Annotated in this window: 56 protein-coding genes and 1 pseudogene (2 of these 57 only partly in view); 29 read left to right on the top strand and 28 right to left on the bottom strand. The window is 69.1% G+C overall.

Going from position 1 to position 55,028, the window contains the following annotated elements; translation table 11 throughout:
• Positions 1–450, bottom strand: the start of a protein-coding gene (locus NLF94_RS16480) for a response regulator (RefSeq protein WP_254838723.1). The gene continues 606 nt to the left of window position 1, outside the view; the window shows 450 of its 1,056 coding nt (coding positions 1–450); the start codon lies at positions 448–450; its stop codon lies off the left edge, out of view.
• Positions 451–902: 452 nt separating this feature from the next.
• Here NLF94_RS16480 and NLF94_RS16475 point away from each other — a divergent pair, with 452 nt between their 5' ends.
• From NLF94_RS16475 to NLF94_RS16445, 8 genes are all read left to right on the top strand, one after another.
• Positions 903–1,265 (top strand): hypothetical protein, encoded by a 363-nt coding sequence (locus NLF94_RS16475; protein ID WP_254838722.1) that lies wholly within the window; start codon positions 903–905, stop codon positions 1,263–1,265.
• Positions 1,210–1,689: an outer membrane protein assembly factor BamB family protein gene (locus NLF94_RS21010; RefSeq protein ID WP_350355885.1), complete on the top strand. Its 480-nt coding sequence runs from the start codon at positions 1,210–1,212 to the stop codon at positions 1,687–1,689. The genes NLF94_RS16475 and NLF94_RS21010 overlap by 56 nt, the downstream gene beginning before the upstream one ends.
• A gap of 26 nt (positions 1,690–1,715) precedes the next feature.
• Complete coding sequence (locus NLF94_RS16470; protein ID WP_254838721.1) at positions 1,716–2,531, top strand: IS5 family transposase; 816 nt, start codon at positions 1,716–1,718, stop codon at positions 2,529–2,531.
• Between the two features lie 198 nt (positions 2,532–2,729).
• Positions 2,730–3,104, top strand: a complete 375-nt coding sequence (locus NLF94_RS16465; RefSeq protein WP_434085368.1) for an outer membrane protein assembly factor BamB family protein — start codon at positions 2,730–2,732, stop codon at positions 3,102–3,104.
• Positions 3,105–3,106: 2 nt separating this feature from the next.
• Positions 3,107–3,808 (top strand): hypothetical protein, encoded by a 702-nt coding sequence (locus NLF94_RS16460; protein ID WP_254838719.1) that lies wholly within the window; start codon positions 3,107–3,109, stop codon positions 3,806–3,808.
• Between the two features lie 4 nt (positions 3,809–3,812).
• Positions 3,813–4,274, top strand: coding sequence for a hypothetical protein (locus NLF94_RS16455; RefSeq protein WP_254838718.1), 462 nt, complete (start codon positions 3,813–3,815; stop codon positions 4,272–4,274).
• A 60-nt stretch (positions 4,275–4,334) separates the two neighbouring features.
• Positions 4,335–5,351, top strand: a complete 1,017-nt coding sequence (locus NLF94_RS16450) for an AIR synthase family protein (protein WP_254838717.1) — start codon at positions 4,335–4,337, stop codon at positions 5,349–5,351.
• A gap of 138 nt (positions 5,352–5,489) precedes the next feature.
• Positions 5,490–6,554: a DUF7544 domain-containing protein gene (locus NLF94_RS16445; protein WP_254838716.1), complete on the top strand. Its 1,065-nt coding sequence runs from the start codon at positions 5,490–5,492 to the stop codon at positions 6,552–6,554.
• Between the two features lie 79 nt (positions 6,555–6,633).
• On the opposite strand, the gene NLF94_RS16440 is transcribed toward NLF94_RS16445, so the two are convergent.
• The 4 genes from NLF94_RS16440 to NLF94_RS16425 form a co-directional block, all read right to left on the bottom strand.
• Positions 6,634–7,101 carry an MGMT family protein gene (locus NLF94_RS16440; protein WP_254838715.1) on the bottom strand — a complete coding sequence of 156 codons (468 nt, stop codon included), beginning with the start codon at positions 7,099–7,101 and terminating at the stop codon, positions 6,634–6,636.
• 67 nt (positions 7,102–7,168) lie between these two features.
• Complete coding sequence (locus tag NLF94_RS16435) at positions 7,169–8,956, bottom strand: GMC family oxidoreductase N-terminal domain-containing protein (RefSeq protein WP_254838714.1); 1,788 nt, start codon at positions 8,954–8,956, stop codon at positions 7,169–7,171.
• The gene (locus tag NLF94_RS16430) at positions 8,953–10,047 is read right to left on the bottom strand and encodes a hypothetical protein (protein ID WP_254838713.1); all 1,095 of its coding nucleotides are present in this window, start codon (positions 10,045–10,047) and stop codon (positions 8,953–8,955) included. The genes NLF94_RS16435 and NLF94_RS16430 overlap by 4 nt, the downstream gene beginning before the upstream one ends.
• A gap of 231 nt (positions 10,048–10,278) precedes the next feature.
• A complete protein-coding gene (locus NLF94_RS16425; RefSeq protein ID WP_254838712.1) occupies positions 10,279–10,461 on the bottom strand; it encodes a DUF7556 family protein in 183 nt (60 codons plus the stop codon).
• Positions 10,462–10,634: 173 nt separating this feature from the next.
• On the opposite strand from NLF94_RS16425, the gene trpC reads away from it, so the two are divergent.
• The 5 genes from trpC to NLF94_RS16400 all read left to right on the top strand — a co-directional run bounded on the left by trpC (position 10,635) and on the right by NLF94_RS16400 (position 15,369).
• Positions 10,635–11,402: an indole-3-glycerol phosphate synthase gene (gene trpC / locus NLF94_RS16420; RefSeq protein WP_254838711.1), complete on the top strand. Its 768-nt coding sequence runs from the start codon at positions 10,635–10,637 to the stop codon at positions 11,400–11,402.
• Positions 11,392–12,642, top strand: a complete 1,251-nt coding sequence (gene trpB / locus NLF94_RS16415) for a tryptophan synthase subunit beta (RefSeq protein WP_254838710.1) — start codon at positions 11,392–11,394, stop codon at positions 12,640–12,642. Before trpC ends, trpB begins: the two co-directional genes overlap by 11 nt.
• On the top strand, positions 12,639–13,523 hold the full coding sequence (trpA, locus tag NLF94_RS16410; RefSeq protein ID WP_254838709.1) for a tryptophan synthase subunit alpha: 885 nt from the start codon (positions 12,639–12,641) through the stop codon (positions 13,521–13,523). The genes trpB and trpA overlap by 4 nt, the downstream gene beginning before the upstream one ends.
• Positions 13,524–13,546: 23 nt before the next feature.
• Positions 13,547–14,341 carry a 2-amino-3,7-dideoxy-D-threo-hept-6-ulosonate synthase gene (locus NLF94_RS16405; protein WP_254838708.1) on the top strand — a complete coding sequence of 265 codons (795 nt, stop codon included), beginning with the start codon at positions 13,547–13,549 and terminating at the stop codon, positions 14,339–14,341.
• Between the two features lie 65 nt (positions 14,342–14,406).
• A complete protein-coding gene (locus NLF94_RS16400) occupies positions 14,407–15,369 on the top strand; it encodes an AAA family ATPase (RefSeq protein WP_254838707.1) in 963 nt (320 codons plus the stop codon).
• An 82-nt stretch (positions 15,370–15,451) separates the two neighbouring features.
• On the opposite strand, the gene NLF94_RS16395 is transcribed toward NLF94_RS16400, so the two are convergent.
• Genes NLF94_RS16395 through NLF94_RS16380 form a run of 4 tightly spaced genes read right to left on the bottom strand, consistent with a single transcriptional unit; the run spans position 15,452 to position 21,255 of the window.
• The gene (locus NLF94_RS16395) at positions 15,452–16,585 is read right to left on the bottom strand and encodes a DUF7519 family protein (RefSeq protein ID WP_254838706.1); all 1,134 of its coding nucleotides are present in this window, start codon (positions 16,583–16,585) and stop codon (positions 15,452–15,454) included.
• Positions 16,582–17,907, bottom strand: a complete 1,326-nt coding sequence (locus NLF94_RS16390; protein WP_254838705.1) for a DUF58 domain-containing protein — start codon at positions 17,905–17,907, stop codon at positions 16,582–16,584. Before NLF94_RS16390 ends, NLF94_RS16395 begins: the two co-directional genes overlap by 4 nt.
• Positions 17,904–18,533, bottom strand: coding sequence for a DUF7269 family protein (locus tag NLF94_RS16385; RefSeq protein ID WP_254838704.1), 630 nt, complete (start codon positions 18,531–18,533; stop codon positions 17,904–17,906). The genes NLF94_RS16390 and NLF94_RS16385 overlap by 4 nt, the downstream gene beginning before the upstream one ends.
• Positions 18,526–21,255, bottom strand: coding sequence for a transglutaminase TgpA family protein (locus NLF94_RS16380; protein WP_254838703.1), 2,730 nt, complete (start codon positions 21,253–21,255; stop codon positions 18,526–18,528). Before NLF94_RS16380 ends, NLF94_RS16385 begins: the two co-directional genes overlap by 8 nt.
• A gap of 118 nt (positions 21,256–21,373) precedes the next feature.
• Here NLF94_RS16380 and NLF94_RS16375 point away from each other — a divergent pair, with 118 nt between their 5' ends.
• Positions 21,374–22,540 (top strand): 3-dehydroquinate synthase II, encoded by a 1,167-nt coding sequence (locus NLF94_RS16375; RefSeq protein ID WP_254838702.1) that lies wholly within the window; start codon positions 21,374–21,376, stop codon positions 22,538–22,540.
• A 93-nt stretch (positions 22,541–22,633) separates the two neighbouring features.
• Here NLF94_RS16375 and NLF94_RS16370 read toward each other — a convergent pair whose 3' ends face one another.
• From NLF94_RS16370 to NLF94_RS16360, 3 genes are all read right to left on the bottom strand, one after another.
• Positions 22,634–23,182 carry a DUF8108 domain-containing protein gene (locus NLF94_RS16370; RefSeq protein ID WP_254838701.1) on the bottom strand — a complete coding sequence of 183 codons (549 nt, stop codon included), beginning with the start codon at positions 23,180–23,182 and terminating at the stop codon, positions 22,634–22,636.
• Positions 23,183–23,286: 104 nt separating this feature from the next.
• On the bottom strand, positions 23,287–23,661 hold the full coding sequence (locus tag NLF94_RS16365) for a DUF7522 family protein (RefSeq protein ID WP_254838700.1): 375 nt from the start codon (positions 23,659–23,661) through the stop codon (positions 23,287–23,289).
• An 84-nt stretch (positions 23,662–23,745) separates the two neighbouring features.
• The gene (locus NLF94_RS16360) at positions 23,746–24,162 is read right to left on the bottom strand and encodes a DUF7575 domain-containing protein (protein WP_254838699.1); all 417 of its coding nucleotides are present in this window, start codon (positions 24,160–24,162) and stop codon (positions 23,746–23,748) included.
• 121 nt (positions 24,163–24,283) lie between these two features.
• Here NLF94_RS16360 and NLF94_RS16355 point away from each other — a divergent pair, with 121 nt between their 5' ends.
• The gene (locus NLF94_RS16355; RefSeq protein ID WP_254838698.1) at positions 24,284–25,780 is read left to right on the top strand and encodes an aldehyde dehydrogenase family protein; all 1,497 of its coding nucleotides are present in this window, start codon (positions 24,284–24,286) and stop codon (positions 25,778–25,780) included.
• 34 nt (positions 25,781–25,814) lie between these two features.
• Here NLF94_RS16355 and NLF94_RS16350 read toward each other — a convergent pair whose 3' ends face one another.
• Both NLF94_RS16350 and NLF94_RS16345 read right to left on the bottom strand, forming a co-directional pair.
• Entirely contained in the window at positions 25,815–26,489 is a 675-nt protein-coding gene (locus tag NLF94_RS16350; protein ID WP_254838697.1) for a type I 3-dehydroquinate dehydratase, read from the bottom strand.
• Between the two features lie 54 nt (positions 26,490–26,543).
• Positions 26,544–27,575 (bottom strand): DNA-methyltransferase, encoded by a 1,032-nt coding sequence (locus tag NLF94_RS16345; protein ID WP_254838696.1) that lies wholly within the window; start codon positions 27,573–27,575, stop codon positions 26,544–26,546.
• Between the two features lie 101 nt (positions 27,576–27,676).
• Here NLF94_RS16345 and NLF94_RS16340 point away from each other — a divergent pair, with 101 nt between their 5' ends.
• Positions 27,677–29,482: a flippase-like domain-containing protein gene (locus NLF94_RS16340; RefSeq protein WP_254838695.1), complete on the top strand. Its 1,806-nt coding sequence runs from the start codon at positions 27,677–27,679 to the stop codon at positions 29,480–29,482.
• Positions 29,483–29,493: 11 nt separating this feature from the next.
• Here NLF94_RS16340 and NLF94_RS16335 read toward each other — a convergent pair whose 3' ends face one another.
• Positions 29,494–29,976 carry a hypothetical protein gene (locus tag NLF94_RS16335; protein WP_254838694.1) on the bottom strand — a complete coding sequence of 161 codons (483 nt, stop codon included), beginning with the start codon at positions 29,974–29,976 and terminating at the stop codon, positions 29,494–29,496.
• Between the two features lie 192 nt (positions 29,977–30,168).
• Between NLF94_RS16335 and NLF94_RS16330 the strand changes: the two genes are divergently transcribed.
• The gene (locus NLF94_RS16330; RefSeq protein ID WP_254838693.1) at positions 30,169–31,128 is read left to right on the top strand and encodes a transcription initiation factor IIB; all 960 of its coding nucleotides are present in this window, start codon (positions 30,169–30,171) and stop codon (positions 31,126–31,128) included.
• A gap of 24 nt (positions 31,129–31,152) precedes the next feature.
• Here the strand turns inward: NLF94_RS16330 and NLF94_RS16325 are convergent, their stop codons facing one another.
• Genes NLF94_RS16325 through NLF94_RS16315 form a run of 3 tightly spaced genes read right to left on the bottom strand, consistent with a single transcriptional unit; the run spans position 31,153 to position 31,845 of the window.
• Positions 31,153–31,428: a KEOPS complex subunit Pcc1 gene (locus tag NLF94_RS16325; protein WP_254838692.1), complete on the bottom strand. Its 276-nt coding sequence runs from the start codon at positions 31,426–31,428 to the stop codon at positions 31,153–31,155.
• Positions 31,429–31,444: 16 nt separating this feature from the next.
• On the bottom strand, positions 31,445–31,579 hold the full coding sequence (locus NLF94_RS16320) for a DNA-directed RNA polymerase subunit P (RefSeq protein WP_254838691.1): 135 nt from the start codon (positions 31,577–31,579) through the stop codon (positions 31,445–31,447).
• A complete protein-coding gene (locus NLF94_RS16315; RefSeq protein WP_254838690.1) occupies positions 31,576–31,845 on the bottom strand; it encodes a 50S ribosomal protein L37ae in 270 nt (89 codons plus the stop codon). The genes NLF94_RS16320 and NLF94_RS16315 overlap by 4 nt, the downstream gene beginning before the upstream one ends.
• A gap of 134 nt (positions 31,846–31,979) precedes the next feature.
• Between NLF94_RS16315 and NLF94_RS16310 the strand changes: the two genes are divergently transcribed.
• A complete protein-coding gene (locus NLF94_RS16310) occupies positions 31,980–32,297 on the top strand; it encodes a DUF7968 family protein (protein WP_254838689.1) in 318 nt (105 codons plus the stop codon).
• On the opposite strand, the gene NLF94_RS16305 is transcribed toward NLF94_RS16310, so the two are convergent.
• The 5 genes from NLF94_RS16305 to NLF94_RS16285 form a co-directional block, all read right to left on the bottom strand.
• Complete coding sequence (locus NLF94_RS16305; protein ID WP_254838688.1) at positions 32,294–33,016, bottom strand: DUF2103 domain-containing protein; 723 nt, start codon at positions 33,014–33,016, stop codon at positions 32,294–32,296. The two genes, NLF94_RS16310 and NLF94_RS16305, sit on opposite strands and share 4 nt — an antisense overlap.
• Before the next feature lie 37 nt (positions 33,017–33,053).
• Positions 33,054–33,773 carry a class I SAM-dependent methyltransferase gene (locus tag NLF94_RS16300; protein WP_254838687.1) on the bottom strand — a complete coding sequence of 240 codons (720 nt, stop codon included), beginning with the start codon at positions 33,771–33,773 and terminating at the stop codon, positions 33,054–33,056.
• 62 nt (positions 33,774–33,835) lie between these two features.
• A complete protein-coding gene (locus tag NLF94_RS16295; protein ID WP_254838686.1) occupies positions 33,836–34,915 on the bottom strand; it encodes a sensor histidine kinase in 1,080 nt (359 codons plus the stop codon).
• Positions 34,916–35,000: 85 nt separating this feature from the next.
• Positions 35,001–36,326 carry a tRNA pseudouridine(13) synthase TruD gene (gene truD, locus NLF94_RS16290; protein ID WP_254838685.1) on the bottom strand — a complete coding sequence of 442 codons (1,326 nt, stop codon included), beginning with the start codon at positions 36,324–36,326 and terminating at the stop codon, positions 35,001–35,003.
• Between the two features lie 63 nt (positions 36,327–36,389).
• Entirely contained in the window at positions 36,390–36,530 is a 141-nt protein-coding gene (locus tag NLF94_RS16285; protein ID WP_254838684.1) for a hypothetical protein, read from the bottom strand.
• A gap of 138 nt (positions 36,531–36,668) precedes the next feature.
• On the opposite strand from NLF94_RS16285, the gene NLF94_RS16280 reads away from it, so the two are divergent.
• The gene (locus tag NLF94_RS16280) at positions 36,669–37,742 is read left to right on the top strand and encodes an NADH:flavin oxidoreductase/NADH oxidase (protein WP_256558640.1); all 1,074 of its coding nucleotides are present in this window, start codon (positions 36,669–36,671) and stop codon (positions 37,740–37,742) included.
• On the opposite strand, the gene pth2 is transcribed toward NLF94_RS16280, so the two are convergent.
• Positions 37,739–38,077, bottom strand: a complete 339-nt coding sequence (gene pth2 / locus NLF94_RS16275; protein ID WP_254838683.1) for a peptidyl-tRNA hydrolase Pth2 — start codon at positions 38,075–38,077, stop codon at positions 37,739–37,741. The genes NLF94_RS16280 and pth2 overlap by 4 nt on opposite strands.
• A gap of 93 nt (positions 38,078–38,170) precedes the next feature.
• Between pth2 and dcd the strand changes: the two are divergent.
• The 5 genes and pseudogenes from dcd to NLF94_RS16245 all read left to right on the top strand — a co-directional run.
• Positions 38,171–38,524, top strand: a pseudogene (dcd, locus tag NLF94_RS16270) (dCTP deaminase); the annotation flags it as partial.
• Complete coding sequence (locus tag NLF94_RS16265) at positions 38,510–40,213, top strand: LAGLIDADG family homing endonuclease (protein ID WP_434085401.1); 1,704 nt, start codon at positions 38,510–38,512, stop codon at positions 40,211–40,213. The pseudogene dcd and the gene NLF94_RS16265, both read left to right, overlap by 15 nt.
• Positions 40,210–41,106: a thiamine-phosphate synthase family protein gene (locus tag NLF94_RS16255; protein ID WP_254838682.1), complete on the top strand. Its 897-nt coding sequence runs from the start codon at positions 40,210–40,212 to the stop codon at positions 41,104–41,106. The genes NLF94_RS16265 and NLF94_RS16255 overlap by 4 nt, the downstream gene beginning before the upstream one ends.
• Complete coding sequence (locus NLF94_RS16250; RefSeq protein WP_254838681.1) at positions 41,106–41,765, top strand: class I SAM-dependent methyltransferase; 660 nt, start codon at positions 41,106–41,108, stop codon at positions 41,763–41,765. Before NLF94_RS16255 ends, NLF94_RS16250 begins: the two co-directional genes overlap by 1 nt.
• 30 nt (positions 41,766–41,795) lie before the next feature.
• Entirely contained in the window at positions 41,796–42,191 is a 396-nt protein-coding gene (locus NLF94_RS16245; RefSeq protein WP_254838680.1) for a hypothetical protein, read from the top strand.
• A gap of 6 nt (positions 42,192–42,197) precedes the next feature.
• Here the strand turns inward: NLF94_RS16245 and NLF94_RS16240 are convergent, their stop codons facing one another.
• Positions 42,198–42,497, bottom strand: a complete 300-nt coding sequence (locus NLF94_RS16240; protein WP_254838679.1) for a DUF8011 family protein — start codon at positions 42,495–42,497, stop codon at positions 42,198–42,200.
• Positions 42,498–42,675: 178 nt separating this feature from the next.
• The gene (locus NLF94_RS16235) at positions 42,676–43,950 is read right to left on the bottom strand and encodes a DUF7405 family protein (protein WP_254838678.1); all 1,275 of its coding nucleotides are present in this window, start codon (positions 43,948–43,950) and stop codon (positions 42,676–42,678) included.
• Between the two features lie 161 nt (positions 43,951–44,111).
• Between NLF94_RS16235 and NLF94_RS16230 the strand changes: the two genes are divergently transcribed.
• Positions 44,112–44,336 (top strand): hypothetical protein, encoded by a 225-nt coding sequence (locus NLF94_RS16230; RefSeq protein ID WP_254838677.1) that lies wholly within the window; start codon positions 44,112–44,114, stop codon positions 44,334–44,336.
• A 4-nt stretch (positions 44,337–44,340) separates the two neighbouring features.
• On the opposite strand, the gene NLF94_RS16225 is transcribed toward NLF94_RS16230, so the two are convergent.
• Both NLF94_RS16225 and NLF94_RS16220 read right to left on the bottom strand, forming a co-directional pair.
• A complete protein-coding gene (locus tag NLF94_RS16225; RefSeq protein ID WP_254838676.1) occupies positions 44,341–45,111 on the bottom strand; it encodes a DUF7001 family protein in 771 nt (256 codons plus the stop codon).
• Between the two features lie 7 nt (positions 45,112–45,118).
• Entirely contained in the window at positions 45,119–46,051 is a 933-nt protein-coding gene (locus NLF94_RS16220) for a sulfide-dependent adenosine diphosphate thiazole synthase (protein ID WP_254838675.1), read from the bottom strand.
• A gap of 104 nt (positions 46,052–46,155) precedes the next feature.
• Here NLF94_RS16220 and NLF94_RS16215 point away from each other — a divergent pair, with 104 nt between their 5' ends.
• The 4 genes from NLF94_RS16215 to NLF94_RS16200 all read left to right on the top strand — a co-directional run.
• Positions 46,156–46,452, top strand: coding sequence for a DUF5789 family protein (locus NLF94_RS16215; protein WP_254838674.1), 297 nt, complete (start codon positions 46,156–46,158; stop codon positions 46,450–46,452).
• Between the two features lie 76 nt (positions 46,453–46,528).
• Positions 46,529–46,966, top strand: coding sequence for a DUF302 domain-containing protein (locus tag NLF94_RS16210; RefSeq protein WP_254838673.1), 438 nt, complete (start codon positions 46,529–46,531; stop codon positions 46,964–46,966).
• 308 nt (positions 46,967–47,274) lie between these two features.
• Positions 47,275–54,534 (top strand): Ig-like domain-containing protein, encoded by a 7,260-nt coding sequence (locus tag NLF94_RS16205; protein WP_254838672.1) that lies wholly within the window; start codon positions 47,275–47,277, stop codon positions 54,532–54,534.
• A gap of 96 nt (positions 54,535–54,630) precedes the next feature.
• On the top strand, positions 54,631–55,028 hold the beginning of the coding sequence (locus NLF94_RS16200; RefSeq protein WP_254838671.1) for a glycosyltransferase family 2 protein. 757 nt of this gene lie beyond the right edge of the window; 398 of the gene's 1,155 nt are visible here — the first part of the coding sequence; its start codon is at positions 54,631–54,633; its stop codon lies beyond the right edge, outside the window.

Here is a 55,028-nt window from a genome sequence, read left to right as displayed (position 1 = left end):
GCGGTTCGACAGCAGCGCCAGCTGTTCGCCGCTGAGGTCCTTCTGGAGGTAGTCGGTGACGTCTGCGTTTATCGCCTTGCTCGCTATCTCCTCGGAGCCCTTCGAGGTGAAGAGGATGAAGGGCATGTTGGGGTCGATGTCGCGGCACCGCTCGAGGAGGTCGAGCCCGTCGGTGCCGGGCATCTTGTAGTCGCTGACGACGCAGTCGACGTCGAGCTGTTCGAGGCGGTCTATCGCCTCGGTCGCGTTGCTGGCCGTGACGATCTCCAGGTCCTCGACGTCCTCCTCGAGGTTCGAGGCCAGCACCGACAGGAGCTGTCGCTCGTCGTCGACGAAGAGTATCGTGACGTCGTCGACGTCACCGGCGCCGGCCGCCGCGCCGCCGTCGACGACCTCCCCACCGACCCCCGGGATGTCCTCCAGGGACCCACCCTCGTCGTTCCGTGTCATGGGAGAGGATAGAATACCGACACATAAAGCAATATCCCCCGTTTGCGGCGTCGAACCGTCTGCAGTCGGCACGGACGAACTATAGTAATCTCCAGAAGTATCTACTCACACTCCTCTCTGAATCTCTGAGGGCGGACAGGAAACGCCGGTTTTCGGCTGGTTGCCCTGCAAAGACTTCCAGATTCTACTATAGCAGTGCTGGTTTCTACGTATGAGATTATAATTTATTGCAGTAATCATAATCAATTCTCAGAGAGAATAATAACTATATTTTAGATAGTAAAGAATAAATACTAAGTAAATTTATAGTAATGTTAGGTGTGAGCCGACAATACATATCAAGAAGAAAAGTGTTGGGCACGGCAGCCCTGAGTAGCACAACAGGTGCTGTTCTTTGCAGAACCAGCAACGTTGAGGCAACGACTAGCTCTCAACGGAAAGGTGATTGGCCAATGCGAAACGCCAACCCTGGAGGGACGAGCCGTGTTGCGTCAGAACAAGCTCCTTCACCGAGTAGTATAACAAAAAAGTGGTCCACAAAAATTCCAAGCGGTGATGCGATCTCGCCAATAATTGGTAACAACAGGATTATAACAGGCGTCAAAAGGCCCAATTTGGAGATCATTTCAGTTAATATAAAAACTGGAAAGAAACAGTGGGAGTATGATTCAGACAGTTACACATATTCATCACCTGTGTTTAAAAACGGCTCTGTTATTCTGCCATTTAAAGGGAAGTTAGAAAGAAAATCTTCAGAGTCTGGATCTACGGAGGGTAGCAGAGAGATCACGAACAGTTTGGGGGGCCTTTTTTGATTGTATATCAACCAATGATCAAATAATATTCTCTGATAGAACTGGCGTCGGAGCGATTAAACGTGGCGAACCAAATGCCGAATGGAAATTTAATGTAGGAAAGCGAAATACGCCTCAAAAAGTTGTTTCTGATTCAAATTCCGTTTTCGTTGCTACAAAAGGTGTTTCCGAAGACAACTGTCACCGGCGAGGAACGGTGCACTCGCTACAACTATCAAACGGTCGTGAAAATTGGACCTTTTCTTTACCAACCGATATTAAAGAGGTGGCAATCTCTGAAGGCGTAATTATAGTGGGTGCGGTTGGACGACTCTGTGGCGTAGATCCCGAGACTGGGTCAAAGATATGGGAAAAAAGTTGCCTTGTTTTGCCGCCGACTAAGGGTATCCTCAGGCGTTCTCACGGTGATATTCCGCCAGATTAACCCGGAAATGGACGCCGTCTGGCGATATGGCATCGCTCAGACGGCTTGCCTGGATGTGTCGAAACCTTGCCAAACAGCACGTTGACGACCCGGACGTACCCGCCGCGCCGGACGGCGCGGACGGGTACGCCGAGTGGGTGCAAATCGCGGTGATTCTGTTCCGCGTCGAACTGGAGAAGAGTCTCCGTGAGACCGAGGACTACCTCAACGAGATGCCACATGTCCTCGGCGTGTTCGAACTCAAGGAAGCACCGCACTACAGTTCGTTCTGCCGGTGGGAAGATCAGTACCGGATGCGGGAACTCCGCCGCCTGCTCCGCGCGTCGGCGGAGCAGGCGGGCTGGAGTGGTGAAGCCGCGATTGACGCGAGTGGCTTCCAGCGCGATCAAACCAGCTACCACTACCGCGACCGCGCGAACTACTCGTTGCAGTCGCTGAAGACGACCATCTTGATCGACGTGAACTCCCTGGCGATCAAGGACGTTCACTACACGACGAAGAAGGCGTGGGACGGTCACATCGGGATGCAGGTCTTCCGCCGGAACGCGGAAGACCTGCGGGTGTTGTCTGCCGACGCGAACTATTCGTGGAGCGACCTCCGGGAGGAGTGTCGCTCCAACTCGACGCGACCGTTGATCAAACACAGGGAGCAGACACCGTTACAGAAGGCTCACAACGCCCGGATGAACGATGACTACAACCAGCGCTGGATGAGTGAAACCGGCTTCTCGCAGTTGAAGGAGGACGACGGCGAGAAGCTCCGCTCCCGGAGCTGGCACGGCCAGTTCCGGGAGCTGACTCGGAAGTGCATCGTGCATAACCTGACGCAGGCGGCGAGTTAGGGGCTCGCCGCCTGCTCCCCTTCTCCGGACGTATCCGGGAGAGGCATCGCCGTCGTCGCTGGATCAACGGAACAAGATACCATAGTTGTGACCCTTCAGCGAGCGCCGCTCCTGACAACGACTGCATCTTCTGAGTCCACGAATCCGTCTCTGGCGCCGTGAAACCGCGAATAATCGATCCTACCCCGACGCTGTCTTGTGATTCAACGAGGCAAAAAAAGTACAAAAACGGACTCCCCCGGAATTGCAGTTACCGGTGACTCACTCATATTTGGGGGATACGCGAACGTAAGTATGATCAATACCACGACTGGCAGGACGATATGGAGTAGAAGATTCAACTCTGACTATATCAAACCAGCAATAGCTGGCGACACGGCATTTGTAGCCGGAAGTGGGAGGAAAAATGCAGAGTGGGATTCCAAAATAAAATACTTTGACATAAATTCTGGTAAAAGAATGGCTTCACTCCAACTTGACGAAGGTCGTATTCACGGCCCTGCGATCGCTAATAATACGTTATTTGTCACGTCTGACTCGGGTACCGTCTACGCGTTTACGGGTGGTGAGTAAGTATGGGATACGAAATTTACTTAGATAGAACGCAAAAAGGGGATGAATACGGTCACGACTCTCCGTGGGTTTTCGTATACGATACAGATAACGTGGAAGATGGCTATTTGAGTCACGCATATAATTGGGTCATCGACGGATTTGATATTGCCTACAACGATGGATATATTTCAGGTTACACAGTAGAAAAAAGGTCCATACGAAACTGGACGCCTGACTGCCGATCAGATATCTCTGTGGTGGCCCAGTGGGATGAAGAGCGAAACAACAATGACCTTATTCATCAGGGCTGCCACGCATTAATTCATACCTGTTCTACAGATTATGTTGCTCTTGGTACGAACAGTGGAGACAACATATGGAAAACGGATAACAGTGCGGTTGCAACCACAGACGAGGGCAATCGAGATCTCGACGGTGTAGCTGATACAGTTCTTCATGAATTTGGCCACTGTGCATCTAGGTCAAACCTGTGTAGTAATGTAGATAATATGACCGAACAATCCGAACACGACTTAGGCATTGTTACACAAGATGGCTGGACCGGTGATATGGAGACCCCATTATCCGTAGGCGGTGATGATGCCTCCCGAGGTACTTGCGACACAAAATCGGGATGGAAAGATGGAGAAACGTATCAACACAGCGATTGTGAAAAGAGTGCTTTTGAGCGGTCCGCCGAGCACACCGCAGGGTATCATTAAGAACATGACACCGGACAGACGAACCATCCTCACAGCGGCGACCGGACTGCTGGCTGGCTGTGTTGGCCTCGAATCGGACTCCACGCCGACGGAGCAGACCAGTACAGAGACTCCGGAACGGACCGACACACCGGCGGATACGCCGGCACCAGGGTACCGGCTCGAGGACCTCCGGTTAACCAACCTCGGTGACGAAGACCGGACCCTGTCCGTTCGGTTCGTTCCCGACTCGGGGAAGGACGCGACGCTGGAACTGTCGATTCTGGTTCCACACGGTGAGGGGGTCATCTGGGAGAACGTCCCCGCGCTCGACGAGGCGGGGCAGGTGACGGCGTCCGTGGAGACAGGCGGCGGTGAGACGCTCGAGGACGACCTGGACTGGCACGGCGACACTGTCGACGACAACCGTCGAATCGTCGTCCGCTTCGACGACGAGGACATAGAGGTAGAGGACCACGTCGCCTGACCACGTCGGACGCCGCCACCGCGCCGACACGTCCAAGCCCCCGCCGGTCGACGTTCGGCCATGCCCGACAGCGGGAAGGTTTCCCGGCAGTTCTTCGAAGACCGCATCGCGCCGAAACTGGGCGCCGACCGCGACGACGTCGCCCTCGGCCCGAAACACGGCGTCGACTTCGGCGTCCTCGAGGTGGGCGACCGGGCGGTCGTAATCGCGACCGACCCCGTCTCGGTGCTGCCGGCCCTCGGGTGGGAGCGGGCGGGCCGCTTCGCCATCGACATCGTCCTCGCGGACGTCGCCGTCTCGGGAATCCCGCCCACCCATCTCACCGTCTCCTTTGCGCTGCCGCCCGAGATGACCGACGAGGAGTTCGGGCGCCTGTGGGACGCGGTCGACGCCGAGTGCCGCGAACTGGGCGTCGCCGTCGTGACGGGCCACACCGCCCGCTACGCCGGGGCGTCGTTCCCCTGGGTCGGCGCCGCGACGGGGATAGCGGTCGGCAATCCCGACGAAATCGTGCGACCGGACGGCGCCCGCCCGGGCGACGACCTGCTGGTGACGAAGGGACCCGCCGTCGAGGCCGTCGGCCTGCTGTCGACGCTGTTCCCCGAGGAGGTGCCGCTCTCGGGGGAGGCCCTCGCGACGGCACAGCCCCGCCTCGAGGAGGCGACCGCCGTCCGGGACGCCCTGACGGCCGCCGCCGCGGGACAGGTGACGGCGATGCACGACGCCACCGAGGGCGGCCTGCTCGGCGCGCTGCACGAGATGGCCGAGGGCGCAGGCGTCCGCCTCTCGGTCGACGCCGACGCCGTCCCGGTCCGGCCCGGCGTGGAGGCGGCCTGCGAGGCCCTGGGGATGGACCCCTGGCGGGCGACCACCTCCGGGACCCTCGTGGTCGCGGTCGACCCCGCCGACACCGACGCCGTCGTCGCGGCGCTCGAGGCGCGCGACACGCCGGTCGGCGTCGCCGGCCGCGTCGAGGCGGGGTCGGGCGTCGCCGTCGACGGCGTCGACGACGCCGAGCCGTCCGGTGATTCCTCGTGGGCCGTCTACGAGCGACTGCTCGCGGCCAGCGAGGCGTGACCGCTCCGCCGTCGCCCGAGCGCCCGTACCGCCCCGACCGCGATACGGTCCGGCCGGGCGGCGACGCGCCTTTCTCGTCGTTCCCACCCGCCGGGAACGGCGTCGAGCTATAAGACCAGGGGCGTCGAAATCGCGGCCATGACGCTGTACGCCCTGGAGGCTCTCGACGACGCTCTGGACGCCACCCGCGCCTTCCTCCGGCCGCGGGACCGGACCGACTGGGTGAAACTCGCCATCGTCGTCTTCTTCCTCGGCGGCGTCGGCGGCAACACCCCGCTCCAGTACACCACCGGCGGGGACGGCGGGACCGGCGGGACCCCGTCCGGGGGGATGCCGATCGAGTTCGGGCCGCGCGTGTGGCTGCTCGTCGCTGCCGTCGTCGCCGCCGTCGTCCTCGTCGCGCTCGTCTTCGGCCTGATCGGATCGATTATGGAGTTCGTCTTCGTCGAGTGCCTCCGCGAGGAGACCGTCGCAGTCCGCCGGTTCTGGAGTCGCCGCTGGCGGCAGGGCGTCCGGCTGTTCGCCTTCCGGATCGCTATCGGACTGTTGGTGCTCGGCGGGGTCGCCGTCCTCCTCCTGCCCGTGCTCGCGCCGCTGTTCGACGTCGGCCCGTTCGGTGGCGTCGGTGGCGGGGTCTCCATCGCGCTGCTCGTCCTCCTCGTGCCGGTGTTCGTCCTGTTCGCGCTGATTGCCGGCCTCGTCGAGGCCTTTACCACCGCGTTCGTGGTCCCGATCATGATCCTCGAGGACCGCAATGTCCTCCCGGCCTGGCGCCGGCTCTGGTCGACGATTACGGCCCAGTGGCAGCAGTACCTCGCCTACGCCGTCGCGGCGTTCCTGCTCGGGCTGGTCGGGGGGCTCCTCGTCGGCATCGGCGTCCTGATCGGCGCCGTCGTCCTCCTCGCGCCGTTCGGCCTGCTCGCGGCCATCGGCGTCGCGCTCTACGTGCTCGTCAGCGAACTCGCCGGCATCGTCGTGGTCGCCGTCGTCGCCTTCGCCTACTTCCTGGCGGTCCTCGCCCTCGCCGCCCTCGTACAGGTCCCCGTCCTCACGTATCTCCGGTACTACGCGCTCTTGGTGCTGGGCGACGTCGACGCCGATCTCGATCTCATCGCCGAGCGACGGGCCGCCATCCGGGCGGCCGACGACGCCGACGGGGACGGCGGCGGCGACGGGGGCGACGACCCCCCGACCGCCGCCTGACGCCCGTACTCGAACCGCTGTGGTAACGCCTTCGCCGTTTCCGGCGCGGATCGAACGCCGGACCGATCGCGGGTGACCGTTAGAGACCTTCGAGTGATCGGAGCCGCTGTTCGACCGGCGGGGGCGCGGCGCTGGGGCCGTCCCGGACCCGGTGGTCCGGAACCACGAGCGGCGCGGGGTTCTCCGCCAGCGCCGTCCGGACGAGCTGGTGGGCGCCCTCGGCGTCGGCGTCCAGCTCCGGCGTCATGCCGGCCAGCTCCGACACCGACACCTGCTGGCCGTAGGGGACCTCCCGGACGGTCTCCAGGACGGCCCGCTGGTCGGTCGGCATCGTCATGGCGACGTCGACGTCCGAGAAGTCCGCCGCCTCGCCCTCGAGATAGGCGTCGATGCGGTCCAGAAGCGCCAGTTCGGTGCCGGCGTCCTCCTCGGGCGTCGCTGGAAAGGAAACGGAGAGGACGCGCGCGCTTGCGACGCCGACCTGGACGTATCGCTCGAGGTACGCCGACTCGCGGGCGTAGATGCCCGCGTCGGGCTCGCTGCTCATGGGGGACCTGGACGCGGTATCGGCTTGAAAGTTGAGGTGGGGCGACGGTCCCGAGACGTTGGAACCGTCATGCGTTCCCGATGGGGTCCGTCAGGGCGTCGAAGTAGCGGTCGGCGATGCGTTCGGCGGTCCGGAGCGCCAGCGACTGGCCCGTGTTCGTGGGGTTGGGGCCGCCGACGCCGTTGGCCAGCGCCGAGTGGTCGGCGACGAACAGCCGGTCGACGTCGTAGGCCTCACACGCCGTGTCGACGACCTTGCCCATCGCCATCGTCGAGTGGATGTGGATGGCCGTCGCCGGCGAGTCCGACCGGTGGACGTGGTCGGCGCCGGCCTCCTTCAGGATGTTCGTGGCGATCTCCGATAGCTCGTCGCGCCGCCGGACGTCGCCCTTGCTCGGGACGTAGTTGACCTGCGGGATGGGGCCGTGTTCGTCGGTGACGCCGGGGACGACGCTGACGCCGTTGCGCTTGTGGGGCCGGTCGTCGGTGACGACGAGGATGGGCAGCGCCTGCCGGTACCGCGAGAGGAACCGCTTGAGCTTCGGGCCGGCCAGCCGACCGACGGTGTCCCACGGCGCGTCGGCGGGGTCGTTGGTGAACGTGAATCCCGAGGCGGAGGCGCCGAACCCGAGGATGGCGGCGACGCCGGCGTACGAGCCCGTCGTCTGGAGCATCCCCACGCCGGGGTAGTCGAAGCGGGCGGCGATGGTCTGGCCCTCCTGGGGATCGGCGGTCGGCTTGCCGACGCGCTCCTCGAGGACCTCCTCCTCCCAGAAGCCCATCACGTTGTCGCCGAAGTGGAGGGTCATGCCCTTGCCGACCCACTCGTTGGCCGGCAGCCCGGAGTTGAGCCACAGTCGCGGCGTCTCGACGGCACCCGCCGCCAGCACGACGGTGTCGGCCGAAACCCGCTCGGTGTCGCCGGACCAGGTGTCGCGGAACTCGACGCCGGTCGCCTCGGGGTTGCCGCCCAGCGAGCGGTCGACCAGCACGTCCGTCACGAAGGCGTTCGGCCGGACGGTGACGTTGCCCGTCTTCAGCGCCTCGGGAACGATTCCGATGGCCGACGTCTTCTTGGCCTTCTCCTCGTAGGGCGCCCCGAGCGGGTGCGGGTTGCCGATTATCTCCGTCGTGGCCATGGTGTGGCCCTCGACGGGGTCGACCGCCTCGGGGTCGGACGGGTGCCGGAAGTTCCCGTCGTAGTTCTCGACGAGTTCGCCGTCGCCGCGGCGCTCGACCCGGAGTTTCTGGTCGGGCGCCTGGATGGCGTTCGGCTGGGGCCGGTAGCCGACCTCGGTGACGTTCTTCCCGTCGACGAGGTCGTAGCCGCGTTCCTCGGCGCCCTGGAAGAACAGCTCCTCCTTCGCGGTGACGGGCGCCGGCTGGACGTCCAGTAGCTCCTCCATCCGCCGGTAGTACGGCAGCAGGTCTTCGTAGCCGAACGAGTCCGGCCAGTGGGGCTGTTCGTCGATTGCGGCCGGGTAGGCCCGCGGGTGGTTGCCGGTGTAGACGAGCGTCGTCCCGCCGACGCCGGCTGCCTGGATGGTGATGCCCGACCGGGGGAACTTGCGGAACCAGAAGCCGCGCTCGTGGTCGGCCGGGCCGAAGATGAGCTTGTAGATCATTTCCAGTTCCCGGGTGCTGAACTGCTCGTCGAGCAGTTCGCCCGAGAGGTCCTCGGGGCTGCTGGAGGTCTCGCCGCCGGGCTCCTCGGTGGGCTTCTCCCACTGTTCGTTGCCGTAGAAGGGGCCGGCCTCCAAGAGGAGCACGTCCAGGCCGAGTTCGCCCAGCCGCCAGGCCGCGACCGGCCCGTCACCACCCGCGCCCACGATGACCACGTCGTAGGCGTCGGTCATCGCTCGACCTCCTGTCCGAGGAGTTCCTCGCGGGCCCGCGCGAGCAGGTCGTCGTCGATTCCCTCGCAGGCCTCCTCGACGGCGTCCTCGGGTCGGCTGGCCTCGGTCGGTATCAGTCCGCCGTCGGCCGGCGGCTCGCCGCTGGTGTCGAACGGCTCCTCGTAGTCGCTCGTGTCGTAGTCGTTCTCCCGGAACTCGCCGGGGTCGTAGTAGATTTTCGACGGCGAGCCGTCGCCGTCGTCGGGGAAGGGCTTCCAGACGCGACCCTCGCCGAGGCTGGCCTCCGGCGTCCCCCAGTAGCCCCGGAAGGAGACGGAGCCGTCGATGACACCGGGGAAGTCGGTCTGCTGCCAGCTCTGGAGCCGCTCGCCGTCGACGCTCTCGGAGAAGTCCCGCTCGCTGGGCGGTCGCCCGACGTCCTCGTAGCCCTGCCACTCGCTGTAGTAGATGCCCTCGGTGAACGCGACCAGCAGTTGCGGGATGAGGGCGCCGGACACCTCGAGGACGGGCCCGGGAAGCTGGGCCGTATCGATCCGCCGTTCGTCCAGCAGCGACAGCGCCCGCAGCCGGTCGGTCCGGGACAGCGACGCGAACGTGGCGCCGGCCTCGAAGCGGGTCGGGTCCGGTCGGGCCTCGTTTTCCCCGCGTGCCAGCAGTTCGACGGCCGCGACGTCGCAGACCTTGGCCACGAGCTCCGCCAGCCGCAGGTTGAGCGTCGGCTCCTGCTCGGTCCCCACCGCCTCCGAGAGATCGACCGTGGCCTCCCCGAGGTCGGCCTCGACGTCGATGGCGGCCGCGACCAGGAGGTCGGGCGCGTCGTACAGCGAGAAGATGGTGTTGGTGACCGTGAGCAGGTAGTCTTCGAGTCCGAGTTCCAGCCCACCTGGCTCGTGTTCGGGCCCGAGTTCGTCGGCCAGTTCCGGCGTCTCCGGGACCACGGCGTCGACGATGGCCCGGAAGGTCGCCCGCGTCGTCGGGTCGGTCCGCTCGGCCAGTTCGGCGGCCTCGGCCGCCGACGGCAGCGCCGCTGCGGCCCCGCCGGCTGCCAGTCCCCTGAGCACCGACCGTCGGCTCGTACTAAACTCTCCCATCGTTGCTCCCGGTACGGAGTACGGACGGGTACGTCTGTCGTCGGCAGGTCCCGGCGTTTTATATGCCGCAAGTCGTTTTATTTCGGCGAGTCGGCCGTGGCGCGCGAGCGGCGTCGAAGAATCTGAAGAAACTTATTCGAAGTTCACACACGACCGCCTGCGGGAGCGAGGCGGGAGTCCCCGGGGTCGCCACTGGCGGGACGCGGCGGCGTTCGGTTCGGCCCGGTTGCGCTACTGCCACTCCTCGAGCGACAGCGTCGCGGCGGCCGGCACTGAAACCCACCGGTCGTCGCTGGCGACGTCGGCGACCACGTAGGTCGGCACGCCGCCCTCGGAGTCGTAGAGACCGATGACGCCCCCGTGATCCCCGCCCACTTCCTCGGGGTCCGGGATGTCCGGCGTTCGTTCTGTCATGTGGCATAGTAACACATCACACGATAGATGTCTTCCGGTCGTTTCAGTCGACGAATCGAGGCCCGTGTCGCCCGCCCCACGGTCCCGACCGGCGAGACGGACCCCTCGGTACCGGGCGAGCGTTAGCCCGAGACGCAACTCTTATGTCCAGAACAGTTCGTTAGTGTACAGTAATGGACACCAGTGAGGAACTGGCGCCGGCCGTCCGGTCGATCCTGGCGGCAGCCGAAGCGCGGACCGCCCCCGACCGGCGGGTGTCGGTCGATGCCCGGTCGCTACCGGCCGCCTTCGCGGCCGCCGAGGCCGACGGGCGCGTGCCCGTCGTCGCGGAGGTGAAACCGACCAGTCCGACCACCGACGGCGAGCGGACGGACGACCCCGTCGCCCTCGCGGAGTCGATGGTCGCGGGCGGGGCGGCGGCGCTGTCGGTACTGACCGAACCCGAACACTTCGGCGGGTCCCCGGAGACGCTCCGGCGGGTCCGGGCGGCCGTCGACGTCCCCGTCCTCCGGAAGGACTTCGTCCTCCGGGAGGGCCAACTCGACGTCGTCGAGGCCGACGTCGTGTTGCTCATCGCCCGGTTCGTCGACGACCTCGAGGGACTGCTGACGGCGGCCCGCGAGCGAGGCTTTCAGGTGCTCGTCGAGGCCCACACCCCGGCGGAACTCGAGCGGGCGCTGGCGGCGGGCGCCGACCTCGTCGGCGTCAACAACCGCGACCTGGCGGAACTGGAGGTCGACCTCGGCACCTTCGAGCGGGTCGTCGAGGCGGTTCCGGCAGCCACGGCGGAGAGCGTCACCCTGATTGCCGAAAGCGGCATAGCTACGCGGGAGACCGTCTCGCGGATGCGCGACGCCGGGGCCGACGGCCTGCTCGTCGGGTCGGCCATCATGGACGGCCCGGTCCGGGAGAACACGGAGCGACTCACAGATGTCAACTGAAACTAAATTCGGCGACTACGGCGGACAGTACGTGCCCGAGGCGCTGATGCCGGCCATCGAGGAGCTGACGGACGCCTACGAGCGGTACGTCCTCGACAACGAGGACGGCTTCGTGGACGAGTTCCGGCAGCGGCTGGCCGACTTCGGCGGCCGGCCGACGCCCCTGCAGCGGGCCGACCAGCTTTCGGACCGGTACGACCGGGAGGTGTACCTCAAGCGCGAGGACCTGCTGCACGGCGGCGCCCACAAACTGAACAACGCCCTGGGGCAGGTGCTCTTGGCGAAGTACATGGGCAAGGAGCGCATCATCGCCGAGACGGGCGCCGGCCAGCACGGCACCGCGACGGCGATGGCCGCTGCCCACCTCGACATGCCCTGCGAGATATACATGGGTCGCCGCGACATCAACCGCCAGCGGCCCAACGTCTTCCGGATGCGGCTCAACGACGCTGCCGTCAACCCCGTCGATGTCGGCCGCGGGACGCTGAAGGAGGCCATAAGCGAGACGATGCGCGACTGGGCGGGCAGCGTCGAGACGACCCACTACGTCATCGGGTCGGTCGTCGGTCCCGCGCCGTTCCCGGCGATGGTCCGTGACTTCCAGTCGGTCATCAGCGAGGAGACCCGCCGGCAGTTCGACGAGCAGGTCGGCGGGCTCCCCGGTGCGGTCGTCGCCTGTGCCGGCGGCGGGTCGAACACGATGGGCGCCTTCGCGGAGTTCGTGGCCGACGAGGACGTCGACCTCTACGCCGTCGAGGCCGGCGGCTCCTCGCTCTCCGTCGACGAGGAGACCGGCGTCGCGCCCAACTCCGCGTCGCTGTCCATCGGGGAGGAGGGGGTACTGCACGGCGCCCGGACGAAACTCCTGCAGGACGGCCACGGCCAGATAATGGAGTCCCACAGCGTCTCCTCGGGGCTCGACTACTCCGGCGTCGGGCCGGAACTGGCCCACCTCGTCGACGAGGGCCGCGTCGTCCCGACGAACGTCGACGACGACGCCGCACTCGAGGCGTTCCACCGGCTCTCCCGCGAGGAGGGGATCATCCCCGCCCTCGAGACGGCCCACGCCTTCGGCTTCCTCGAGGCCGTCGCCGGCCCCGAGGCCACCCGAGACGTCGAGTTGCCCGAGACGGTCGTCGTCAACGTCTCCGGTCGCGGCGACAAGGACCTCGAGTCGGTCATCGAGGAGACCGACGGGCGCGACATCGAGGGCGCCCCATCGATGGAGGTGTTCGAGTGACCGACCCCGAGGCGGACGGGTCGGCGGGCCTGGAATCCGCCTTCGAGGAGCCGGCCTTCGTGCCGTACCTCGCGGCCGGCGACCCCGACTTCGAGGCCTCCGTGGAGTACGTCGAGGCGCTGGCCCGCGGTGGCGCCGACGTCGTCGAACTGGGGCTTCCCTTCTCCGAACCAATCGCCGAGGGACCGACCATCCAGCAGGCCGTCGTCCGGGCGCTGGATGCCGGCATGACGCCCGAGCGGTTCTTCGAGTTCGTCGAGGCGCTGGACGTCGAGGTGCCGCTGGTCTGTATGACCTACTACAACCTCATCTACCAGTACGGGAACGGCGAAACCGCGAGCGACGACCGGCCGGTCTACCCGTTCGTCGAGCGGGCCGCCGAGGTCGGCATCGACGGCTTCGTCGTACCCGACCTGCCGGCCGAGGAGGCCGACCTGCTTCGGGCCGCCTGCGACGAGTTCGGTCTCGAGTTGGTGTTCATCGTCGCGCCGACGACGCGGGGCGACCGCCTCGAGACCATCCTCGAGCGGGTCTCAGGCTACCTCTACGTCCAGGCGCGACTGGGCGTCACCGGCGCCCGCGCGGACGTCTCCGACCGGACCGCCGAGAGCCTCGAACGCCTCGCCGCCCACGAGGGCGCCCGGGGCGTCCCGAAGGCGGTCGGTTTCGGCATCTCCTCGGGCGAGCAGGCGGCCGAGGTGGTCGCCGCCGGCGCCGACGGCGTCATCGTCGGGTCGGCACTCGTCGACATCGTCGCCGAGGGCCACGAGAACGACGATTCGACCGAGGCGGTGGCCGCTCGACTGGAAGCGAAGGGCCGCGAACTGAAGGAGGGCGCCCTCGCCGGCGCGCAACGTCGGCCGCGACCGGAAGGAACATGACCGAACCTGCCACACCACGAACCATGACAACAGGCACCGCCGCCCGGCTGGACCGTCTCGGGACGGACGGCCGCTACGTCGTCGTCCCGATGGACCACGGCATCACGCTCGGCCCGGTCGAAGGACTCGTCGACATCGAGTCGACCATCGACGCCGTCACCCGGGGCGGCGCCGACGCCGTGCTGACACAGAAGGGAATCGCGCCCCGCGTCCACGACAGCAAGAACGGCGCGGGCTACGTCGTCCACCTCAACGGCTCGACGGTCATCGGCCCCGACGCCAACGACAAGCGCTCGACCGGGTCGGTGAAGGCCGCAATCCGGGCCGGCGCCGACGCCGTCTCCTTCCACATCAACGTCGGGTCGACCCACGAGCGCGAACAGATCGAGGAACTGGCCGAACTCACCGACGAGGCCGCCGAGTACGGCCTGCCCGTGCTGGCGATGACCTACGCCCGAGGTCCCGATGTCGACGGCGACGACCCCGAGGCGCTGGCCCACGCCGTCCGCCTCGGCGAGGAACTGGGCGCCGACCTCATCAAGACCGGCTACAGCGGCGACTCGGAGAGCTTCGAGCCGGTCTGTGCGGCCACCCGGCTGCCGGTGCTCATCGCCGGCGGCTCCCCCGACGGCGACCTCGAATCGCTGCGGGCCGTGCGGGGCGCCATGGACGCCGGCGCGGCCGGCGTCTCGATGGGCCGGACCGTCTTCCAGCACGACGACCCCGAGACGATGGCCCGGGCGGTGTCGCTCGTCGTCCACGAGGACGCCGACGCCGAGGACGCCCTCGAACGGTCGGGGCTGGCCGTCGAGGCCTGAACGACGGGCCTCCGGACGACCGCGACCACGGAGACATTCAAATACGTCCAGCCGTATCCCCCGCTATGGACGTATCCGAGGCGTCGGCGGTTTGCGGGACCGTCCTCGACGCCGTCGAGGAGGCGGTGGTGGCCGACCGGCGCGTTCTCGAGACGGTACTGACGGGCGTGCTCGCGCGGGGCCACGTCCTGCTGGAGGACGTTCCGGGCACGGGCAAGACGCTGACCGCACGCAGTTTTGCCACGGCGCTCGGACTCTCCTTCAACCGCATCCAGTTCACGCCGGACCTCCTGCCGGGCGACATCACCGGCTCGCACGTCTACCGCGAGGAGTCCGGCGAGTTCGAGTTCGCCGAAGGTCCCGTCTTCGCCAACGTCGTGCTGGCCGACGAGATCAACCGCGCGCCGCCGAAGACCCAGGCCGCCCTGCTTGAGGCGATGTCCGAAAAACAGGTGTCGGCCGACGGGACGACCTACGCGCTCCCGGAGCCGTTCTTCGTCATAGCGACCCAGAACCCCATCGAGGAGGAGGGCACGTTCACGCTGCCGGAGGCCCAGCGCGACCGGTTCGTGCTGAAGACGAGCCTGGGGTATCCCGACCACGAGGGCGCCCGACGCATCATCGACCGTCGCGCCGACCGGACGACCCGGACGCCGGACCCCCGGGCGGTGCTGGACGGCGACCGCGTCGTCGAGTTACAGGCCGCCGTCGAGTCCATCGCCGTCGACGACGCCATCCGGGAGTACGTCATCGAACTCGGGCGGGCGACCCGCGAGGACGACCGCGTCGAGGTCGGCGTCTCCCCGCGAGGCATCCAGCGACTCTTCGAGGTGGCCCGTGCCCGCGCGCTGGTCGCGGGCCGGGAGTACGTCGTCCCCGACGACGTGAAGGCGGTCGTCCGGGAGACGTTCGCCCACCGACTCGTGTTGACCGCCGAGGCGACCGTCCAGGACGTCGACCCCGCCGCCGTCGTCGAGACGACGATGGACCGAATCGAGGTGCCGGCCGTCGCGGCCGCCGACGACTGATACGGATTGTTGTAACGATTTACCGATGATCGCCCGTGCGGAGTCGGCGATCACCGGTAAAAGACTACAACGATCCGTATGACTACCGGGCGGCCACGACGAGGAGCAGCGTCCCGACGGCGGCGGCCGCGGCCGCGACGACCGTCGCCGGCGCCGAGACTGCCGAGAGAACGCCGGCCAGCGCCGCGACCGCGACCGCCGCCCCCACGCCGACCGCCCCGAGTGCGACTCCGCCGGCCGCGTGGACGAGTTCCGCCCGGCGGGTCGGCCCCTGCCGGCCGACCTCCCGACCGAGCGTCGCCGCGAACTCCCCGAGGTCCCAGGCGAGCAGGCTGGCGGCGACGCCACAGAAGACGACGACGAACTGCGCCTCCGCGACACCGGCCGCCACGGCCCCGAGGAACGTCCCGGCGCTGGCGAGGGTCGGTCCCGCGCCGTCGCCGAGGGGTCCCGGCTCGCCCGCCAGTCGGACCGAAAGCGAGAACAGCGCCGCCAGCGCGAGCGCCGCGACGAGGACGGTCGCGGCGGCACCGAGCGATCCCGTGGCCGCCAGCAGATCGACGAGGAACCGTCGTCTGGCCTCGGTCGCGGCGGCGTCGACGGCGACGGCCGCGAGTCGTCCGTGGACTGCGAGCAGGCCCCCGACGAGCACGAGGCCGGTCACGACCGCGGCGGCGTCCGGGAGCGACGGCCGCAGGACCGCGACCCCGGCGGCGACGGCGCCGACGAGGACCGCCGCCGGAACCCCGCCGGCAGCCGCGACCGCGACGCCCAGCGGGACGGCCGCGACCGCGACCGCCCGGAGTCCGGCGCGACCGGCCCGCTCCGGTGGGAGGTGCCAGACCGCTGCGCCGGCGCCGAACCCCACCAGCGCGCCGGCCAGGAGGAACGCGAACGGAGCGGCGGGCAGGAAGGGCACCGGCGGGACCGGCGGCCACGGCACCCGGGCGAGCGTGACCAAGGCGATGCCGGCGACCCCGAGCAGGCCGCCAACGGCCGCGAGCAGCCCCGACAGGAGGGGGCGCCGACGGCCGCTCTCGGCCCTCGCCGCCCCCGCGAGTGCGAGTCCGGCGGCCAGGCCGACCGCGGTCGGTCCGGGAGCCCCCGTCGCCACCCCGAGGGCGCCCGTCGCAACGAGCGCGACGGCGACGCTGCCGACGGCGGCCGTCCGGGTCGGTCGATCGGCGGCGGTCGCGTCCGGGCGGGCGACGCTCACGCCGATCCCTCCATAGCGACCGACAGCGGGTCGGCGACGTCCCAGTCGACGACGGTCGTCCCGCCCGCCCGGAGCCGCTCGATGCGGAGCCGTCGCTCCGTGGCGACGACCCGTCCACCGAGTCGTTCGCCACCGGTCACGTCGGGGCTGACGACGAACGTCGGGTGGCCGGCCGCCGACAGCGCCTCGACGAACGAGACGGGTTCGTCGTCCAGCATCGGCGTCGCCAGGACGACGGCGGTCGACCCGGGGAGTCGCTCCCGGAGCGCGGCGGGACGTGCCGGATCGACGCGCTGCTGGACGCCGTCGGTACCCCGCGGGAACGGGGAGTCGGGTCGGTCGGCGGCGGCCTCGGCGGCCGTCTCCAGCACCGCGGTCGCCCGCGTCCGGGTCGTCTCGCCGCTCCCGACCGGGACCCACGGCCGGTCGGCACGGTCGCCGTCGACCGGCGCGTCGACGGCGGCGGCCGAGACGCCGAGCGCCGACAGTCCGACCCGGTTACCGGCGTCGGCCAGCCGGACGAACAGCCGTTCGGCCGCGTCGACCGACAGCGTCGCGGCCGTCGGGTGGTCGGGGGCGCGGCCGACCCGCCCCGGCCGCCGGGCGTCCGCGACGACGACCGTCCCGGTGGCGTGCGGCTCCCGGAAGTTGACCGTCGAGAGGTCGCCCGTCTTGGCGAAGCGCCGCCAGTCGACCCGGCTGACGTCGTCGCCGTGGCGGTACTCCCGGAGGGAGTGAAACTCCAGGCCGCTGCCGGGGCTGTCGGCCGGCCGCGTGCCGACCTGCCGGCGCGAGGCCGACCGGACGGACGGCGGGTCGGCCGTCCGCCGGCAGGACAGCGTCGCGTCGCCGGCCACCGGCCGAACGGCGGTCCGCCGGCCGACCGCCGACAGCGAGCGGAGCCGGACGAGTGGGTCGTCGAACTCGTGTTCGCCGTGGCCCGCGACCACCTCGTAGGTGACCGACTCCGTCTCGCCGGGCCGGACCGACACGCAGCCGCGCCGCGCTCCCTCGACGACCGACACGGCCTCCGGCGGGCGGTCGACGACGCGGAGGTCCGGAATCGGCCGGTCGCCCCCGTTGGTGACCGCGAGGGTGACCGTCGTTCGCTGGCCCGGCGCGACGGCGGCGTCGGCCAGCGACCGCTCGACGGCCACCGACGACGGCGACGGCGGCGTCGAGAGCGCCTCCGCGACCAGGTAGACGGCCGGGACGGTCGCGGCGACGAACAGGACGCCGTTGCCGAGCACCGCCCCCGTCGTCAGGAGCGTCACGGCCGCGAACGCGGCGGCGTCGAACCGGTCGTCGGCGTCGGCGCTCATCCGGAGCGCCCCTCGCCGTCCAGAAGCGACTCGACGGCCGCGACCGTTCGCTCGATGCGGCGGCGTTTCGACGCCCGCGGCCGGAGTCGTGCCAGGAGCCGACGGCGAAGCGGCAGCCCCGGATCGCGGGCGAGGTAGGCCGCGGCTACCGGGTCGTCGGTCCACTCGCCGTCGGTGACTCGCTGCCTGGCCGTCCGCCGCGAACAGCCCTCGACGTGGGCGACGACCGCGACCGCGAGCGACCGCAGGTCGGATCGGACCGCGTCCCGGTCGTCGCCCTCGGCGACGGCCGCCAGCGTCTCCCCGACGTTGCGGTCGAACCCGTCCCCGACCGCCACCGCGGTCGTCCCGGCGTCCTCGGCGGCGAGTGGCGGGAAGGCCGGCTCCGACGGGGCGTCGTCGCCGGTACGCCGGGAGGCCGAGGCGACCCACAGCAGACAGCCGGCGCCGACGGCGCCGAACGCGAGCGCACGGGCGCCCGCGGCCGACAGCGTCGTCGTCTCGGCTATCGCCGCCACCGGGAGGACGGCCCCGGCCGCCCCCGGCTCGAAGAACAGCGCCGCCGAGCCGGTGACGGCGGCGACGCCGACCGCGGCGACCGCAACCCGGAGCAGGCGGTCAGTCATCCGCCACCTCCGGCTCGTCGCCACCCGTCGTCTCGGTCCGTATCTCCTCGAGTGCCTCCCGCACCTCGGTTGCGCGTTCCTCGGCGTTGCCGGCGCCGTACTCGACCTCGCGGAAGGCGTCCCGCAGCGTCGCCACCGCCTCCTCCGGGAGGCCGTCGCGGGAGATTGCCCACCGCGCTATCTCGCCGGGGGTCGACGTCCGCCAGGACGGAACCGTGACGTGGTCCCGCAGTTCCGTCCACGCCTCACGAACCGTCGTCGCCGGGTCGGCGTCGGCCGTCCGGGACGGCGGCTCCTCGCTCCGGACGGCCGCGAGCAGGGCGCGCGGACCGAACCGCCGAATCAGCCCCCCGGCGGCGAGAGCGATCCCGAGGAGGGCGTCAGCGGTCTCCCCCAGGAGGACCGCGATTCCCTCCGGACCGTCGCCGAGCAGTCCGGCGACGCGACGCCCCCGCTTGAGGAGGCCGGCGACCCCGGCGTCGACGGCGTCGGCCAGGCCGACGAGACTTCCGACGGCGCGCCGGAGCGTCCCGGCCGCCCCGCGGCGGGCGCTTCGGGCGGACCCGTGGACGGTCAGTTCCCGTCGGCGGGCGACGCCGCCGAGGGCCACCGCCGCGAAAACGAGGACGGCGACGGCGCCGCCCGTGTTCCGCCGGACGCCGTCGACGGTCGCGGTCCCGGTCAGCGTCGACGCCTCGATGCCGGCGCCGCGGTCACCGAACGGGCCGCCGTCGCCGCCGCTGCCGCCCGCCGAGCCGTTGATCGGCACGGTCGCGGTGACCGTCACCGGCTCGGCGAGCGGGAGCCGAACGCCGAGGGCACCCTCGGGGTCGGTCGCGCCAACCGCCTCGCCGTCGACGACGACGGTCGCGTTCGACACCGGCTCGCCCCGGTAGGTGACGTCGACCGTCGCCGGGGTCGCCGGCAGCGCGACCGGGAACTGCGGCGTCACCGAGACGTTCAGATCGCCGCTCGCTTCGGCTGCGACCGCCTCCGAGTCGTTCGCCGAGACGAGCGAGAGCGTCCGGTTCCCGGCGGCGTCGCCGCGCTCGACGGTTATCTCGGCGGTCTCGCCGTCGGGCAGCGAGAGCGTCGCCGCACCCTGCTCGTCGGTCCTCCCGACCCGCCGGCCGTCGACGGCGACCGTCGCGTTCTCGACCGGCGCCTCCGAAAGCGCGGCGACGATCTCGATGCGCCCGCCCGGTTCCGGATCGCCGAGCACCTCGACGGTGATCTCGGTCGGGAGGTCGAAGGCCACCTGCGCGTTGCCGGTTGCCGACCCCGTTCGTCGGGTTATCTGCCGGCCGGGGGCGCCGTCGGCGCCGAAGCGAGCCGGCTGGCTCTCGAGGCGAACGTCGACGATCAGCGAGTCGGTGTACGGCACGGCGCCGGCGACGGCGCCGGCACGGTTCGTCCGGCCGACGTCGCGGCCGTTGAACGTGACGGGCGTGCTCCTGACCGGTCGGTCGTCCTGGGTCACGACCGCCGAGGCGCGCCGGCCGGGAACCGGGTCGGCCGTCAGCGTGACCGTCGTCGGCCGTGGGCCGTCGTCGGTCGCCGTCGGGATGTCGAGAGTGTCGTTGTCCCCGTCGTCGGGGGTCCAGTCCTCGCCGAGGTCGTCCAGCGACCGTGCGTCCCGACCTGCCTCCGCCCGTTCCTCGGCCGGCGTCGGGTCGAAGGTCACCCAACCGACGTCGGCGACGTACACCTCGACCCAGGCGTGGGCGTCCTCGCCGCGGACGAGGTACTCGTCGTCGCCGACCGGCTCGCCGGGTCCGTAGCCGGTGACGTAGCGGGCGGGTATCCCCTGGGTCCGCAGCATGGCGACCATCGTCGTTGCGAAGTACTGGCAGTAGCCGGCCTCCATCTCGAAGACGAACTGGGTGGCGATGTCGTCCCCGCGGTCGTGGGTCGCGTTCAGCGAGTACTCCTTGTTGTCCTCCAGCCAGTCTTCGACTTCGACGGCCGCCTCGAACGGCGTCTCGGCGTCTTCGGTTATCTCGGCGGTCCGGTTGCCGAGGCGCTCGGGGGTGTCGGCCGGCAACTGGGTGTACCGGGCCTCGATGTCGTTCGGGTAGTCGCCGTCGCTGGCCACGGCAGCCGTCTCCCGCGAGATGCGCCCGTAGGTGAACGTCGTGTACTCGTCGCCGGTCTCGATGCGGTTCTCGACGGTCAGCGCTCGCTCGCGGTCGACGAGCACGCGGTTGTCGCCCGCGGCCGCGAAGGCCGGTCTCCAGGGCGAAATCAGCCCCTCGAAGGGCCGGAGTGCGGTGACGCGAACCTCGTACTGCGGCCGGGTGCGGTCGTTCAGCACCGTCGGAAGCGGCGAGGTGAGCGGTTCCGGCCGGGTGGCGTTGCGCTCCCAGCCGTCGCCGGTGTATCTCGCGTAGGCACCGAGTCGCCACCGCCGCGGTTCGGGGCTCTCGACGCGGAACGCCTCGTGGTCGGACAGCTCGAGCCGTCCGCCGACGGTCGCCCGGTCCGGGTAGCCGCCGGCCGTGACGCCGCCGTAGCTCTCGACGCCGAGGTCGTCGGAGCCGTTGCCGAAGACGTCGTCGCTGCCGATACCCTCGTCGGCGTCACCGAAGGAGGTGCCGCCCCCGGCCTCGCCGCCGTCCTCGACCCCGAGGTCGGGGACCGGCGTCCCGATGCCGACCGCGGGCGCCAGCGCTCCGCCCAGCACTAGCCCGACGAGACAGCACGCCGCGAGCAGCGTTCGCATCATCGGAGGACCTGCCTTGCCTCCATCCTTGGTCCCATTACGAGTGACGACACATGAGTGTACTGTCCGGGGGTTGGCTTCCGCTACCTTAAATACGCCCCCACCCGACCCGACGAGCATGACACGTTCCGTCTGGTTGAAGGCCGACGACGCGGTCGGTGACTGGGAGGCGCGCAAGCGTCGCATCACGGCGGGTCTCGAGGCCGGCGTCGACTGGGTCCTCGTCGACGAGAGCGACGTCGCCCGCGTCCGCGAACTCGGCGCGGTCTCGATTGCCGCCTTCGCCGGCGACGACGTCCACGTCATGGACGCCGAGGAACCCGAGGCCGCCGACCCCGACGCCGTCGTCGTCGGCAAGGACGGCGAGGGCGACGGCACCGTCGACCTGCCGACGGATTTTTCGGGGTCGGCCGACCTGACGACGCTGCGGCGCACCGACGGGCCGGCCGGTGCCTACGTCCGCATCCTCGGCGAGGAGTACGAGACCTTCGCCGAGGAGGCCGCCCGCGACGCCGACTACACCATCGTCGTCGGCGAGGACTGGCAGATCATCCCGCTGGAGAACCTCATCGCCCGCATCGGCGAGGAGACCGACATCGTCGCCGGCGTCCAGTCGGCCGCCGAGGCCGAGACCGCCTTCGAGACGCTGGAACTCGGCGCCGACGCCGTCTTGCTCGACACCGACGACCCCGACGAGATACGGGCGACCGTTGAGGCACGCGACGTCACCGAGCGCGAACACCTCGACCTCCAGCGGGCGACGGTGACCACGATAGAGCAGACCGGGTCCGCGGACCGCGTCTGCGTCGACACTGCCTCGATGCTGGACCACGACGAGGGGATGCTCGTCGGGTCGATGTCCCGCGGACTGTTCTTCGTCCACGCCGAGACCGCCGACTCGCCGTACGTCGCCAGCCGACCGTTCCGGGTCAACGCCGGCGCTGTCCACGCCTACGTCCGCACGCCGAAGGGCGAGACGAAGTACCTCTCGGAACTGAGTTCCGGCGACGAGGTACAGGTCGTCGACACCGCCGGCAACACCAGGAAGGCCATCGTCGGCCGCGTGAAGATAGAACAGCGGCCGATGTTCCGCCTGGAGGCCGAAACCGACGGGGGCGACCGCGTCGAGACGCTGTTGCAGAACGCCGAGACCATCAAAGTCGCCACGGGCGAGGGCCGCAAGGCCGTCACCGAACTCCAAGAGGGCGACGAGATCCTGCTGTACTACGAGGACGTCGCCCGCCACTTCGGCGAGGAGGTCGAGGAGTCCATCATCGAGAAGTAGCGCGGCCGCGACCCGAGACGATTTTCGCCCGGTACGGACGGCGGTTCGCCCCGGCTTTCCGGGCGTCGGCGAAGCGTCGGTTTCGGAGTTCGGCTACTGCTCCTCCGTCTGGAGGCGGTCGTCGCTCTCTACGACGGACTCCTCGATACTGCCGACCGACCCGACCGGCCGGCGGTTCGTCGGTTCGGCCGTGGCACAGTCGAGACAGTAGTGGTTGCGTCCCTCCGAGCGGGTCGACACCGGGAGACCGGCGAGACGGAACTCCTCGCGGTAGCGTCTGACCAGTCCGCGGTCGGTCCGCGTCCCGCAGATCACACATTCCACCGTCCGTCCTTCTCCGGGGCGGAGGGGGCGGCTGTTGACGGAGCGGGTCCGCCCGAAGTCGGTAACGGGGCCGCCCCTGTCCAGCCGGCGGCGAAACCGGGGGTTGACGAAGACGCCGAAGAGGATCATCGTCAGCGACAGCAGCACCACCACGGTCGACAGTGCCAGGTTCGTCGGTGCCGTGTTGCCGCCGATTCGAAGTGCCGTCCCGACCAGTCCCAGCGATCCCAACCCGACGAGCAGCCAGCCCGCGATGGCGTAGAGGATCGCGGAGACGGTGTCCGCCATCTCGACGGACGTGGAGGGGTTCGACGACATATGGCGGCGTACGTTCCGGAGCGTAATATAACGTCCGAGGGCGTCGTGGCGAGACGTGTCCTCCCGACGGTCGTTCCGGCGACGGGGCGTCGGCGGGCGGCGGGCTACCGGAACTCCGCGAGTATCTCCTCGACCGATTCGGCCGTCTCCGAGAACCGCTCTATCTTCATCTCGTCGGTCGTGATGAAGGCGCCGTGGTCGCCGACGATGACGCGGGTCAGGTAGCCGTTCTCGAAGACCCGTACCGTCGCCTCGTAGTCGCCCAGTTCGGGGTCCTCGTAGGTACCCTGAGAGGCGAATCCCATCCGCTCGTTGGCGGCGAAGGTCTCGATGCTGCCGTCGTGTTCGAGGTCCTCGCGGAGGTATATCAGCCGGTGGTCGTCGGCGGTGAAGTACGTGAGGCTCCGCAGTTCGTCGCCGACCGTCGTCCGGCAGGCGCTCAGGAGTTCCTCGTCGAGTTCTTGGTCGTTGGCGGTCATAGTTGGGACCACACGCCGCGCGAGGCGGGTGTGTCCGGCGGTAGTGTCGGTCGACATTAATAAGCTACGGCACAGGACGACCGACTAGGCCGTCCCGTCGCCGTCTCTCGGCTCCGTACACCAGTGACAGAAGGAGAGCGTCGGGTCCAGGCCCCGCCCGCAGTGCGGACAGCGGCTCGCCTCTTTCCGAATACGGTGGTTGTTGCGGGCGGTCAGCCAGTAGGCGTCGAGCGTCGAAACGGCCGTGACCGCGACCATCGCCAGCGCCGCCTCCGGCGGGAGCCCGCTGGCGCCGGGGAAGAGTCCGAATGCCACGACGACCGATTCGGCGTCCGTGAGGTCGACGCCGGCCGAGACGGCGACGCCGGCCCGTGAGACCGTCCAGACGCCCGCCCACAGGCAGGCCCGGAGCCACTCCCGGAGGTAGACGTGGCCCAGCCCCGGCTGGAGGACGCTCAACAGCGCGGCCAGCACGGGCCGTCGCTCCCGTTCCTGGCTCATCCCGCCGGGGGCTACCGGACGCGGACGCTTAAGCCTGCGGGCGCTCGCCTCACACGCTGGAGTAACCGCTACCAGTTCCAGAACCGACAGATTTGAGGGTCGGAGAAACCGATACCGATTGATGGCCCAGTCCACCCCATCCGAGGCGGTCGCACCCGACCTCGACGCGGACGCGAACTGGAACCGACTCCTCGTCGGCGGCGAGTGGCTCGCCCCCGGCGACAGGGAGACGATCACCGTGACGGACCCCTCGACCCGCGAGCGGTGGGGCGAGGTGCCGGCCGGGACCGTCGACGACGTCGACGACGCCTACGACGCCGCCGTGACCGCCCAGTCCGGCTGGGCCGACCGCTCGGCCGCCGACCGCACCGCCGCGGTCCGGGAGGTCGCCGACCTGCTGGAGCGCCACGAGGAGACGGTCACCGAACTCCTCGTCGCCGAGTCCGGCAGCAGCCGAATCAAGAGCACGATGGAGATACGGACCGCCGAGGCCGACGTCGAGGAGGCCGCGACGCTGCCCGCCCAGGCCGGCGGCGACGTCCGCGACTCGACCATCGCCGGCAAGGAGAACCTCGTCAAGCGCGAACCCGCCGGCGTCGTCGCCGTCATCCCGCCGTGGAACTTCCCGCTGCACCTGGCCATCCGCGCCGTCGCGCCGGCCGTGGCCCTCGGCAACGCCGTCGTCGTCAAGCCCGCCAGCGAGACGCCCGTCACGAGCGGGCTGCTCGTCGGCAAACTGTTCGAGGCCGCCGGCGTTCCGGACGGCCTCGTCAACGTCGTCACCGGCCGCGGCAGCGACATCGGCGACCGCGTCGCCGGCCACCCCGATGTCGACGTGGTCGCGTTCACCGGCTCGACGCCCGTCGGCCGACGGGTCGCAAAGCAGGCCGTCGACACGCTCGCCTTCCCCGCGATGGAGTTGGGCGGCAACGGTCCCAACGTCGTCCTGGAGGACGCCGACCTCGAGAACGCCGTCGCCGGCAGCGCCTTCGGCAGTTTCTCCCACCAGGGCCAGGTCTGCATCTCCATCAACCGCCACCTCGTCCACGAGTCCGTCTACGACGAGTTCGTCGAGGGCCTCGTCGAGAAGGCCGAGATGCTGCCGACCGGCAGCGCTCACGAACCCGCCACCATCGTCGGTCCCATCATCAACGAGTCCCAGCGCGACTCCATCCTCGAGTACGTCGAGTCGACCGTCGAGGCCGGCGCGACGCTGGAGACCGGCGGCGACCACGACGGCCTCGTCGTCGAACCGACCGTGCTGTCGGACGCCACCAACGACATGGCCGCCGCCTGCAACGAGCACTTCGGCCCCGTCGCGCCCGTCATCCCCTTCTCCGACGACGAGGAGGCCGTCGAACTCGCCAACGACACCGAGTACGGGCTGGCGGCCTCCGTGTGGTCGAGCGACCGCAACCGCGCGGAGGACGTCGCCGACGCCATCGACGCCGGCATGGTCCACGTCAACGACCAGCCAATCAACGAGGAGCCCGCCGTCCCGTTCGGCGGCATGAAGGCCTCCGGAATCGGGCGGTTCCACGGCGAGTCCATCATGCGGGAACTCACCGAGGAGAAGTGGATTTCCGTCCAGCGCGAGGAGCGGTCGTTCCCGTTCTGAGGGAGCCGACGGCGACGGTTCCCGCGGCCCCTCCCTACGACAGCCCCTCGACCAGCGACCGCAGCGTCGCCAGGTCGTACTGGCCCGGCGCGGTCGCCTCCGCGGGGTCGACCGGCGCGTAGCCGATCTTCGAGCCGTAGACCGGCGCGACGGCGCGGGTGTGCTTGCCGACCTCGCCCATCGCCATCGTCGCCACGGTCGCGCCCTCGGCGGCGTGGGCACGCGTCGCAGCCAGCAGGTCGAGGCAGTCGTCGGGATTCTCGGCGGTGACCGCGAGTTTCGCCACGTCGCCCACCCCGCCGGCCCGGGTCAGGAGTCGCCCGAGTTCCGGCCGCGGCGGCGTCTCCTCGAAGTCGTGGGTGGAGACGACGACGGAGACGCCCAGTTCGGCCGCCCGCTCGACGAGGTCGTGACCCTCCCCGCCCGACAGCGTCGCCAGCTCGATGTCGACGGCCGCGACCGCCTCGTGTTCGATCGCCGTCTCCAGCGTGTCGATGCGGCCCGACGGCTCCGCCTCGCCGCCTTCCCACTCGGGGCGGTTGGTCACGAGCAGCGGCAGGTCGCCGTCGTAGGCCCCGAGCGCATCCAGCGGCTCGTCGGCCAGGTCCATCCGGAACTCCACGCAGTCGGCGTGCTCGCGGGCGGCGGGCTCCTCGTCGAGGTCCGCCGTCGCCGCCGCCAGCGTGAACGACTCGAAGTCGAGGGTCATGTTCGGGCCTCGGGCCGGCGAGTAATAGTGCTCGTGGGTCGCGGAGGCCGCCGGTCAGTACGCCTCGTGTGTGGCGCGAACCCGTAGCGGGTCGTCGCCGACGCGCTCGATGTCGGTCACCGTCGACAGCCGGATCTCGCGTTCGGCCTTCGTGACGACGCGGGTGTCGTAGTGGTCGGCCTCGTAGTTGACCGTCTCGGGGTTGTCGGCGACGAACTCGCGGTGGCGCCGGAGGCGGCGCTCGGCCATCCGGTCGGCGTGGGCCGGCGTCCCCGCGGCCCGCTCGCCGAAGGCCGACGCCAGTTCGGGGTCCCGCTCGACGCCGACCGACGACCGGCCCGCCAGCAGCGCCGCCAGCGAGGTGGTGCCGGTACCGACGAACGGGTCCAGCACCGTGTCGCCCCGCACGGAGTACATCCGGACGAGCCGGAGCGGAATCTCCAGCGGGAAGGCACCCGACCGCTCCCGCCGGCCGTCGTCGGGCGAGAGCGCCTGACTCGTGCCGCGGACCTCCCAGCAGTCGGAGAACCACTCGTTGCGCTCCTCCCAGAAGAACGCCGACGCGTAGCGGTCGGCGTCGTTCGGCGGGAACGACCGGGTGTCGCCCTTCCGGAACAGGAGGACGTGCTCGTGCTCGAGGGTCGCGTAGGCGTTGGTCGGCAGCGTCCCCGACCCCATGAACTTCGCCGTGCTGTTGGTCGGCTTGCGCCAGATGATGCCCGGAAGCTGGGTGAGACCGGCCGCCGACAGCGCCTCGACGATGCGGGCGTGGTTGGGGTACAGCCGGAACTCGCCGTCGACGCGCCGGGTCGCGTCGCCGACGTTGACGGCGGCGACGCCGCCGGGGCGGAGCGCGTCGGCGACCCGGTCCCAGACGTCGTCGAGCAGGGCGTGCATCGCCTCGAAGGCGGCCTCGCCGTCGCCGGCGTCCAGCGCCTCGGCGGCCGCCGGGCTCTGGGCGGCGAAGGCGTCGTCCCACATCTCGACCATCGGATACGGCGGCGAGGTGACGACCAGCTCGACGCTGCCCGGCGTGAGGTCGAGTTCGCGGGCGTCGCCGACACGTATCTCGTGTGTCGTCTCCACGGACGGGAATCGCCCGGTCGGCTTACGGTTCTTGCGGTCCGCTGGCGGCGGCTCGTGGTGAGACAGAAACTTGATACGCGGGGCTTCCCGACACACGGCCGATGACGAACCGGGAGGTGAGCGTCGTCTTGCCCGCCTACAACGAGGCGGACACAATCGAGCACACCGTCGAGGTGACGCTGTCGACGCTCGCCGACTTCCTCCCCGCCGGCAGTTTCGAGGTCATCGTCGCCGAGGACGGCTGCGACGACCGCACGCCGGAAATCGCCGACCGGATGGCCGCCGAGGACGAACGGGTGCGGCACGTCCACAGCGACGACCGGCTCGGCCGCGGCGGCGCCCTCGAGCAGGCTTTCCGCGAGAGCCACGGCGACGTGCTCGTGTACTTCGACACCGACCTGGCGACGGACATGCGCCACCTCGAGGAACTGGTCGAGTCGGTCCGGTCCGGCGAGTACGCCGTCGCCACCGGCTCCCGGCGGGTCCCCGGCAGCGAACAGGAGCGGGACCCAGAGCGCGGCGTCGCCTCGACGGGGTTCAACGCCCTGGTCCGGCTGTTCCTCCGGTCGCCGATGTACGACCACCAGTGCGGATTCAAGGCCTTCGACCGGGAGGCGCTTTTGGCGCTCGTCGACGACGTCGAGGACGACCACTGGTTCTGGGACACCGAGGTGCTCGTCCGCGCCCAGCGGGCCGGCTACGAAATAAAGGAGTTCCCCGTCGAGTGGGAGCCGAGGGGCGACACCACGGTCGATCTGGTCCGGGACATCTTCGGGATGGGCAGCCAGATACTCCGACTCTGGTGGCAACTCGGCGTCCGGCCGCGCATCGACCGCCGGGTGACGATGGCCGCGGGGACGTTGCTCGTCGTCGCCGCCCTCGCGCTGATGACCGTCTATCTGGACCCGCGGGCGGTGCTGGCGGAGATGCGCAACGCCGACCCGGCGCTGATTGCCGCCGCGACGGTCGTCTACCTGCTGTCGTGGCCGCTGCGGGGGCTCCGCTACCGGGACATCCTCGCGGAGTTGGGCTACCGCGAGCGGGTCGGCTTCCTCACGGGCGCGGTGTTCATCAGCCAGACCGGCAACCTCGTCTTCCCGGCGCGGGCCGGCGACGCCGTGCGTGCCTACATCGTCAAGGCCCGCCGGGGAATCCCGTACCCGAGCGGCTTCGCGTCGCTCGCCATCGAGCGGGTCTTCGACCTGTTGACCATCGCGGCGATGGCGGGCGCGACGTTCCTGGCACTCGCGGCCGCCGGCGTCGACGTGACAGCCATCGGGACGGCCGAGGCGGGCGACACCGGAGCCAGCGGCCGGACGGCGGTACTCGTCGCCGGCGGCGTCGGCGTGGCCGCCGTCGCCGCCGTCGCCGTCATCGTCGCCACGGCCCGCTCGGACCGCAACCTCGTGCGGGCGACGCTGGGCCGCGTCAGCAGCGACTCCTACGTCGACTACGTCGCGGGCATCGTCGAGCGGTTCGCGGGCGACGTCCAGACGGTCGCCCGGGACCGCCGCGCCTTCGCCGTCGTCGGCGCCTCCAGCCTCGCCATCTGGGGACTCGACGTCGCCACCGCGCTGGTCGTCTTCGCCGCCTTCGGCGTCGACCTCGCGCTGTGGGAACTGGTCGCCGTCGGCTTCTTCGCCGTCAGCGTCGGCAACCTGGCGAAGGTGCTGCCGCTGTCGCCCGGCGGCGTCGGTCTCTACGAGGGCGCCTTCACTCTCATCGTCTTCGTCCTGACGCCGGTCGGGACCTCGGTAGCGCTGGCGGCCGCCATCGTCGACCACGCCATCAAGAACATCGTCACCGTCGTCGGCGGCGTCGCCTCGACGCTGCTCTTCAACGTCTCGCTGACCGAGGCCGTCGAGGAGTCCCGCGAGGTCGACGGCGAGGCGGCCGTCCGGGAGTGAAACCGTGACGGCTACGCGTCGAAACGCCCGGCGTCGTCCGTCGAACTGACGACCCAGGAGAACTTCCCGGACTCGTAGACTTTCCCCGTGAGGTACTCGGTGGTCCCGCCGTCGACGCCGGCGGGGTTGAACGCCGTTTCGCCGGCGTCGTTCTCCGGGGGCTCGCCGTCCAGTTCGAACCGGACGCCGTACCAGACCGGTTCGGTGAAGACGCCCTCGTAGGTCTCGCCCGTCCCCGCGTCGACGGCCGCCGACGCGGTCAACTCCCGCTGTGCGGGCGGGACGGTCACGTCGCCGGTGACCCCACCGGGCTCCTCACCGGGTTCGGTGCCGACGCCGGTGACCTCGAACCGGATCGCGTGCGGCAGGTCGTTCTCGAACCGGAGGCTCCCCGCCGGCGGCTCCCGATCCAGCAGGGACGTACAGCCGGCCAGGCCACCGACGGTCACAGCGCCGAGCGAGGTCAGAAGGGAGCGTCTGTTCGGGGAGGACACGGAACGAACGTATCCCGCCCGGATCATAAAGGGAACCTTCACGGTTCTCGATTCGGCCTGGAGGGACGGGCTACCGAATCATCGCCCGAAAATAACACAACAGTTAAATGTCTTTCGACCGTCTTTCGAGTACCGATAGCTGACCGGGTCTTTTCGGGGAGTTCCCCTGCCTGGTAGCACCCGCCCCGTAGCATGAGCGAGCACACACGAATGCGAACGACCGAGGAGGAAACGGAGACCGAACGAGACGAGCGCGCGGGCTGTCCGGAGTGCGGCGGTCGCGTGAGCGCCGACACCGAGCACGGCGAGACCGTGTGTCGGGACTGCGGTCTCGTCGTCGAGGAAGACGAGATCGACCGCGGGCCGGAGTGGCGCGCCTTCGACTCCGCCGAGAAGGACGAGAAGTCCCGCGTCGGCGCCCCGACGACGAAGATGATGCACGACGAGGGCCTCTCGACGAACATCGGCTGGCAGGACAAGGACGCCTACGGCAACTCCCTGGACGCCCGCCAGCGCCAGAAGATGCAGCGACTCCGCAAGTGGAACGAGCGGTTCCGCACCCGCGACTCGAAAGAGCGCAATCTCAAGCAGGCGCTCGGCGAAATCGACCGCATGGCGTCGGCGCTGGGCCTCCCCGAGAGCGTCCGCGAGACGGCGTCGGTCATCTACCGCCGCGCGCTCGACGAGAACCTCCTGCCGGGACGGTCCATCGAGGGCGTCTCGACGTCGTCGGTCTACGCCGCCGCCCGGCAGGCCGGCGTTCCCCGGAGCCTCGACGAGGTGTCGGCGGTCTCCCGCGTCGAGAAGAGCGAAATCGCCCGCACCTACCGGTACGTGGTCCGCGAACTGGGCCTCGAGGTCAAGCCCGCCGACCCCGAGAGCTACGTCCCCCGGTTCGCCAGCGATCTCGACCTCTCCGACGAGGCCGAGAACCGCGCCCGGAAACTGCTGCGGAACGCCAAAGAGCAGGGCGTCCACTCCGGGAAGTCGCCGGTCGGACTGGCCGCGGCGGCCGTCTACGCCGCCTCGCTTCTGACCAACGAGAAGACGACCCAGGCCGCCGTCTCGGAGGTCGCCGACATCTCCGAGGTCACCATCCGCAACCGCTATCACGAACTGCTCGAGGCCGAACAGGGCCTCGCCGCGGCCTGAACGCCTCGTTTTCGGCCGCCCGCCTCAGCCGTCAGCCGTCCGTCCGGCCTCGACGGCCCGCTCTGCGACCTCGACGAGCGTACCCCAGGTGTTCAGGCCGGCCCGCAGCGCCACGAGGTCGTCGGCCGCGATCTCGATGCGGACGGCGGCGTCCGCCCGGTGGACGGTCGCCGTCGTCCGGTCGCCCTCGATCTCGTCGACCTCCTGGCGGACGGCGTCGGCGACCAGCGCCGCTGCCTCGCCGTCGTCGTAGCGAAAGGTCAGGTCGGCGGCGTGGGGAGGCGTCGTCGCGTCGGTCACGGGACCGCAAAACAGCTTACTGGACGTCGATTTCCTTGACGTCGCGGCTCCGCTCCTTCAGCAGGACGCGGTGCCCGCAGTACGGACAGCGGACGCCGCCGTACTCGTCGAGTTCGACGTCGCGCTTGCAGCGGGAGCACTTGTAGCTCATGCGTCGGTGTCGTCCTCGCCGAGGGCGGCGCGAATCGACCGCGTGACGGTCTTGCCGGCCGGCGTCTGGGGCCGGTAGGCGCCGCCGGTGAACTTCTCGCCCGTCTCCTCGTTGACCCAGATGCCGGTCCCGACGCGCTTTACGTCGTCGCCGTCCACCTGTGCCTGTTCGGTGTCCTCCTCGATTTCGGCGACCCGGCGGCGGGCGACCCGGCCGTATCGGGCCCCGAACCGCCCGGCGCTCCCGGTCGAACCTCGTTCGGCCATAGTACGTTATCGTCGACCCAGCGAACGGATAAACCCCACGTTTCGCCCCGGGGACGGTAGACGCCCCCGCTTCGACCGAGCGCCCCGCCAGCGGCGGCGACAGCCCTTTCGTGGTCGCCACCCGAGGGACGACCATGGCACCGACCGACGCGGCCACCCGGCTGGTGGTGTCCTATCCGGCCGACCTCAGCGACTGGGGTCGGATGCAACTCGAACGGCCCGAGTTCCGGGCGTTCCTCCGGAAGACCCACGAGTCGGCCGAACCGGGCGACGTCTGGGAGGAGTTCGTCGGGGTGGGCTGCTGTGGCGACGCGCTCGACGTCCCGCTCCGGGTCGAACGCGTCGAGGGAGGCCCCCGCCTCGCGGCGGCGACGGCCGTCGAGTTCGAGGAACGGGCGGCCTGCGGAATCGAGGGCGGGTGGCTCGTCCAGAGCGAGGCCGCCCCGGACTAGTCCCGGAAACCCGCCTCGGTGAGCGCGTCGTTGAGGTCGGCCCGGACGTGCTCGCCGAGTTTCCGGTCGCCGGCCGTCGTGACGACGCGGTTCTCCTGGACGCTGGAGCCGTCCCGTATCAGCAGGCGGACGTTGCCGGTGTCGTCGGCCCGCGTGGCCTTCGCCCGGACGCCGGTCCGAGAGCCCGACCCGCCGGCGTCGATTGGACCGGGGACGATCTTCTTGACGTGGGGGTGGTCGGCGACCGTCTCTAGGGCCGCCTGACCGTCGCGGCCACCGATGAGCGTCGAGTGGCTGCCGCCGAGTTTCTCGGCGACGGTGGCCTCGACGACCTCCAGGGCCGGTTCGCCGCGCCGCTGTCGCACCGCCTCGATGGGGTCCTCGTCCCGGACCCGGTAGAAGGGGTAGTGGAGGTCCGCACGGACGGCCGCGAGCACCTCCCGGTCGCCGGCGGCGTACACCTCCTCGGGGCGCTTCCGGCGGACCTCGTCGGCGATGCGGCCGGCGTAGTTGCGGAGTTCTGCCGGCGCCCACCGTTCGTCGTCCTCCTCGGCGGTCGTGACGGTCCGCTCGGCGACGACTTCGTCGTCGAGGAGGCTGGTGACGGTCGCCCGCTCGCGCTCGCAGTCGACGACGACGGTGTCGGCGTTGGCGCTTCGGCAGACCAGACAGTAGTCGCCCGGTCGTTCGAGGTCGCTCGAACAGCACCGACACTCCATACCGTCGAAAGGCGTCTGCGGCGGATAAGTCGGGCGGTTACAGTTCGAGGACGCCGACGTAGTCGCCCGTCTCGTCGCCGATGACCTCCGTCAGCGTCCACTGCGTGTCGGCGACGAGTGTCCGCATCTCGTCGGGAGCAGCGAGCAGGTAGTCGAACCACGGCGTCGCGTACCGCCGGTAGCGCACCCGGATGCGGAGCGCGCCCGGCAGGCGCCCCCGTTCGCGGTTCCGCTCGTGGTACGCGAGGTGGTCCTCGTCGTCGGTCGCCGTCGGGTCGCGGCTCTCGGCGTACAGCACCGCGTCGTCGGCGGCGACGGCGGCCAGTTCCGACAGCACCTCGGGGGCGCGCTCGCGGGTGCCGACCAGCCCGAAGTTGTTGCCCAGCATGAGCAGCGTGTCGAACTCGCCCGTCAGGTCGCCGACGTCGGCGACGTCGCGTTCGCGGGCGTCGAGACCGCGCCGCCGGCACACCTCGACGGCGCCCGGCGAGACGTCGACGCCGACGGTCTCGTGGCCACGGGCCTCCAGCGGGACCATCGCCCGCCCGGCGCCACAGCCCACGTCGAGGACGCGCCCCGTCGCACGGTCGACGGCCGCCTGCTGGCGGTCGGCCCACTCGGGGTACGGCGCGAAGTAGAGGTCGGTTCCCTGCGAGGTACCGACCCAGCCGTCGTCCCGCTCGATGATCTCCCAGGCCTCCCGGCCCTCGTAGTGGTCGAGCATCGCCTGCCCGTAGGCGTCCTCGTCCGGGTCCATACGCCTCGCTCGGCGGGTGGGGAGAAAAGTCGAACGGCGGCCTGTGAGCCGTTACCGAACGTTCAGCCCCGGGGTAGTTCGACGGTGACGGTGCTCCCTCGCGGCTCGTTGTCGGTGATGCGGACCGACCCCCCGTAGTTCCTCACGAGCGTGTGGACGAGATACAGCCCGAGCCCGTCGCCCGCGACGGCGGTCGTCATGTCGCCCTTGTCGGCGAAGGACTCACGGACATCTCGCGGGATGCCGGGACCGTCGTCGGTGACCCGGACGACGACGGGGTCGCCGGCCTCGACGACGACGCGGACGTTCGGCTCGCCGTCGTGGTGTTCGACCGCGTTCGAGAGGAGGTTGTCCAGCACCGTCCGGAAGAACTCGTCGGCCCGGACGACGGCGGCCTCGCAGTCGAGTTCGAACGTCACGTCGGGGTGGGTTTCGCGGGCGTCCGCGACGGCGCGCTCGGCGACGTCGGCGAGGTCGATCGGTTTCGGTTCGGCCTCCTCGGACAGCGAGTCGACGAGTGTCTGGACGTTCTCGACCAGCGTGACGATGCGGTCGCTCTGCCGTTCGATGATGTCGACGTGTTCGTCGGGAACTCCCTCCCGCCGCAGTTCGTCCGTGTAGCCGTTGATTATCGTCACTCCGTTGAGTACGTGGTGCCTGAGGAGGTGATTGAGGAAGGCCATCCCCTCCCGCTGTGTCCGTGCCCGCTCGGCGAGTTCGGCCTTCTCCTTCGCCTGGGCGCGGTTGATGCCGGCGACGACGCCGAACAGGATGCCCAGGTTCGCACCGAGGAGGAGCGTCCCGGTGACCTCCACGAACCGGCCGTCGCGCAACTCGGTGACGCTGGCCCACGTCGCAAGCAGGCCGAGCGTGAGGATGCCCGCGAACGTCCAGCGGGCGATCGGTCGGTCGGGTAACTGCGAGGCTCGCCGGGCGTACAGGACGACTGCGACCGCGACCACCGGGAGGCCGACGTCGATGAAGACCTCGAAGCCCAGTTCGATACCGCGTACGGTCACGCCCGTCGTGGCGACGTGCCAGGCGCCGACGGCCGCCAGCGCTATCCCCGCGAGGACGACGACCCACACCCCCTCTTCGTGCCGGCTCGGGAGGGCGACGCGATTTGCCGGCTGGTTCGACATACCGCCCATTGAGCCCTCTGTCCACTTGATACCCCGCCACGATACATCGACTGTAACCTCACTGTCGTGACCGCTCGCCGAGGGGTCACGACAGCAGATCGGGGTCGACCTTGCAGAACTCCCGTGCCAGGACGGTCGCGTAGCTCCCCTTCGGGAGCGAGAAGGACAGCGTCAGCGGGTCGTGCCGCAGTTCGAGGTCGGTAGTCACCCGGATCGCCCGGCGCGTACCGGTCGAGCCGAACTCGCCGGGCAACGCGAAGTCGGCGGGGGCGACGCCCACTTCCTCGAGGACGCCGCGGGCAATGTCGGCCGGTTCGCCGCTACCGAACTCCGTGTCGGTGCCGACCAGCGGCGCGGTGACGAACGCCCGCCCCCGCTCGCAGTGGCGGGCGACCGTCTCGAGGCGGCCCTCGTCGACCACCTGCGTCCGTTCGGGGTCGGGCACGCCGTCGTCGTCGGCGAAACAGACCACGTCACCGACGACCGGACGGCCGAACGGCAGTCCCCGCCGGAGGCGCTCCGAGCAGATCAGGTTGAACGCGTACGACTGGGCGGCGTTGACGAACATGGTCTGGAGGTTCGTCGGCAGTCGCTCCAGGGCCGCGCGATAGTCGGCGGGGTCGTCGGCACCCTCCGCGAGCCGGCCGGCGATGGCCCGCTCGTAGCGCAGGTGACCGGGGAGCAGGTCGGACGCCGACGCCCACTCGCGCGTCTCGTCGACCCGCTTTCGGGCCTCTCGCGTCCGTTCCGGCTCCCGCTCGCTCGACTCACAGACGTAGCGCACGGCCGCGGCCTCCCAGTCGCCGCGGACGACGTCGAGGCCGACGCGGTGAGTGATCGGTCGCTTCGAGCCGAAACGCTGCTGGCCGAAGACGTTCGGGACGGCGACCGTCCCCTCGCGGCCCTCGCCGTCGGCGGCGAAGGCGCGCAGTTCGTCGGCGATGGCCTCGGCGTTCTCCGGGCGGTCGGCGTCCCGGACGACGATCTCGAACTCGTTGCCCGCGAGGTCGCCGAACAGCACCGGGCGGCCGGCGCGGCCGAGCGCCTCGATTTCGGCGCCGTCGAGGGCCGGCAGTTCCGCCCCGTCGTATCGGATGGAGAACAGTTGCGTCGTGACGGCGTGTTTGTCCTTGGTGCCCGCCCAGGAGACCCGCTCGCGGCTCATCCCGAGGTCGTCGGACAGCGCGGAGGCGAAGTCGTTGGTGTCCCATTCCGAGAGCGTCGCCCGGAAGACGAGGTGCGGATAGGAGCCGGGGTCGGCGTCGAGCGGCTGCAGGTCCGCGCCGAAGGCCTCCCGCTCGCGGACCCGGAAGTCGCCCGGCCCGGCGCGGAGGCGACCGCCGACGCCCGCCGTCTCCGAGACGTAGTACTCGATGCCGACGGCGCGCTCGAGCGGGTGGGATTCGCGCATACCCGTCGGTGGGCGTCGGGCGTGAAGCGTCTTACGAGAACGACCCGAACGTACGGGAACGGCTCAAAAACGGGGAACGAGCGGTGCCTCGGCCTCGTGCTCGTCGTAGCGGGTCCGCGGGCGACCGCCGTCGGTCCGAACCGTCTCGGTGGACGTTCGTCGAGGCATTTCCGGAACCATCGGCTCGATTTCGTCGTTCGTCATATACTCCGGTCGTATCTCCACTACCTTAAACCTTCATGGTCGTTAGTGAAGTTACGGCGAGTGTTGCCGCTCCCCGACCCGAACCGCACGCAGTACCGCCACGGAAAGGGTCTTGGCCGCCGCCGTCGAACCGTCGGCGTGCACCTGTTCACGCCGTTCGAACTCCGGGACGTGACCGCCCGCAACCGGGTGATGGTCTCGCCGATGTGTCAGTACTCCTGTGAGGCCCGCGACGGCCTGGCGACCGAGTGGCACCGCGTCCACCTCGGCAGTCGGGCCGTCGGCGGCGCCGGCATCGTCATGACGGAGGCCACCGCGGTGACGCCGCGGGGCCGCATCTCGCCGGAGGACCTCGGTATCTGGAGCGACGACCACGCCGAGGCGCTGTCGCCGGTCGCCGGATTCCTCGCCGACCACGGCGCGGTGCCGGCCATCCAGTTGGCCCACGCCGGCCGGAAGGCCTCGACGCGGCGGCCCGCCGACGGCGGCGACCCCATCCACGACGACGGCGGCTGGACGCCCGTCGGCCCGACCGCCGAGCCGTGGCCGCACGACGAACCGCTCGAAACCGAGCGGCTCTCGACCGACGACGTCGTCGACCTCGTCGACGCCTGGGCGGCCGCCGCCGGGCGTGCCGTCGACGCCGGTTTCGATATCGTGGAGATACACGCCGCCCACGGCTACCTGCTCCACGAGTTCCTGTCACCGGTGACGAACGGCCGCGAGGACGCCTACGGCGGCGACTTCGAGGGGCGGACCCGCTTCCTGCGGGAGGTCGTCGCCGCGGTCCGCGAGATCGTCCCCGACGGGACCGGGCTGTTCGTCCGAATCTCGGCGACCGACTGGCTGCCGGGCCGCGAGTCGTGGACGGTCGACGACTCGGCGCGACTGGCGGCGGACCTCGAACCGCTCGGAGTCGACCTGATGGATGTCAGTTCGGGCGGTATCCACCCCGATCAAGAGGTACCCGACACCGGTCCCCACTATCAGGTCCCCTACGCCGAACGCGTCGCCGAGAGCGGCGTCCCCGTCGGCGCCGTCGGCGGCATCACGACCCCGCAGGGCGCCGACGCAATCGTCCGGAACGGGCGTGCGGATCTGGCGGTCGTCGGCCGCGAGCACCTCCGGGACCCCTACTTCGCCATCCGGGCGGCCGAGGAACTGGGCCACGAGGCGCCCGTCCCGCGGCAGTACACCCGTGGCTTCGACTAGTAGAGCGAGAGGTCGCCGGTCACCTTGTCGACGACGTTCTCCGGGGCGGGACCGACCGCCAGTGCCGTCAGCGTCCCCGGTTCCAGTTGCGTGTGGCCGGCGTCCCGGACGAGGGCGTAGGGCAACCCCTCGCGGCGGGCCTCCTCGGCCAACTGCTGGAGTTCGGACTCGCCGGACCCCTTCAGGACGACCTTCTTCTGGCCGCCGGACTTCCACTCGCTTCGGGCCGACGAGCCGGCCGACTCGTAGGCCTGCAGCGAGGCGTGGGCGACCTGTGCGGCCAGCTTTCCCTGTCCCATCCCGAGGTCGGTGCGGGCGACGATTGCCTGCTTCATACCGGCCGGTCGGACGGCGGGGGTAAAAGCCCACCTCGACGGCGCCGGCCGCGAGCGTTGACCTTTAAGCCCCTGTCGCCCCCCTGTCGGGGTATGATACTCTCCGATGCGGACATCCGTCGGCGGCTGACGGACGGCGACCTCGTCGTCGAGCCGCTGGCGGACCCCGAACTCCAGATTCAGCCGGCCAGCATCGACCTCCGACTGGGCCGGGAGTTCCTCGAGTTCCAGCGGACCAACATCCCCTGTATCCACCCCAACAGCGAACAGGAGGTCGACGAGTACGTCGACGAGACCTACGTCGAGGAGGGCGAGGACTTCATCCTCCATCCCGGCGACTTCGTGCTCGGGACGACGAAGGAGCGCGTCGAGATTCCGCCGGACCTCATCGCCCACGTCGAGGGACGCTCCTCGCTGGGCCGGCTGGCGGTCGTGGTGCACGCCTCACTCCCGTACGACGAGGAGGTGTTCCTCTGGACCCCGGAGGACGGATTCGGGTTCTACGAAATCGGTGACATAGTCGAAAACGAGCGGCCGGCACGCGCGGTCTCGTTCGACCCGAAAACGCTCCGAGTGAGCACTCACCGTGTCACCGACTATATCACCAATCCGACAAAGCGAATCTATCGTGTGCGATTGAAATCCGGTCGGGAGGTGCTGGTGACCAGGGACCACAACCTGTTCACGGTCGACGAGGATGGAGGCGTGACTCGATTACCCAGTGAAGAAGCCGAGGGAAGTCGGGTGATGGTCCCCGGACGCCTGCCTGATTCCCCGACCGAAGAAACCGAAATCGATCTGGTGTCCCTTTTCGAAGGTGACGGGGAGGTTATCGCATATGCGACGGACGGTCTAGGAGCTGTCAAGTGGGATGAAGACGTCCCTCAGGTTTCACGGCGTCACTACGACTCACGCAACGCCGCACCACTGTCCTGTATCTCCCCTGCGAAGGCACCGGGCGATGTAGAGCTCGCGTTCAAGCAGAGCGACGCTAAACTCCCGCGCCAGCTCGAAGTCACGCCGGAGTTCGGTTGGGTACTGGGGTTCTATATCGCAGAGGGGTCGGCACGACGGAAGCAGGTCCAGTTTGCCAACAAGAACGAAGCGTATCTCGACCGGGTCGCCGCCTGGTTCGAACGGTACGACACCAGCATCTATCGGCAACAGAGGAACGACGGCGTCGGCCGACTCACCGTCTGTTCGGCGCTCTGGTCGAAAGTTTTCCGTCAGCTCGCCGGGTCCGGTGGCGAAAAGGGAATCCCTAACCGAAGCTGGAACTGGTCCGAATCGGTTTTGGAAGCGCTGCTGGAGGGCCTTCTCGACGGGGACGGCTGTCGACGCGACTCGCGGGATACGCTTTACACCGCAAACGAATCACTGGCAAACGAAGCGATGTATCTCGCAGCCAGACTGGGACTCCACAGCTCGGTGTACGGCCGCGAACGGGAGGTGTACATCGAGCCGAGCGACGTTCACAACGAGGGTACCGAGTGGGCAGTCGACACCGCTACCGAACCGCACAAGCGGGGACAGTACGTCCCGACTCCGAGCGAACTTTTACGTCAATATCGTCGGAGAGCCGGGATGACGATGTCCGACGCTGCAGAAGCGATGGGATACGCCTCGCCGTCCAGCATTTCGAACGTCGAAAACGAAGAGTACGACGCGGTCAAGCGGGAAACGCTCCGGCGGTTCCGAGACGCCTATGCCGACGCAGGTGTTGACACGACGCGACTCGATCAGATTCTCGAGGAGGAGGTCCGCTTCGAGGAAGTGGTCGAAGTTGAAGAGACCGACCGCGTAGAACCGACGTACGACCTCGAAGTACAGCCCAACGGGAAGACCATCGAGAACTTCCTTGGAGGACGGGGAGGTGTATTCCTCTCGAACACTGCAGGTCTGTGCGACCCCGGGTACGAGGGACAGATTACGCTCGAACTGTCGAACCTCGGCACCGCGCCGGTCGCACTGACGCCGGAGATGCGAATCTCACAGCTGACGTTCACCGAACTGAAGAACCCGGCCGAGCGCCCCTACGGCGAGGAGCGCGGCTCGAAGTACCAGGGCCAGGCGGGTCCGCAGGCCTCCCGCATCCAGTCCGACGAGGAGTTCGGGGGCGAGCAGGTGGACCGATGAAGTTCGTCGAGGAGGTCGTCGTCGAGGAGTTCCTGCCGACCTTCCGGTCGCTTCTGGCCGGCGAGTTGCGCGACCGCGGACTCACACAGAGCGAGGTCGCCGAGTTGCTCGGCATCAGCCAGAGCGCCGTCTCGAAGTACGCCCACGGCGAGGTCGAGATCAACGCCGAGCTGGCGGCCGACGAGCGGGTCAGCGAACTGGTCGACGCCCTCGCCGATGGGCTGGCCAGCGGGGACGTGAGTCGCGTGCAGGCGCTCGTCGAGGCCGAGGTGCTGATCCGACGGCTCGAACGCGGCGACGTGCTGGCCCGACTCCACGAGGCCGCCTTCCCGCCGCTGTCCGAGTACGAGGGCACCTTCGACGTCCACGACCCGGAGGGGGAGTTGCGGACGACCGAGCGGGTCCGCTCGTCGGTCCGGCGGGGCGTCCGCACCCTGGAGAACACGAGCGGCTTCGCGGCGCTCATCCCGGCGGTCGGCGCGAACCTCGTCGAGGCGCTGCCCGACGCGACGACCATCGACGACGTGGCGGCGGTTCCGGGCCGCATCCTCGACGTGAAGGGCCGGGCGACGGTCCCCGGAGAGCCGGAGTTCGGCGTCTCCGAGCACGTCGCGTCGGTCCTGCTGGCGGCGCGGGCGGCCGGCAGTCCCGCACGCGCGGCGCTGAACGTCCGGTACGACCCCGACCTGCTGGCCGACCTGGAGGCAGCGGGCCACGCGACCGCCGAGTTCGACCCCGAGGCCGACCTCGAAGCCGCCGTCGCGGCGGCGCTGGAGGCCGACCCCGAGGTCGACGTGCTCTACCAGACCGGCGGGTTCGGCATCGAGCCGGTCTGCTACCTGCTGGGGGGCGACGCGAGCGCGGTCGCCGCGACCGTCCGGGACCTCAGTTGATGTCGATAGCGGAGTTCTACGGCCGGTGGGCGGCCCTCTACGACCGCGTCGCAACCGCGCCCGGCGTCGGCGGGTGGCGCCGCGCCGCCGCCCGGCGGGTCGCCAGACCCGGCGACACCGTCGTCGAGATGGGCTGTGGCACCGGCGCGAACCTCCCGTACCTCCGCGAGCGGGTCGGCCCCGGCGGCCGCGTCGTCGGCGTCGACCTCACGGGACCGCTGCTCGCCCGCGCCCGGCGCCGCGCGGCCGCCTACGACAACGTCGCCGTCGTTCGCGGCGACGCCACCCGCCCCCCGGTCGCGGCGGCCGACGCCGTCCTCGCCACCTTCGTCTGCGGGCTGTTCGATGCGCCCGACGCCGTCGTCGACGACTGGTGTGACCTCGTCGGGACGGGCGGCCGGGTCGCGCTGATGGACGCGACGGTGACCGAGGACCCGCTTGGGCGGCCGCTGAACCCGCTGTTCCGGGGGTTCGTCGCCGCCGGCGCGCCCGGGAGCGGCCCCGGCGCCGTCCTCCGGGCGCCGTTCGGCCGGCCCGACGAACCCCTGTCGGAACGCGTCGACGCCTCCCGGACGGCCCTGGTCGACCGGACCGAGGCGCGGAGCTACGAGACGTTCGCGCTGGGCTTCGTCGGCCTGCTGGCCGGCCGCGTCCGCTAACGTTTTCGCGGCGCCGGGCGAGGCCCGCGTATGGACCGACGGACGCTCGCCGGTGCCGTCGTGACGGCCGTCGCCGCCGTCGCCGCCGTCGTCGCCGACTTCCTCGCGGAGGCGGACCTGCTCGGTCTCGTGCTCGTGGCGGGGTTGGCCGGCGGCGTGGTCGTCGGCGCGCTCTCCCGGACGCCGGGTCACGTTGGGGCGGGCGCCCGCGCCGGGGCCTACGGCGGCGGCGCCGCCTTCGTCGCCTTCGTCGCCGTCGGGGTCGCACAGTCGGTGGCGGCCGGCGACCTCGCGGTGCTCGTGTTGGGCGTCCAGACGCTGCTGATCGCGCTGCTCGTGATTCCGGTACACGCGCTGTCGGGAGCGGTCGGGGCGGCGCTGGGCGTCAGAATGCGGCGGGTCGGCCGTGGGCCGGGGGTCTCCTGACCCGGTCTAGTCGAAGAGCAGTTCGGGCGCGAGGACGACCGCACCGACCAGACACAGAAACACGAAGATCGCCGCTGCACGCAACACGCCGGCTGCCCGGCGACGATCCGTCGAAAGGGACTCGGCAGCGCCGGCGAGGCCGTTTCCGGCCGACATGACGAGCAGCCACTCCAGCGAGGAGCCGTCCCGGAGAACACCGTAGAAGACGTACATTCCCAGGAAGAGAACCGCCCCGGAGAACATCACGAGCGAAACCGGCCGACCCGACGGCTCGCCGAACAGTGTTTCGTCGATCGTGGAGGGCATCACCCGGAGGACTCGCTCCGGTTTTTTAAAACGTTTTCCTCGGCGCACCGTCCACCTCACGAACGGTCCACCGGCGCCCCTCGCCGGCCGAACCGCGCGGCGGCCCGTCGACCCCGCGGGAGAACGTACGACGAGCCCCGTTCCCGTCGGGCCGGTCGGTGGAGTCGCCCCGCCAGGCCTACGGCGTCTCGCCGTCGGGAGTAGGGAGCGCCCGCAGGTCCCGCGGCGGGACGAGGAAGTTGCCCCGGTGTTTGACGAAGACGTACCGGAGGATGCCGTTGTTGACCCGCTGGCGGATGGCGGGCGTCTCCTCGACGACGTCGGCCGCGTTCATCGCCTTCCGTATCTCCTCGAACGTCGATATCTCCTTCTGGAGGCTGGGAAAGTGGAGGCTGGCGATTCCCTGGTCGGTCGACTCGACGTGCCGGCGCAGCGTCAGGAAGTTACCCTCCTCGTCGCGGTTGGCGCGGGCCATCTTCTGGGCGTGGCCGACGGCGCCGTGCTCGCGGGCCGCATCGACCAGTTCCTCGACGTCGTGGGGGGTGACGCCGCTGGCGCCGATGTCCTCGGCGGCGCCTTCGATCTCGTCGGCGAGGTCCGTGCTGAACAGCTTCTTGACCATCTCCTCGTGGTCGTTGTCCTCGTACCAGCGGCTCAACCGCTGCTGGAGCGTCGAGACGTGCTTGGTCGTGCCGCCGGCGAAGGGACCCTCCTCGAGGGTGACGAACGACTCGCTGGCCTGGTTGCCGGCGAAACCGGCGTTGAAGCCCATGAAGAGCTTCGAGGCCTCCGGGACCTCGGCGTCGGCGGGGATGCCGTCGACCTTGTCGGCCCGCTCTGCGGGCATCCCGCGGCCGATGAAGCCGGTGCGACGGTCGTCGACGGTCGCCGGGAAGTCGACGGCGTCGACGCCGTTGGCCGTCCCGCGGTCGCCGAACAGCGCCTCCTCGGCCGCCAGCACGACGTCGGCGCGGTCGGAGGCCAGGTGCAACAGGGCGTCCTGGGCGTCCAACTCCGGCGTCTCGAAGTTCGAGAGCGGCCGCGGCGGCGGGAGGTCGACACCCTCGGGGGCGCCCCCGTAGCGCTCGAAGTAGGGCCGCGAGTAGCCGATGGAGTGTATCAGTCCGGCGGGCGAGCGCTCGTAGGCCCGGTCCAGCACGGCCAGCGCGTCCGCGGCCTGCTCGCGGTCCTCGGCGCCGGGCTCGCCGTCGGCGTCCAACTCGAGGTAGAGGAACGTCTGGTGTCTCGGCAGCGCGTGGTTGCCGTTCGCGTCCGTCTCGAGTTCGTCGTTCCAGGCGTGCTGCCGGCGGTCGAGCGTCGAGGGGTCCTCGACGCCTTCGGGGACCGGATCGTCGCCGCCGAGGTCGAGACAGGCCGACAGCGCCGCGGTACCCCCCGTTGCGACGGCGGCCTTCAGGAAGCGTCGACGACTCGGTGCGTACCGACGAGTCATTGTCGCCGGTAGGCCGTCGATGGGGATGGGGGTTTTGGTTCGCGCGACGAACGACCGACTCGAATCCGGGGCGCGGCGGGGTCCCACCGGGACGGACGGGAGCGCCGAAACGTGCCACTCGACCATCATGTATATCAGTCGGGCGACCGAACCCACGGCCGATGGAGGACGCACTCGAGATCGTCGACGTACTGGCCGACGCGGGTCTCGAAGAGGAGTTCGCGTGGCTGCTCCGCATCCTGGGTATCCTCGCGATACTCGCGGGACTGGGCCTGTGGCTCCTCACGGACATGGGCCTGCTGGTCATCCCGGCGGCGCTCATCGTGCTCGGAATCGTCCTGCTGGTCATCCCGCAGGTCCTGCTCGCGCTGACCGAGTTGGCCTGACTCCTCACTCCCCGTCCGAGGGGACCCCGTACCTGTCGGCGTGCTGCTCGCAAAACGCCGGCTCCCGCAGTTGTGCCTCGATTAGCGCCGGCTGTCTGTGGGCGTCGTAGAGCCGACAGCCCCGGTTCTCGCAGAACGCCTCGCCCGTCTCGAGGTAGTGGTACGCCGCCAGGACGTACCCCCGCACGGCCTCGCTCGTCCGGGGGTCCTCGGCGACGAGGAACTCCCCGTCGACCTCCGCTTCGAGCACCTCTCGGGGCGGCGCGTCGCCCGACAGCAGCGCGTACGACTGCTTGGCCTCGTAGTAGGCCTCCGGCTTCGCGGGCGCCTCGTAGAGGCCGGGCACGCTCACGACCGCTGGCTGTCCCAGCACCGCCACCCGCTTGTGCCAGCGGCCGTCGTGGTCGCCCCACGTCCCGATCACGCGGTCGACGAGCGGGACCTGCAGGTGGTCGAGTGGCGTCTCCAGGCGCCGCCGGAGGGCGTCCTGCACCGCGAGACCGTCGTAGATGACGCCGCCGGCCCGGTCCGGCGATTCGAGGGCGCGCTCCTCGTAGCGCCGGACCCCGAACATCGTGTTGCCCGTCCCGCGGTCGTGCGGCGAGATGACGCGCGCCCCGGCGAACGACTCCGCGAGGTCGTCGTCCGCTATCCGTCCGAGCAGTCGCTCCTCGACCGTTACCTCGGCGTCGACGCGCTCGTCCAGCCACTCGGCGACGGCATCGGCGTCTGCCTCCGTCGTCGGCGCGCGGTACAGCGTGACCCGCTCGACCATGCGCCGGTCAGTCGTCCGCGGGTTCCGGCGACCGACTCGTCAACTCGACGTCGGCGGCGTCGACCTCGAGTTCGTCCAGCGCGACCTGGGCGGCGCGCTTGCCGGAGACGAGCATCGCGCCGAAGGTCGGGCCCATCCGCGGGAGGCCGTACGTCGTCGCGGTGGCCATGCCGGTGACGACGAGGCCGTCGTGTGCGAGGCCAGTGTGCTCGACGACGGCGTCCTCGGATTCGCCGACCCACATCGAGTCGTGGCCTGGCGAGTCGTGGCCCGGCGCGCCGTAGCTGTCGTCGCCCGTCTGGTCCATGCCGGTGTTGTGCTCGTCGGCGTGCTCGATACCCGGGGCGTTCAGGACGCCGCGCTCCTGGAGTTTCGAGACGGCGACGGCGTCGTGGCCCGTCGCGTCGATGACCAGGTCGGCCTCAACGGCGATGGGGTCGACGCAGGTGATCTCCCGGGGCAGCGCGTGGACCGGCGTCCAGTTCATCACGATGCCGCCGACGCGGTGGTCCTCCCGGATGACGATGTCGGTGAACTCCGTCATGTTCTGGGTCTTCGCGCCGGCGTCGCAGGCGGCCTTGATGAGTCCGGAACAGGCCTCCGGCCCGTTGGCGACGTACAGCCCCTCGCTGTCCTGTGATTCCTTGTAGTCCACCTCGAGGTCCTCCAGCACCTCCTGGGCGGGGTCCCGGACGGTCACCTTGTTCATCAGGAAGCCGCCGAGCCAGAAACCGCCGCCGAGGTAGTTGTTCTTCTCGACGACCATCGTCTGGACGCCGCGCTCGGCGAGTTCCTTGGCCGCCATCAGCCCCGAGGGACCGCCGCCGACGACGATGACGTCCGAATCCGAGAAGTCCATGAACTCCTCGGTCCACTCCTGGCCGATGGCCCGTGTTACCTCCGCCTCGCCCACGTTCGAGAACTGGTCGAACTCGGTCATACAACCGAGTAGTATTTTCTGCGAATACTAAGCCGTTGCGGTCGCACGGACCCGTCCCGGCGGCCTTCGTAACAGTTAGGGCGGGACGCCGCGAAGGCCGCCGCATGAGCGACAACGGCGACGAGGAGACCGAGGAGGAGCCGGCCGTCGAACTCGGCGACGGCGAGCCGGTCGAGGGCGCGCCGCTGGCGCGGGTCGCCTCCCGGCTCCACTACGCCATCGAGAAGAGCGAAATCGTCCGCCGCGAGGGCGACACCACCATCCGGACCCCCGACGGGCCGCGCGAACTCGCCGACATCCTCGAGGCCAGCGACGAGGTCTACTTCGACACCCGCCAGTCGTTCGTCGACGCCGTCGAGGACGTCGTCGGGACCGGTCCCGTCCCGACCGCAGAGGAGTAGTCCGAGCCCGCCCGGTAGTGTGTCCGGTCGACCCGGGGAAGGAACCCTTTTGTCCGCGCCTCCCGCACCGCCATCCATGACGCTACCGTTCGACCCCTCGGAACTCGACGCGGAGGACATCGGCGAGAAACAGGCGACCCTCGAGATGGACCACGAGGCCGCAATCGAGCGCGTCCGCGAGGTCGCCGAGACGACGGGCTTCGGCGTCCCCGTCGAGTTCTCGCCGTCGGAGATGCTCAACGAGAAGGTCGACGCGGACCGGGACCCCTACTACGTGCTCGGGGCCTGCAACCCCGAGATGGCCGACCGGGCGCTCGACGAGACGCTGAAGCAGGGCGCGCTGTTCCCGTGTAACTTCGTCATCTGGCAGGAGGAACCGGGCGTCCAGCGGGTCTACCACGTCTCCATCATGAAGATCGGCCGGCTGGTCGGTATCGCGCCCGACAACGACGCCTGGGCGTCCATCGTCGAGGACACCGGCGAACTGGTCGAGGAGTTCTTCGAGCGGCTCTGAGGCGGGAGGGGGAGTGACCCTGAGTCGCTCACCCCCCCGAAGGTGTGAGCGTCCGCTCGCTACACCGCTCACCGATACCGGGCTGTCCGCCGTGTTAGCAGCGTTTTAACGCGATATAGGACTTCTAACGGATTCGCCGGTGCAGCGCGGCGGAATATAGAGCCAGTAACAAAAAAAGCCGCTGCAGCGCGGCGAAATACAGGAATTTTAACAGGTAGGCAACTGGACTAGAAAAAATACAACGTCTCTAACGAGAGTCTATTAGACTATTAACAAAGTCCCATCTCCCTGAGTGTTGTCCCATCGCAATGGCACTATGGAAGCGCGGAACGAGTGCGGGGAACGGGACGAAACTACTGGCGGTCTGTCTGGCGGTCGTGACTGCCCTGTCGATGGTCGTCGCGCCCGTGGGCCTCGCCGCGGGGTCGACCGACGGGGGTGACGTCGACCACTCGGCTGCCTCGTCACTGGAAACATCCGCCGAGTCCACCGGCACGGTCTCGACCGCGGCAGTGCAGCCGTCGAACTTCTCGAGCTCGACGTTCCTCTCGGGCGTCAATCAGCCGATGGGGATGACGTTCCTCCCCGACGGCCGGATGCTGCTCCTCGAGAAACCGGGGACGATCGAGATCACCGACCCGGGCGACGGGACGAAGGACACGAGCACGTACCTGGACATCACCGGGAAGGTCAACGACGGGAGCGAGCGTGGGCTCATCGACATCGCGCTCGACCCGAACTTCGAGCAGAACGGCTACGTCTACGTGTTCTACTCGAACGACGCGGAGGATACGAACCGCATCGCCCGGTTCACCCACCAGGAGAACGGCGGGGGCCTGCAGAGCACTGCTGACGCCTCGAGCGAGTTCGTCGTCTGGAAGGAGGACGAACAGTGGCAGAGCTGCTGTCACCAGGGCGCCGGGCTGGACTTCGGTCCCGATGGGAAGCTCTGGCTCACCACGGGCGACGACTTCCAGGGCGGCGCCGTCTCCCAGGACCTGAGCCGGGCCAGCGGGAAGGTCATCCGCGTCAACAAGGACGGGACCATCCCCCAGGACAACCCGTACGTCGACGACGGCGACCCGAACACGCTCGGCGAGATCTGGGCCTACGGGGTCCGCAACCCGTTCCGGGCGGAGTGGGACCTGCAGAGCGGTCGGTTCTTCTTCGGCGACGTCGGCGGCAACAGCGCCCCCGACTACGAGGAGGTGAACGTCGCCACGCTCGACAACCCGGCCGCCAACTACGGGTGGCCCGACTGTGAGGGCACCTCGAAGTCGAACGAGGACGCACCCTGCGACGTCAGTCAGACGGCGCCGGTCTACTCGTACCCGCACAGCGAGGGGAACTCGATCACGGGCGGCGAGGTGTACCGCGGCCAGCAGTTCCCCGACGAGTACCAGGGCGCGTACTTCTTCGGCGACTACGCGAAGGACTGGATCAAGTACCTGACGTTCGACTCGAACGGCGACGTCCAGAGCGTCGAGATGTTCGAGGACAGCGCAAACAACGTCAACGCCATCTCCGTCGGTCCCGACGGGTCGCTCTACTGGACGAGCATCAGCGACGGGACGATCCACGAGGTCACCTACACGGGCAACCAGGCCCCGAGCATCGACTCCGTCTCGGCGACACCCACGTCGGCGGCGAGCGCGCCACAGACGGTCGACTTCAGCGTCTCGGCCAGCGACCCCGACCAGGACTCGCTCACCTACAACTGGACGTTCGGCGACGGATCGACGGCCTCGGGCGCCTCGCCGAGCCACACCTACCAGAGCGCCGGCACCTACACGGCGTACGTCGAGGTGAGTGACGGCACGCAGACGGTCGAGTCCCAGCCGATCGAGATCACGATCGGCGAACCGCCCTCGGTGACGATCGACTCGCCGGCCGACGGAAGCCTCTTCCAGGCGGGCGACACGATCGAGTTCAACGCCAGCGGCACCGACCCGCAGGACGGCACCCTGAGCAGTGACGCGTTCACCTGGGACGTCGTCTTCGATCACGACCCGCCGGAGGGGGCCGCACACACGCATCCCGTTCTCTCCGATTACACGGGCGAGAGCGGCTCCTTCGACGTGCCCGCGTCGGGGCACGGCTACTCGACCGACACCAGCTACACGCTGACGGTCACCGCGACCGACTCCGACGGGCTCTCGGCGTCGGATTCGGTCACCATCGAACCCGACAAGGTCGACATCACGTTCGCGACGGACCCCGGTGGTCTCGAGCTGAGCGTCGATGGGCTCCCGGTGAACGACGGGGCCGTCATCGACACGCTGGTCGGCTTCGAACACGAGGTGAGCGCCCCGACGACACAGTGCCTGAACGGCCGCGAGTACGAGTTCCAGGGCTGGTCGGACGGTGGTGCACAGACGCACACGTACACGGTCCCGACATCCGACGCCACGCTCACCGCGAACTACCAGGACGTCGGCGAGTGCTCGGCCCCCGTCACGGACGGCCTCGTCGCGCAGTTCGAGGCCGACCAGGGCGTGACGACGAGCGGCGGGCAGGTCACGGGCTGGGCCGACCAGTCCGGGCAGGGCAACGACCTCGCGGCGGTCGGTGATCCGACGACGGCCACCGCGCCGAGCGGGCAACCGGTTATCAGTCTCGACGGCGACGGCGACAAACTCGAGCGGACTGATGCCCTGTCGGGGCTCCCGTCGGGTAGCCAGAACCGGACGATGTTCGTCGTCACCGAGTATCAGAACGCCAACGAGTGGGCCGGAGCAGCATTCGGCGCCGCGAATCCCAACGAGGCCTTCGGCCTCATCGTCCAGGAGGACTCCGGCCTGCTGGACGTGACCGGGTACTTCACCGACATCACCTCGGACACCCAGGGCACCGGCGCCGGCTGGCTGGTCCAGTCGGCCACCGTCGCCGACGATCAGGTCACCCACTACAAGAACGGCACCCAGATCGACAACGGCACCCACACCTACGAGACGGACCCCGACGACGCCCAAGCGAAGTTCATCGTGGGCGAGGAAATCTCCGGCGCCGGCTACAACGACATGGAGGTCGCCGCCGTCCTCGTCTACGACCGCGCACTCTCCGATTCGGAGCGCCAGCAAGTCGAGGCGTACTTCCAGCAGAAGTACCTCTCCCAGGAAGCGACCAACCAGAACCCGACGGCCGTCGACGACTCGGCCTCGGTGACGGCTGGATCCTCGACGACGATCGACGTGCTTGCCAACGACGACGACCCGGACGGCAGCCTCGACGCCTCGACGGTCACCATCGATCAGGGCCCCGCCCACGGCACCGCGACGGTGAACCCCGACGGCTCGATCACGTACGCCCACGACGGGTCGGACACGACGTCGGATACGTTCGTCTACCAGGTCAGCGACGACCAGGGCGCCGGTGACGCCGCGACGGTCACGGTGTCGATCGACCAGGGGACGGACACGGGCGGCTCGTCGCTGCCGGTGACGAGCGGCCTCGTGACGCACTACGCGGCCGACCAGGGCGTCAGCGTCGGGACCGGCGACGTGGTCACGGGCTGGGCCGACCAGTCCGGTCAGGGTAACGACCTCACCGCCACCGGCGACCCGCTGGTCAAACACGACACGCTCGCCGGGAATCAGGTGATCAGCTTCGACGGCGACGGCGACGCGCTCGTCCGGACGGCGGCGCTGAACGGCCTCCCGTCGGGGAACGACGACCGGACGATCATATACGTCGTCGACTACCAGAGCTCGCCGGACTGGGGCGGCGGTGTCGCCTACGGGGCGACGGTCTGCAACGACGCCTTCGGCCTCATCGTCCACGACAGCAGCCTGCAGGTGCAGGGCTGGTGCGAGGACTTCACCGCACCCGCCTCCGCCGAGGTCGGTTCGGGAGACTGGCTGACCCACTCGGCGGTTCTCTCCGGCGACCAGGTCACCCACTACAAGAACGGCACCCAGATCGACCAGTTCACCCACACCTACGACACCGACCCCCAGAAGATCGTCGTCGGCGCCGAACTCGACGAGGACCCCTACGTCGACATGGAGGTCGCCGAGGTCGTGGTCTACGACCGCGCGCTGACCGACACCGAACGCCAGCAGGTCGAGACCTACTTCGAGCAGACGTACTTCACCGCGAACGCGGCCCCGACCGCGAGCGACGACTCGGGAAGCGTCACGGCGGGGCAATCGACGACCATCGACGTGCTCGCCAACGACACCGACAGCGATGGTAGCCTGAACGCCTCGTCCGTCCAGGTCACGAGCGGGCCCGCGACCGGCACGGCCACGGCCAACCCCGACGGCAACATCACCTACAGCGCGCCCTCGGGTGCCAGCGGTGACGTCACGTTCGGCTACACGGTCGACGACGACGACGGCGCCACCTCGAACGAGGCGACCGTCACCGTCTCGATCAGCGCGGACACCGGAACCGGCACCTACGGCACGTCGACGGGCCAGGCGACGAACGTCGTCATCGATACCTCGACGGCGACCAACGCCTCGGCGACTCTCGACGGCACGCTCACGCTGGGTGACAAACAGGAGGCGACGCCGTACGTCAAGATCTGGCCGGAGGGACAGCCGGAGGACGCCTTCTGGTACACGGGCGCGCCGACGACCCAGTCCGGTGGATTCCAGTTCGACGTCGTGTTGAGCCCGAGCACCACCTACGTCTGGCAGACGCTCGCCCAGAGCGGCGACGGCGCGTGGAAGGCTGGCGAGGAGAAGACGTTCACCACCCCGACGGGCCAGTACTTCGGGGTCGACAGTACCGGCGCGAGCGACGTGGGTGTCGAGTCCGCGACGCTGAACGGCGAGATCGTCAACCTCGGCGACAACGCCGACGCCCAGGTGTACTTCACCTACTGGAAGCAGGGACAGAAGGACTCGACGCTGACCTGGTACACCGGTCCGGTGCAGGACTCGCCCGGCGCGTTCAGCACCGAGGTCGGTCTCGAGCCCGGGACGACCTACGAGTACCGGGCGTTCGGCCAGAGCAACGAGGGCGAGTGGAAGGCCGGCCCCGCGGAGACGTTCACCACCCAGTCCGGGCAGCCGTACGGCGTCGCGACCGAGTCGGCGACGAACGTCGATGCGGACTCGGCGACGTTGCAGGGCAACCTCACGGGGCTCGGCGACCGCGACAACGCGACGGTCTACTTCCAGTACTGGAAACAGGGCCAGAAGGGCTCGACGCTGACCTGGTGGACCGGCTCCTCGCTGAGCAGTCCCGGCCAGTTCGGTGCGGACGTGACCGGGCTCGATTCCGAGACGACCTACGTCTTCCAGGCGTACGCCGAGAGCGACGACGGCAAGTGGACCGCCGGCAGCGAGGAAACGTTCACGACCGACGCGACGGGAGCGGTAAACCAGCCGCCGACGGCCAGCGACGACGCCGCGACCGTCACGGCGGGTGAGTCGACCACCATCGACGTCCTCGCCAACGACACCGACAGCGACGGCTCGCTGAACGCCTCGTCGGTCTCGATCGCGAGCGGGCCGTCGAACGGGACGGTTTCGGTCAACCCGGACGGCACGATCTCCTACAGTGCACCCTCGGGCGCGAGTGGTGACGTGACGTTCACCTACACGGTCGCCGACGACGACGGCGCGACGGACACCGCCACGGTGACCGTCACCGTCACCCAGCCCCCGGACTCGTCGCTGCCGGTGACGAGCGGCCTTGTCACCCACCTCGAAGCCGGACAGGGCGTGACGACGAGCGGCGACAACGTCACGGGCTGGGCCGACCAGTCCGGGCAGGGCAACGACCTCACGGCGTCGGGCGATCCGACGCTCGTCACTGACGGTCCGAACGGGCAACCGGTTATCAGTCTCGACGGCGACGGCGACAAACTCGAGCGGACTGATGCCCTGTCGGGGCTCCCGTCGGGTAGCCAGAACCGGACGATGTTCGTCGTCACCGAGTATCAGAACGCCAACGAGTGGGCCGGAGCAGCGTTCGGCGCCGCGAATCCCAACGAGGCCTTCGGCCTCATCGTCCAGGAGGACTCCGGCCTGCTGGACGTGACCGGGTACTTCACCGACATCACCTCGGCCACCCAGGGCACCGGCGCCGGCTGGCTGGTCCAGTCGGCCACCGTCGCCGACGATCAGGTCACCCACTACAAGAACGGCACCCAGATCGACAGCGGCACCCACACCTACGAGACGGACCCCGACGACGCCCAAGCGAAGTTCATCGTGGGCGAGGAAATCTCCGGCGCCGGCTACAACGACATGGAGGTCGCCGCCGTTCTCGTCTACGACCGCGCACTCTCCGATTCGGAGCGCCAGCAAGTCGAGGCGTACTTCCAGCAGAAGTACCTCGACACCACTGGCACCTCGAACGTAGCCCCGACCGCCAGCGACGACGCCGCGAGCGTGACGGCGGGGCAGTCGACCACTATCGACGTCCTCGCCAACGACACCGACAGCGACGGCTCGCTGAACGCCTCGTCCGTCCAGGTCACGAGCGGGCCGGCGACCGGCACGGCCACGGCCAACCCCGATGGCACGATCACCTACGACACCCCCTCGGGCGCCAGCGGTGACGCGACGTTCACGTACACCGTCGACGACGACGACGGCGCCACGTCCAACGAGGCGACCGTCACCGTCTCGATCAGCGCAGCCAACACGGCGCCGACGGCCAGCGACGACTCGGCAACGGTCGACGCCGGACAGTCCGTCGTCGTGGACGTCCTCGCCAACGACACCGACAGCGACGGCAGCCTGAACGCCTCGTCCGTTCAGGTCACGAGCGGGCCGTCGAACGGGACGGTTTCGGTCGACGATTCGACCGGCGCGATCACCTACACCCACGGCGGCTCCGACTCGGCGTCGGACAGCTTCACCTACTCGGTGGCGGACGACGACGGCGCGACCGACACCGCCACCGTCTCGATCACTGTGAACCAGCCCACCACCTCGTCGCTTCCGGTGACGAGCGGGCTGGTCACGCACTTCGACGCCGGGCAGGGCGTGACGACGAGCGGCGACAACGTCACGGGCTGGGCCGACCAGTCCGGGCAGGGCAACGACCTCACGGCGTCGGGCGATCCGACGCTCGTCACTGACGGTCCGAACGGGGAACCGATGGTCAGTCTGGACGGCACCGACGACCTGCTCCAGCGGACGGACACGCTGACTGGCCTCCCGTCGGGGAACGACAGCCGGACGATCATGTACGTCGTGAACTACCAGAGCTCGCCGGACTGGGGCGGCGGTGTCGCCTACGGCGCGGCGGCCTGCAACAACGCCTTCGGCCTCATCGTCCACGACAGCAGCCTGCAGGTGCAGGGCTGGTGCGAGGACTTCACCGCGCCCGCCTCCGCCGACGTTGGTTCCGACACCTGGCTGACCCAGTCGGCGGTTCTGGCCTCGGACCAGGTCACCCACTACAAGAACGGCACCCAGATCGACCAGTTCACCCACACCTACGACACCGACCCGCAGAAGATCGTCGTCGGCGCCGAACTCGACGGGAGCCCACTGGTCGACATGGAGGTCGCCGAGGTCGTGGTCTACGACCGCGCGCTGACCGACACCGAACGCCAGCAGGTCGAGCAGTACCTGCAGGACAAGTACGGCATCGGGGCCTGATTCCCTGTCGAACGTCGCCCCGGTTCCCCCGCGACCGCTCGATTCGGTCGGAGACACCCGGAACCCTACCACCCCACACGAAATCTCGATTCAAAGATGATCTGGTCCGAACTCGTCACGCTAATCCGGATACTCGGTGCCTTCGTCGGCCTCGTCTTCACGCTGATGATGGGCACCGGTCTGCTCCTGTCGGTTCGCTACGAGCCGGAGCGGAGCGGCGAGCGAGCCGAGAACGTACGGCTCGTGATCACGACGGTCGCCGCCGCCCACGTCGCCACCGCGCTTCGCGAGACGCTGGACCACACCACCGCGAGGTTCTCCGACTGTGAGATCTTCTGCGTCCTCGACGAGGGGAGCGATCTCCAGGCCGAACTCCTCGACCGCGACGACGTCACGACCGTCGTCGTGCCGGAGTCGTACGACTGCGAGGCGGTCGCCAAGGGACGGGCCATCAACTACTTCATCGAGACGGTCGTCGCCGAGGCACCGTCGTA

Origin of the sequence: Natronomonas marina (assembly GCF_024298905.1) — an archaeon.
Classification (GTDB): domain Archaea; phylum Halobacteriota; class Halobacteria; order Halobacteriales; family Haloarculaceae; genus Natronomonas; species Natronomonas marina.
This window is presented reverse-complemented; position numbering and strand designations above follow the sequence as displayed.

Excerpts from the sequence above, each read along its gene's own strand:
- NLF94_RS16350 (WP_254838697.1), bottom strand. The coding sequence starts at position 26,489 with ATGACCCTCGACTTCGAGTCGTTCACGCTGGCGGCGGCGACGGCGGAC.
- NLF94_RS16235 (WP_254838678.1), bottom strand. The coding sequence starts at position 43,950 with ATGACTCGTCGGTACGCACCGAGTCGTCGACGCTTCCTGAAGGCCGCC.
- NLF94_RS16230 (WP_254838677.1), top strand. The coding sequence starts at position 44,112 with ATGGAGGACGCACTCGAGATCGTCGACGTACTGGCCGACGCGGGTCTC.
- NLF94_RS16425 (WP_254838712.1), bottom strand. The coding sequence starts at position 10,461 with ATGACAGAACGAACGCCGGACATCCCGGACCCCGAGGAAGTGGGCGGG.
- NLF94_RS16355 (WP_254838698.1), top strand. The coding sequence starts at position 24,284 with ATGGCCCAGTCCACCCCATCCGAGGCGGTCGCACCCGACCTCGACGCG.
- NLF94_RS16310 (WP_254838689.1), top strand. The coding sequence starts at position 31,980 with ATGGCACCGACCGACGCGGCCACCCGGCTGGTGGTGTCCTATCCGGCC.
- NLF94_RS16475 (WP_254838722.1), top strand. The coding sequence starts at position 903 with ATGCGAAACGCCAACCCTGGAGGGACGAGCCGTGTTGCGTCAGAACAA.
- NLF94_RS16255 (WP_254838682.1), top strand. The coding sequence starts at position 40,210 with ATGAAGTTCGTCGAGGAGGTCGTCGTCGAGGAGTTCCTGCCGACCTTC.
- NLF94_RS16365 (WP_254838700.1), bottom strand. The coding sequence starts at position 23,661 with ATGACCGCCAACGACCAAGAACTCGACGAGGAACTCCTGAGCGCCTGC.
- trpC (WP_254838711.1), top strand. The coding sequence starts at position 10,635 with ATGGACACCAGTGAGGAACTGGCGCCGGCCGTCCGGTCGATCCTGGCG.
- NLF94_RS16315 (WP_254838690.1), bottom strand. The coding sequence starts at position 31,845 with ATGGCCGAACGAGGTTCGACCGGGAGCGCCGGGCGGTTCGGGGCCCGA.
- truD (WP_254838685.1), bottom strand. The coding sequence starts at position 36,326 with ATGCGCGAATCCCACCCGCTCGAGCGCGCCGTCGGCATCGAGTACTAC.
- NLF94_RS16460 (WP_254838719.1), top strand. The coding sequence starts at position 3,107 with ATGGGATACGAAATTTACTTAGATAGAACGCAAAAAGGGGATGAATAC.
- NLF94_RS16445 (WP_254838716.1), top strand. The coding sequence starts at position 5,490 with ATGACGCTGTACGCCCTGGAGGCTCTCGACGACGCTCTGGACGCCACC.
- NLF94_RS16400 (WP_254838707.1), top strand. The coding sequence starts at position 14,407 with ATGGACGTATCCGAGGCGTCGGCGGTTTGCGGGACCGTCCTCGACGCC.
- NLF94_RS16300 (WP_254838687.1), bottom strand. The coding sequence starts at position 33,773 with ATGGACCCGGACGAGGACGCCTACGGGCAGGCGATGCTCGACCACTAC.
- NLF94_RS16440 (WP_254838715.1), bottom strand. The coding sequence starts at position 7,101 with ATGAGCAGCGAGCCCGACGCGGGCATCTACGCCCGCGAGTCGGCGTAC.
- NLF94_RS16370 (WP_254838701.1), bottom strand. The coding sequence starts at position 23,182 with ATGTCGTCGAACCCCTCCACGTCCGTCGAGATGGCGGACACCGTCTCC.
- NLF94_RS16215 (WP_254838674.1), top strand. The coding sequence starts at position 46,156 with ATGAGCGACAACGGCGACGAGGAGACCGAGGAGGAGCCGGCCGTCGAA.
- NLF94_RS16225 (WP_254838676.1), bottom strand. The coding sequence starts at position 45,111 with ATGGTCGAGCGGGTCACGCTGTACCGCGCGCCGACGACGGAGGCAGAC.
- NLF94_RS16470 (WP_254838721.1), top strand. The coding sequence starts at position 1,716 with ATGGCATCGCTCAGACGGCTTGCCTGGATGTGTCGAAACCTTGCCAAA.
- NLF94_RS16430 (WP_254838713.1), bottom strand. The coding sequence starts at position 10,047 with ATGGGAGAGTTTAGTACGAGCCGACGGTCGGTGCTCAGGGGACTGGCA.
- NLF94_RS16450 (WP_254838717.1), top strand. The coding sequence starts at position 4,335 with ATGCCCGACAGCGGGAAGGTTTCCCGGCAGTTCTTCGAAGACCGCATC.
- NLF94_RS16340 (WP_254838695.1), top strand. The coding sequence starts at position 27,677 with ATGACGAACCGGGAGGTGAGCGTCGTCTTGCCCGCCTACAACGAGGCG.
- NLF94_RS16285 (WP_254838684.1), bottom strand. The coding sequence starts at position 36,530 with ATGACGAACGACGAAATCGAGCCGATGGTTCCGGAAATGCCTCGACGA.
- NLF94_RS16405 (WP_254838708.1), top strand. The coding sequence starts at position 13,547 with ATGACAACAGGCACCGCCGCCCGGCTGGACCGTCTCGGGACGGACGGC.
- NLF94_RS16205 (WP_254838672.1), top strand. The coding sequence starts at position 47,275 with ATGGCACTATGGAAGCGCGGAACGAGTGCGGGGAACGGGACGAAACTA.
- NLF94_RS16220 (WP_254838675.1), bottom strand. The coding sequence starts at position 46,051 with ATGACCGAGTTCGACCAGTTCTCGAACGTGGGCGAGGCGGAGGTAACA.
- NLF94_RS16320 (WP_254838691.1), bottom strand. The coding sequence starts at position 31,579 with ATGAGCTACAAGTGCTCCCGCTGCAAGCGCGACGTCGAACTCGACGAG.
- NLF94_RS16305 (WP_254838688.1), bottom strand. The coding sequence starts at position 33,016 with ATGGAGTGTCGGTGCTGTTCGAGCGACCTCGAACGACCGGGCGACTAC.
- NLF94_RS16295 (WP_254838686.1), bottom strand. The coding sequence starts at position 34,915 with ATGTCGAACCAGCCGGCAAATCGCGTCGCCCTCCCGAGCCGGCACGAA.
- NLF94_RS16245 (WP_254838680.1), top strand. The coding sequence starts at position 41,796 with ATGGACCGACGGACGCTCGCCGGTGCCGTCGTGACGGCCGTCGCCGCC.
- NLF94_RS16455 (WP_254838718.1), top strand. The coding sequence starts at position 3,813 with ATGACACCGGACAGACGAACCATCCTCACAGCGGCGACCGGACTGCTG.
- pth2 (WP_254838683.1), bottom strand. The coding sequence starts at position 38,077 with ATGAAGCAGGCAATCGTCGCCCGCACCGACCTCGGGATGGGACAGGGA.
- NLF94_RS16210 (WP_254838673.1), top strand. The coding sequence starts at position 46,529 with ATGACGCTACCGTTCGACCCCTCGGAACTCGACGCGGAGGACATCGGC.
- NLF94_RS16380 (WP_254838703.1), bottom strand. The coding sequence starts at position 21,255 with ATGCGAACGCTGCTCGCGGCGTGCTGTCTCGTCGGGCTAGTGCTGGGC.
- NLF94_RS16250 (WP_254838681.1), top strand. The coding sequence starts at position 41,106 with ATGTCGATAGCGGAGTTCTACGGCCGGTGGGCGGCCCTCTACGACCGC.
- NLF94_RS16435 (WP_254838714.1), bottom strand. The coding sequence starts at position 8,956 with ATGACCGACGCCTACGACGTGGTCATCGTGGGCGCGGGTGGTGACGGG.
- NLF94_RS16330 (WP_254838693.1), top strand. The coding sequence starts at position 30,169 with ATGAGCGAGCACACACGAATGCGAACGACCGAGGAGGAAACGGAGACC.
- trpB (WP_254838710.1), top strand. The coding sequence starts at position 11,392 with ATGTCAACTGAAACTAAATTCGGCGACTACGGCGGACAGTACGTGCCC.
- NLF94_RS16375 (WP_254838702.1), top strand. The coding sequence starts at position 21,374 with ATGACACGTTCCGTCTGGTTGAAGGCCGACGACGCGGTCGGTGACTGG.
- NLF94_RS16385 (WP_254838704.1), bottom strand. The coding sequence starts at position 18,533 with ATGACTGACCGCCTGCTCCGGGTTGCGGTCGCCGCGGTCGGCGTCGCC.
- NLF94_RS16390 (WP_254838705.1), bottom strand. The coding sequence starts at position 17,907 with ATGAGCGCCGACGCCGACGACCGGTTCGACGCCGCCGCGTTCGCGGCC.
- NLF94_RS16240 (WP_254838679.1), bottom strand. The coding sequence starts at position 42,497 with ATGCCCTCCACGATCGACGAAACACTGTTCGGCGAGCCGTCGGGTCGG.
- NLF94_RS16360 (WP_254838699.1), bottom strand. The coding sequence starts at position 24,162 with ATGAGCCAGGAACGGGAGCGACGGCCCGTGCTGGCCGCGCTGTTGAGC.